This window comes from Streptomyces sp. PH9007 (assembly GCF_059813725.1).
Window position 1 is genome coordinate 171,036 of record NZ_CM187440.1, and the last position, 56,249, is coordinate 227,284.

Genomic DNA, 56,249 nt, shown 5'->3' on the forward strand with positions numbered 1-56,249 from the left:
CGCCGCGCGTCCCCACCGAGAACCCCACCGGCGACCACCGGCACGTCTTCGACCTGCCCGCCGACTGGCCGGCCGGCGGCGACACCGTTCTGCGCTTCGACGGCGTGGAGTCGTGCGCCCGGGTCTGGCTCAACGGCCGGGAGCTGGGTACCTTCCAGGGGAGCCGGCTCCCGCACGAGTTCGCCGTCGGTCACCTGCTGCGGCCCGCCGGCAACGTCCTGGCGGTCCGCGTCCACCAGTGGTCGGCGGGCAGCTACCTGGAGGACCAGGACATGTGGTGGCTGCCGGGCATCTTCCGGGACGTCACCCTGCTGCACCGCCCCGAGCAGGCACCCAACGACTTCTTCACGCACGCCGGATACGACCACACCACCGGCGAGGGCATCCTGCGTGTGGAGTGCGACCGGGCCGGCACCGTGACCGTGCCCGAACTGGGCATCGAGGTGCCCACCGGCGAAGAGGTACGGGTTCCGGTCGAGCCGTGGTCCGCCGAGCACCCCCGGCTGTACGCGGGTGAGCTGACCACCGTAGGCGAACGCATCCCGCTGCGGGTCGGCTTCCGCACCGTGGGCGTGCGCGACGGCCTCTTCAAGGCCAACGGCAGGCGGATCCTCTTCCGGGGCGTCAACCGGCACGAGTTCCACCCCGAGTCCGGCCGCGCCGTCGACGAGGCGACCATGCGCGCCGACATCGAGCTGATGAAGCGGCACAACATCAACGCGGTGCGCACCAGCCACTATCCGCCGCACCCCGCCTTCCTCGACCTGTGCGACGAACTGGGCCTGTGGGTGATCGACGAGGCCGACCTGGAGACGCACGGCTTCTGCTACTTCCCCGACTGGCGCGGCAACCCGGTCGCGGACGACCGCTTCGTCCCCGCCCTGGTCGACCGGGCCCGGCGGATGGTGGAGCGCGACAAGAACCACCCCTCGGTCGTCATCTGGTCGCTGGGCAACGAATGCGGGGCCGGGCACGGGCTGAGCGCGATGGCCTCCTGGATCCGCGAGCGCGACCCCTCGCGGGCCGTGCACTACGAGAACGACTCCACCTACCGCGACTCCGACTTCTTCTCCCGGATGTACGCCTCGCACGAGGAGGTGGAGCGGATCGGGCAGCGCGCCGAGGAGCCGCTGGCCGACCCGGAGCTGGAGGCGCACCGTGCCTCGCTGCCCTTCCTGCTGTGCGAGTACGCCCACGCGATGGGCAACGGCCCGGGCGGGCTCAGCGAGTACCAGCGGCTGTTCGAGACCTACGAGCGCTGCCAGGGCGGCTTCGTGTGGGAGTGGATCGACCACGGGCTGCCGAAGCGGACGGCGGACGGGCGCCCCTACTTCGGCTACGGCGGTGACTTCGGGGAGGAACTGCACGACGGCAACTTCGTGTGCGACGGGCTGCTGTTCCCGGACCGCACCCCCTCCCCCGGCCTCATCGAATACAAGAAGGTCATCGAACCGGTGCGGATCACCGGCGACTCCGCCGCCGGGACGATCACCGTCAGCAACGGCCACGACTTCCTCGGCCTGGCCCACCTCTCCTTCGCCTGGCGGTACGAGGTCGAGGGCGAGTCCATCGCCTCCGGCGCGCTGACCGTCCCGGAGCTGGGGCCCGGAGCGTCCGCCGATGTTCCGCTGCCCACGGCGCCCGGCACCGCGGCGGCCGGCGAGGGGTTCTGGACCGTCACCGCCGTGCTCGCGGCGGACACCACCTGGGCCCCGGCGGGGCACGAGGTGGCTTGGGGTCAGTTCCCCGACGCCGCGCGCCCCCGTACTACACCGAGCGCGGGCGCGTCCGCTGGCGCCGCGCGCCGGGAGGGCACCACCGTGGCGCTCGGTCCGGCCGTCTTCGACGCGGCGAGCGGCGAGCTGCGCTCGCTGTCCGGGCTGCCCCTCCACCAGGGCCCGCGGCTGGACGTCTGGCGTGCCCCGACCGACAACGACGAGGGCATGGAGTGGGTGGAGCAGACCCGCCTCGCCAAGCGCTGGCGCGATCTGGGACTGGACCGGATGCGTCACCGGGTGGACGCCGTGGAGCTCGCCGGGGACGGCACGTTCACCGTACGCACCCGCGTCGCCCCGGCCGCCGCCGAGGTCGCACTGGCCACGGTCTACCGCTGGAGCACGGGCGGGGAAGGGGAGCTGCGCCTGGAGGTCGAGGTGACCCCGCAGGGCGAGTGGCAGGTGCCGCTCCCCCGGCTGGGGCTGCGGCTGGGGCTGCCGGCCGGCCTCGGCCTCGCCCGCTGGTACGGCGGCGGGCCCGGCGAGGCGTACCCGGACACCCGGGCCGCCGCCCGGATCGGCCGCTGGGAGGCCACCGTCGACGCCCTGCACACGCCCTATGTGCGCCCGCAGGAGAACGGCGCCCGCGCCGATGTCCGCTGGGCCGAGTTGCGCGAGCTGCCCGGTACGGGGTCCGGCACCGCCGGGCTGCGGCTGACCGCGGGCGGGCAGCCGCTGTACTTCACCGCGCGCCGCTGGAGCACCCGGGAGCTGGAGGCGGCCACGCACACCCCGGATCTGACGCCCGGTGACACGGTGTGGGTGCATCTGGACGCCGGCCAGCACGGGATCGGCTCCCAGTCCTGCGGCCCGGGTCCGCTGCCGCGGTACCACCTGACGCCCGGGCCGACCGCCTTCTCGGTGATCCTCAGGGCGCTGGACGAGGGGTGACGGCGGCCCCGTAGCGGCGCAGGGGGCCGCGGCCACCGGGTGCTGGGGCCCGGTGGCCGCTCCCGGCCACCGGTAGGGGGATCACACCAGCAGGAAGTCGGCGTCCCCCGACTTCACTCCCTGGATGAAGTCGGCCATCTCATGGCCGGAGTAGATGAGTGCGGGGCCGTCCGGGTCGGTGGACTGACGCAGCGCCACCCGGCCGTCCCGCAGCCGCAGCGCCTCCACGCAGCTGCCACCGTTGCCACCGCTCCAGGGCTTCCGCCAGCCCTCGGTGGCCAGTTGGGTGGCCGGCATGCCGTTGTATATCCGATCCATGGTCAGATCTCCTTGCGAATACGACTGAGGATCACCTCAGTACGGTGCACCTGCGCGGCCTGTGCGCACATCCGGTCCAGCGCCTCCCGGAACAGTGAGACATCCTCGCGCTGGTCGAAGTACGCGGCGCCTATGAGGCTCTCCGCACAGGCGACGTCGGGCAGTTCGGGGATGGGGAACCGGAAGAGGTGGAAGGGGCCGTACATCGCGGGATGCGGTCCCGCGCTGAACGGCATGATCTGGAGCCGTACATGCGGTGCGGAGACGGCTTCGATCAGCCGGGAGATCTGTGCACGCATGACGTTGGGTCCGCCGAAGGGGCGGCGCAGCACGGTTTCGTCGATGACGACCCACAGCAGCGGCGGCTGCTTGCGCTGGAGCAGGTCCTGGCGGGCGAGCCGCAGCGCGACCAGCCGGTCGATCTCGCTGGCCGGTGCGTGCGGCATCCCGGAGCGCAGCACCGTGGCGGCGTAGGCCTCGGTCTGCAACAACCCTGGTACGTAGTGCGGTTCGTAGGCGCGGATCTGGTCGGCCTCGGCCTCCAGGGAGACGAAGGCACTGAACCATTCTGGCAGCACATCGCGATAGTGGTGCCACCATCCGGGACGATTTGCCTCGCGCGCGAGGTTGAGGAAGCCGTCGATCTCCTCGGTGGTGGTCACCCCGTAGATCCGCAGCAGCTTCTCCACGTACGGGACCTTGAGGCCGACCTGGGCCTTCTCCATCCGGCGGATGGTGGCGTGGGTGACGTCGAGGGCGGCGGCGGCCTCCTCGAAGGTGTAGCCCGCTTCTTCGCGCAGGTCCTGGAGCCTTCTGCCCAGTACCACGCGCAGGGCGGTCGGTGCCGCGCCCGGCGTTCCTGCCACTGCCCGCCCCCATCCGGCTGCTGTCATCGGAGAGCAGTGTGCCACGCGGCCCGGCAAGTACAACAGAGTGATATCAACGGTTCTGTAATTTGCAGGATGCCCCTTGCCGGATGCGACGGTCAACACTCAGAGTATGGGGGTGGCTTCCTCCTCACACGCTCAGCCCTTAGAGCGTTATGACACCTCCCTTCTCGGGAACGAGCGTCTGATCTTCCGGCTGCCCGCCGTGGACGCCTCCGTCGGCGAGGCCAGGCGCCGGGTCCGGGCCCAGCTCACCGAGTGGCGGTCCCCGGTGGAGTTGACGGACAACGCGCAGTTGATCGTCTCGGAGCTGGTGACCAACGCCCTGCGGCACACCGGCAGCCGGTCGGTGGGCTGCGAGGTGCGGATACTGGGATCGCTGCTGCGGATCGCCGTCTCCAGCGCGGGCGCGGGTCCGGCCGGGATGCCCACGGCGGCCGCCATGGAGGACGAGGGCGGCCGGGGACTGCTGCTGGTGTGCACGCTCGCCGAGGTCTGGGGGGTACGGCCCCGGGACGCGGGCGGCGGGCACGTAGTCTGGGCCGACCTGGCGATCGGCCCGGCCGCACGCTGAGCGGTGCCCACCCGCCCCGGCCGGCTCACCTCCCGGCGTGCGTACCGCACTTACCGAGAGGTTCGGCATGCAGCGCAGTGGCTCCCCGTACGTGTTGTGGTATCCGCGTCCCGCCGATGAGTGGCTGCGGGCGCTGCCGGTCGGCAACGGCCGGCTCGGCGCGATGGTGTACGGCGGCACGGACACCGAGGAGTTGCAGCTCAGCGAGGACACGGTGTGGGCGGGCGGCCCGCACGCATACGACAACCCGGGGGCGGCCGCCGCGCTGCCCGAGGCGCGGCGGCTGGTCTTCGCGGGCGAGTGGGAGGCGGCCCACCGGTTGCTGGAGGCCGAGGTGATGGGCGTTCCGGTCCGGCAGATGCCGTATCAGACGGTGGGCAGTCTGCGGCTGGCCCTGGACGGCGGCGACGCGCCGGTGAGCGGCTACCGCCGGGAGCTGGACCTGTCCCGCGCCGTGCACACCGTGGAGTTCGTCCGGGAGGGGATACGGCACCGGCGCGAGCTGTTCGCCACCGCCGCCGACCAGGTGATCGCGGTGCGGCTGAGTGCGGACGCGCCCGGCGCGGTGGGTTTCACCGCCTCCTTCGACAGCCCGATGGAGACCACCGCCCTGTCCCCGGACGGTGCCACCATCGCCCTGGACGGCCGGGGCGGCGACTGGGACGGTGTGGCGGGCCGGGTGCGGTACCGGGCGCTGGTGCGGGCCCTGGCCACGGGCGGCGAGGTCTCCTCGGCGGACGGGGTCCTGCGCGTCTCCGGTGCCGACGCGGTGACGCTGCTGGTCTCGGCGGGCACCAACCACGTCGACTGGCAGGACCTCGGCGCCGATCCGGCGGAGCGCGCGCTGCGCGATCTGACCGAGGCGGCGAAGCGGCCCTACGAGGAGCTGCTGGCGCGTCATGTGGCCGATCACGGGGCCCTGTTCGACCGTACGGTGCTGGAGATCCCGGCCACCGGGGCGGCCTCGCTGCCCACCGATGAGCGGGTCGCGGCCTTCGGGGACGGCAGCGCCGACCCGCAACTGGCGGCGCTCTACTTCCACTACGGCCGCTATCTGCTGATCGCCGCCTCCCGGGCGGGCACCCAGCCGGCGAACCTCCAGGGGCTGTGGAACGACCTGACCGATCCGCCGTGGGGATCGAAGTACACCATCAACATCAACACCGAGATGAACTACTGGCCGGCCGGCCCGGCGAACCTCCTGGAGTGCTGGGAGCCGCTGTTCGCCCTGCTGCACGACCTGCGGGACTCCGGTGCGCGCAGCGCCCGGCAGATGTACGGGGCCCAGGGCTGGGTCGCGCACCACAACACGGATCTGTGGCGGGGCACCGCGCCGGTGGACGGGGCGACCTGGGGGATGTGGCCCACCGGCGGGGCCTGGCTGGCGCTGGCGGTGTGGGAGCGTTACCGGTTCACCGGGGACGCCGAGCGGCTGCGCGCCGACTACCCGGTGCTGGCGGAAGGCGCGCGGTTCTTCCTGGACGCCCTGGTGGAGGATCCCGGTACCGGCCATCTGGTGACCTGTCCCTCCATCTCTCCGGAGAATCCGCACCACGAGGGCGAGGGCGGCACGCTGTGCGCGGGGCCGACCATGGACGGGCAGATCGTGCGGGATCTGTTCGCCGCGGTGGACGGGGCCGCCGGGGTGCTGGAGGTGGACGGGGAGCTGCGTACCGAGGTGCGGGCCGCCGCCGACCGGCTGCCACCGATGCGGGTCGGCGCCCAGGGGCAGTTGCAGGAGTGGCAGCAGGACTGGGACGCGCGGGCCCCCGAGCAGGGCCACCGGCACATCTCGCACCTGTACGGGCTGCATCCGGGGGCGCAGATCACCCGGCGCACCCCCGAGCTGTTCGACGCGGCCCGGGTGACGCTGGAGCAGCGCGGGGACGCGGGGACCGGCTGGTCGCTGGGCTGGAAGATCAACTTCTGGGCGCGGCTGGGGGCGGGCGACCGTTCGTACAAGCTGCTGACCGACCAGCTGACGCCGGAGCGGACCGCGCCGAACCTCTTCGATCTCCATCCGCCGTTCCAGATCGACGGCAATTTCGGGGCCACGGCCGGGATCACCGAGTGGCTGGTGCAGAGCCACGGCACCGAGATCGAGCTGCTGCCCGCGCTGCCCGGGGCGCTGCCGGAGGGCCGGGTGCGGGGGTTGCTGGCGCGCGGCGGTTTCGAGGTGGCGCTGTCCTGGTCGGGTGGTGCCCTGGCCGGGGCGCGGATCGGTTCGCGGGCCGGTACGACGGCCCGGATCCGTACGGCGGTGCCGGTGACGGTCACGCGGGACGGTGCCGAGGTGACGGCCCGGCGCGACGCGGACGGGGTGACGGAGTTCGGGACGCGGGCCGGGGAGGTCTATCTGCTCACGCCGCGCGGGTGAGCCGGGCGGTGGCCATGGCGCGCAGGGTGCGGGCGCCCGACAGTCCCATGGCCACCGCGAGCACGCCGAAGCCCAGGGCCAGCGCGTACGCCCAGCGCGGCCCGTGGTGTTCGATGACCAGGCCGGTCAGCCCGACGCCGGTGGCCCGGCCGACGCCGACGGCCGTGGACAGCCAGGTGAGGCCCTCGGTGATCATGTGGGAGGGCACCCCCTCGCGGACCAGGCTGTAGCCGGCGATGATCGCGGGCGCGGTGAGGATGCCGGCGAACAGCGAGATCGCCCACAGGGCCGGGACGCCGGGCATGGCCCACAACGGGGCCATGCCCGCCACCACGGAGGCGATGGCGAGCAGGAACAGCCGGTCCAGCGGCAGCGACCAGTCACGGGCGCCGTACCACAGGCCGCCGATCGCGCTGCCGACGGCGTAGGTGCCCAGCACGGCGCCGGTCATCCAGGTCTCGCCGTACCGGTCGACGAAGGCGATGGTGGCGAGTTCGAAGGCGGCGAACATGGCCCCGGTGAAGAGGTAGACCGCGCACATCCAGGGCATGCCGGGGGCGGTGATGGCCCGGGCGCGGACTTTCTGCACCGGGGCGACCGGCGGCTCGGTGCCGCGCTGCTGGGCCAGCAGCAGGCAGCCGGTCACCCCGGTCAGCGCGGCGGCAGCGACCCCGGCGGCCGGGTGGACGAGCACGGCGAAGGCGACGAGCAGCGGGCCGACGGCCCAGATCAGCTCGTCGGCGACGGACTCGAAGGAGAAGGCGGATTTCAGCAGCCTGCCGCCCTCGTCCCGCTCGGCCAGATGGCTCCAGCGGGCGCGGACCAGCGCTCCCAGCGGGGGCATGAAGGCGCCGAAGGCCGCCCCTGAGGCACACAGCAGCCACACCGGGGCGTCCAGTTGCGCGGCGAGCAGGAAGAGCGCGGCGGCGGTGCCGAAGGCGGCGGCCAGGGGGCGCAGCACGCGGCGCTGGCCGAAGCGGTCGATGAGGTAGCCCAGCTGCGGGACGATCAGCGCGTAGCACAGGGCACCGCCCGCGGAGGCCAGGCCCGCCGTGGCGTAGCTGTCGGTGATCGCGGTGATCAGGAAAACGGTGCCGAGCGAGAGCATCGCCGTGGGCATCCGGCCGATGAAGCCCGCCGCTATGAACTGCTTGGCGCCCGGTACCCGGAAGATCTCACCGTAGCTCCGCAGCCCCGCGGCAGTTTGTCCCATGATCCGCATCATCCCGGTCATTCCGGGGGCGCGCACCCGCTTTTCGCCGATGGCGGAGTACCGGCCTCGGCCGCTTGGATGAACGGCGGTGAACGGTTGGGGAAACAGCGGGGGCCGGATGTGTGCGTGATGAGTACCGGATGCGCGTGAATACGGGGGCATCAGGGGTCTTGGGGCCGCGTCGGGCAGGATAGGACGGGACAACGGATATACCGGAGGATCAGTGGACGTCTCGTTGCCCATGTGGGTGCTCACCATCGTGGTGCTGTGCGCCTTCATCGCTGTCGACTTCTTCTTCGGGCGCAAGCCCCATGAGGTCTCGCTCAAAGAAGCGGGAACCTGGACCGTCATCTGGATACTTCTGGCCGTGCTGTTCGGCATCGGCATCGCGGTGTTCGGGGGCGGCCAGGCGTCCGGTGAATTCTTCGCCGGCTACGTCACCGAGAAGTCGTTGAGTGTGGACAATCTGTTCGTCTTCGTGCTGATCATGGCGAAGTTCTCGGTGCCGCCCCAGTACCAGTCGCGGGTCCTGCTGGTCGGTGTGCTGATCGCCCTGGTGCTGCGGGCGATCTTCATCGCCGCCGGCGCGGCGCTCATCTCCACCTTCTCGTGGGTCTTCTACATCTTCGGCGCCTTCCTCATCTGGACCGCCTGGAAGCTGATCAAGGACGCGCGCAGCGACGAGGAGGAGGACTTCGAGGAGAACCGCTTCATGAAGGCGGTCGAGCGGCGCTTCCCGGCCACCGACGAGTACCACGGCACCAAACTGACGATCGTGGAGAACGGCAAGCGCCTGATCACCCCGATGCTGATCGTGATGCTGGCGATCGGCAGCACCGACGTGCTGTTCGCGCTGGACTCGATCCCGGCGATCTTCGGGCTCACCCAGGACCCGTACATCGTCTTCACCGCCAACGCCTTCGCCCTCATGGGGCTGCGGCAGCTGTACTTCCTCATCGGCGGGCTGCTGAAGAAGCTGGTCCACCTGTCCTACGGGCTGTCCATCATCCTGGGCTTCATCGGCGTCAAGCTGGTGCTGCACGCGCTGCACGAGAGCGGCGTGCACGTGCCGGAGATCGGTATCCCGCTCTCGCTCACCGTGATCGGCGGTGTGCTGGTCATCACCACCATCACCTCGCTGTACGCCACCAGGAAGACCCGGGAGGGCTCGAAGACCGGTTCCTGAGGTCTTCGGTAGGGTGCGTGCGGGCAGGAACACGACAGGGAGATGGAACGTTTACTCCTTGGGTGTGACGTCCGCACGCAGTCGGCGGGACGGGAGGCGGGTCATGGGGACGGGGCCGAAGAGCCGGGACGAGCGGGGTGGCGAGGACGAGCCCGAGCCCGGTGACAGCTGGGACGACGTGGTGCTGGACGAGAACTTCGTCCGCGGCGCGGAGGTGTCCGAGCCGACCGCGCGCACCAGGATGCTGACGGAGCGCTGGAAGAACGAGGCTCCGGATCCGCAGCCGTGGCGCTCGGACGAGCCGCCGGCGGGCTGGATCTTCAGCTCGTCCCGGCGGCGGCAGCGGGCGCAGCGGCCGCGCAAGCGGCGCTGGTTCCGTCGCAAGAACAAGGGCGACGAGCAGGAGTGAGCGCGGCGGGCGGCCGGGGGGCGCAGCATGCCTCCCGGCTCATCCGTACCGCCAACCGTTACCGGGTGCTGCGGCAGGTACTGGCCGACGGCCCCGTCTCACGGCCCGCGCTGGCCGCCGCCACCGGGCTCAGCCAGGCGACGGTGGCCACGGTCACCGGGGAGCTGCACCGGCGGGGTCTGGTGCGGGTGGCCGGTTTCGAGGACTCGGCAGCGGGCCGGCCGGCCGCGCTGCTGGCCGTGGATCCGGCCGGCGGCGCGCTGATCGGGGTCGATGTGGCCGAGACCTATGTGCACGCCGAGCTGTTCGATCTCACGCTGCGGGTGCTGGCCACCGCGCGGCTGCCGCTGGCGCCCGGTGAGGACGGCCCGGAGCTGGTGGCGGAGCGGACGGCCGAGGCCGTCTCCCGGGTGCGGGAGCGCGGCGCCCTGCCCGGGGTGCCGGTGCTGGGCGTGGGCGTCACCATGCCGGGCATGGTGGACCGGGAGGGCGGCGTCTCGGTCTTCGCCGCGAACTGGGACTGGCACGGGGTTCCGCTGCTCGGGCTGCTGGCCCGCCACATCCCGTACCGCCTGTATCTGGACAATCCGCTGCGGGCCACCACGGTGGCAGAGCTGTGGTTCGGGGCGGCGCGCGGGCGGCAGGACGCGGTGGTGGTGAACCTGGGCACCGGGGTGGGGGCCGGGCTGGCGCTGGGCGGGTCGGTGCACCGGGGGGTCTCCAACAGCGCCGGGGAGTGGGGGCACACCACGCTCGTGCACGGCGGCCGGCCGTGCCGCTGCGGGCGGCACGGGTGTGTGGAGAGCTATGTGGGGGCGCCGGGGATCATCCGGACGCTGACGGAAGTGGCCCCCAGGAGCGCGCTGCTGCGGCCGGGGGACCAGATGGGCACGATCGCGGCGCTGGCGGCCGGCTCCGCGGCCGGGGATCCGGTGGCGCGGCGGGTGCTGGAGGTGTGCGCAGACCAGCTGGGGGCGGCGGTCGCCGACCTGGTGAATCTGCTCAACCCCGAGGTGGTGGTGCTCAGCAGCTGGGTGGCGCGGGAGTGGGGGGCGCCGCTGCTGGAGGCGGTACGGGAAGCGGTCGGCCGGTACGCTCTGGGCCGTCCGGCGGCGAGCGCCGAGATCGTGCTCTCGCCGGTCGAGGGCGATCCGGTGAGTCTGGGGGCGGCGACCTTCGCGCTGGAGGGCGCGTTGGCGTAGCGGCGGGGAGCGCGGCGCGAACGTGCGCGGGTCGCGGACGCCGATGCGGCGGATTTTCACCCCGGTTCCTGCCTGGGCGGGGTTGCCGTGGCCCGCTCGTGTTCTCCCGCCCGGGGGCCGGCGACCGGGGCGTCGCTATGCTGCCCGCGCCGGGCCGGGCGTTGGGCGACCACGGGGGTGTGCGATGACATGGTGGATGACGGATTCCGGGGAGCTCCCCGGTGGCGCGGGCGCGGCGCCGTTGCTGTTGGTGCACGGCTGGGGCAGTGACGGTGAGGACTGGGCCCCGCATCTGCCGGCACTGACCGCCCGGTACCGGGTGCTGGTGCCCGATCTGCCGGGCCACGGGCGTACCCCGGCGGCCGGGTTCGCACTGTCGCCGCTCGCCGTCGCCCACCGGCTGGCCGCCGAGCTGCGCCGCAGGCGTACGGGCCCCGTGGTGGCCGTCGGGCACTCGATGGGCGGGCAGGTGGTGACCGCGCTGGCCGTGGAGCATCCCGAGCTGGTGCGCTCGGTGGTGACCCTCGCCACCGCCTACGGCGGCGATCCGGCGCGGGCGGGCCGGCTGCCGGGCGAGCAGGAGGCGTTGCGCCGTGAGGGTGTCGCGTGGGCGCTGCGCTTCGTCCGCGGGGCTTTCACCGACGCGACGCCGACGTGGGTGCGGGTCCGTCACGAGCGGCTGATGGCGGCGATGGATCCGGCGGTGCTGCTGGCGTACCGCGAGGCGATGTATCTGGCGCCCGGCGCGTTCGGGCTGCGGCCGGCCGCCGAGGGGTATCTGGCGCGGCGGTGCTGCCCGGCCCTGGGGCTGCACACCGGGCGGCCGGCGGCGCGCTGGGAGGAGACGACGTTCAACCATCCGCTCTCGCGGGCGGTGCTGTGGGAGGGCGTCGGGCACTACCTGCACGAGGAGCGCCCCGCGGAACTGGTGGAGCTGCTGATCGGCTGGTGCGGGCACCCCGGCGCCGGGGTGCCGGAGGGGTGAACCGATCCCCTATTCTTACGCTCATGCGATCGACCTACTGGCACGCCGTCACTCCGCCGCCGTCCGCCCGCTGAGGGCCCACGGCACGGCGCATCCCCGCGTGACCGGCCCGCCCGGACCCTGATCCGGGCCGGAGCCTTCGTTCCGTGTGTCCTCACTCCGCATCCCCGACCGGATCCCGACGGAGCAGGACGCACTCACCTCATGTCTTCGACCGCATCATCCCCCTCACCTTCCTCCCCGGCACCGGGCTCCCCCGCCGTACCGGGCGACCCGCACACCTCCGGGGGCCCGACGAGTGGCGGGCCGCTGCTGATCCTGGCCGCCGCCGCCCTGTGGGGCACCACCGGCACCGTGGCCTCCTTCGCACCCGCCGGTGCCTGTCCCCTGGCCATCGGCGCCGGCACCATGGGCATCGGCGGGCTGCTGACCCTCGCCCTGGCCGGCCGCTCGGCCCTCGCGGTGCTGCGCTCCGGGCCCCAGGTACTGCGCCGTGCGCTGCTGGGCGCCCTCGGCGTAGTGATCTACCCGCTGGCCTTCTACACCTCGATGGCCTGGGCCGGAGTCGCGGTGGGCACGGTGGTCTCCCTCGGCTGCGCCCCCGTCTTCGCCGCCCTCCTCGAACGGGTGCTGGACGGCGCCGTACTGACCCGCCGCTGGGCGGCGGCGGCCGGGGCGGCGGCCGGCGGCTGTGCCCTCCTGGTGGTGGCCGGCGGTCACAGCCACTCCGACGCGGCGCGGGTGCCGGCCGGGGTGGCGCTCGGGCTGCTGGCGGGCGCCGCGTACGCCGGGTACGCCTACTACGCCGGGCGCCTCATCCGGCACGGCCACTCCTCACGCGCCGCGATGGGCGCGCTCTTCGGGCTGGGCGCCGTACTGCTGGTGCCGCTGTTCGCGCTGACCGGCGGGGAGTTGCTGGCATCGGGCCGGGGACTCGCCGTCGTCGGCTATCTCGCGGTGATCCCGATGTGCCTGGCCTATCTGCTCTTCGGCGCGGGCCTGGTACGGGTCCGGGCCAGTGCCGCGACCGTACTCACGCTGTTCGAGCCCGTGGTGGCCGCCGCGCTCGGCGTGGCCGTGGTCGGTGAACGGCTCGGTCTGTGGGGCTGGGGCGGGGTGGCGCTGGTGGTCGCCGGGCTGCTGGTGCTCACCGTACGGCGCCGCTGAGTTCGCGAAGGCGCTGCTCCTTCCCCGTCGCGGGGAGGGAGGAGCGCCGCGGACCGCGTACCGGCTCACACCGTCGTGGTCCGCCACTGCTGGTGGCTGCCGGACCCGCACCCGTACTGGATCAGCCGGGCGTTGTCGGCGGTGGACTCGTCCGAGACGTCCAGGCACTTGCCGGAGTGCCGGGCGATCAGCTGGACATAGCCGCTCCCGGCGTCCGCGAGCCGCCACTGCTGGCTGCCCGCCCCCGAGCAGGCGGTCTGCACCACGGCCGCGCCGTCCGCCGTCGAACCACCGGAGGCGGCCAGACACAGCGAACTGTGCCGCGAGATCAGCTCGACGTACCCGCCGCCCGCGTCCCGGGTCCAGAAGCGCTGGTTGAGGCCGCTGTTGCAGGTGTACTGGATGGCCTGGGCCCCGACCGTCTGGGACTGGCTGGGGATGTCGACGCACTTCCCGGAGTGCCGGGCGGCCAGCGTCCGGTACGGTCCGCCCTCACCCCGCACCGTGCCCGCCGCGGTGTCGATGGTGAGCTGCGGCGACCAGCTCATGCCCAGGGTGCGGGAGGTGGGGAAGGTCAGCGGCAGCCACACGTAGCGGGAGTCGTTGACCCGGCCGCCGAAGGAGTTGCCCCAGCGGTCGCCCATGTAGAGGTAGGAGGTGCCGGCGGTGCCCTGGATGGTGAGCACGTAGGCGGTCTGGGAGTTGAAGGTGGTGGAGTCGCCGACGTTGGCCATCGCGCTCCACGGGCCCGCGAGCGAGGTGGCGGTGGCGTACTGCTGCTGGTTCGGGTTCCAGCCGGTGGCGCCGGAGGTCAGCATGAAATAGACGCCGTCGCGCTTGAAGAGGGCGGGTGCCTCGCGGTGGCCGCCGGGCCACGGGTTGGCGACCAGCGCGGCGATGCCGGTGTAGTCGGCGGTCAGCCGGTAGATGTGCAGGTCGTAGTTCTCGCGCGCTGCGGAGACCATGTAGCCGGTCCCGTCGTCGTCGACGAACGCGGTGATGTCGCGCGACATGTGGTCCAGCGGGCGGAAGCTGCCGCGCCAGGTGTAGTCGCCGTCCACCGTGTCGGAGACGGCCACCGCGGCGCGGGCCTCGGCGTAGTTCTGGTCGTTCTCCTTGTGCATCCACATCACGAACTGGCCGGTGGCCCGGTTGTGGATGACCTTGGGCCGCTCGATGTTGGCGGCCTGCAGCTCGGGGGCGGACGCCTGGGTGAGCACATGGTTGCGGAACTCCCAGTTCCGCAGGTCGGTGGAACGGTAGGCGGAGACGTAACGGAAACCGTTGCTGTTCTCCTGCCGGTTCTCCCCGAACCAGTAGTAGTAGCCGTCCACCTCGATGACCCCGCCGCCGTGCGCGTGCACGGGCCGGCCGTTGGGATCCGTGAACTGGGTGCCGTTGAGCACCGACACCGGGGCGGCCTGTGCCGGGGAGACCGTCAACAGCGAGAGCAGCAGCCCCAGGACGGCGGCGACCGACAGCCGCCACGCTCCGCGCGAGGTCCTCATATCTCCTCCCGCAGGACCGAGAAGTGCCGTACGGTGCCGGACAGTCCGGGCAGCTCGCGCGGGGCGCTCCAGGTGCGGAGCCCGTCATGGGTGTCGCTGTAGCGGTACGCGCCGTCCCGGTACGCGTCGTAGTACAGCCGCCAGCCGCCGCCGTCCAGCGGCACCAGCGCCGGGCCCTCGACCCAGCTGCCCCAGCCGGCCCAGTCGCCGGTGCCCTTCACGGTGTACGGGCCCCGCAGGGACGGGGCGGTGGCGTGCTCCAGATATTTGGTGGTCTCCTGCTTGGTGATCGCGTGATAGGTGCCGTCCACGCGGATCACACAGGTGTCGATGTAGTTGGACCCGTCAAGACCTGCCATCGGCTGCGGCTCCGTCCAGGAGGTCAGGCTCCCGCCGGTCGCGGTGAGCACGTGGGGGGTGAAGCGATGGTCCCCCGTGGTGTCCAGGGAGACGATCACATGGATGCTGCCGTCCTCGTCGCGGAAGAACTCCGGCGCCCAGGTGCGTGCCAGGCCCGGCACCCGCAGCCGGTGGTCACGCAGATGGCTCCAGCGCAGCCGGTCGGCGCTGCGCGCGAAGCCGATGGTGTCGCCCTCCCAGCCGGTGGTGTAGACGAGGTAGTAGTAGCCGTCGGTGTGCCGCAGCAGACTGGGGTCGCGCAGCAGCCCGGCGGGCGGGGCGTAACCGGGCCCGGGCAGCGGCTCGTAGTGCAGCGCGTCGGCGGACTCGGCGGTGAACAGGGCCGCCTCGCCGTGCTGGGTGAAGCCCGTCAGCGTGTACCGGGAGCCGGTCGGCGCTCCGGCGACCGGGAGCGGATCGGTGGGCCCGTCCGCGGCGGGCACCCCGAAGTCGGGCGTGCCGTCCGGGTGCCAGCCCAGCGGCTGGATCCGGGTGTGCCGGTTGGGGTCCTCCAGGGGATCGCCGGTGATGTCGCGGTAGGCGCGGGCGTGGTGGACGAGGATGTCGGTCGTGCCGTCCTCCGCGACCGTGAAGCTGTTGTGCCCGGGGCCGTACTGGCCCGTCTGTTCGCTGCTGCGGAACACCGGCACCGGGCTCTTCGTCCAGGAGGCCGCGTCCAGCAGATCGCTGCCGGCGTCGGCGGTGAGCAGCCCCACGCAGTAGTTGGCGTCGGTGGCGGCGGCCGAGTAGGTGAGGAACACCCGGCCGTTGCGGATGAGGACGGCGGGGCCCTCGTTCACCTTGAACCCGACGGTCTCCCAGTCCAGTTCGGGATGGCTGACCTCCAGCGGGGCGCCGGTGACCGACCACGGGGTGTCCATCGCGGCCAGGAACAGCGAGGTGTTGTTCTCCCGCTGCGGATGGTGCTGGGCCCACGCGAGGTAACGGGTGCCCCGGTGCTCGAAGGTGGTGGCGTCCAGCGAGAAGCTGTCCCAGGGGGTGCGCAGTTGACCCAGTTCGCTCCACACCCCGGTCAGCGGGTCGGGGGAGGCGTTGCGCAGCACGTACATGCGGATCGCCCACGGGTCCTCGGCACGCCCGGCGGCGAAGTAGAGGTACCAGGCCCCGTCGATGAAGTGGAGTTCGGGCGCCCAGATGTGGGAGCTCATCTCGCCGCTGGTGTGGCGTTTCCAGACGGTGTGTTCGCGCGCCGTGGACAGGCCCTGGAGCGTGTCGGCGTGGCGCAGCACGATGCGGTCGTACGCGGGCACGGTGGCGGTGAACCAGTAACGGCCGTCCGGGCGCCGCGTGATGTGCGGATCGGCGCGCTGCCGGATCAGGGGATTGGTGTACGACGGCGCATGGTGGGCCATGCCCGTTACGGTAAGCGCCGCACCGCCCGGGCGGGAGTCCTTCCGGGCCGCTGAGAACTTTCGAAAGAAACAGAAAGCGGACGTATGGCTGTTAATCTGCGCCGCAGTAAACGCTTGCGGAAAGGAAGTTCGGTATGACGGACGGCCCGATACGACTGACGCACGGCGCGCACTCCCGGCTGCGGCCGGCCGACGACGCCCGGATCACCGGGGGATTCTGGGCGGCGAGGCGGCGGACGAATGCCGCCGTCAGCATTCCGCAGGGCCCGGCGAAGCTGGAGGCGGCCGGAAATCTCGCCAATCTGCGGGCCGCGGCCGGTGCCACCGAGGCCGCTTTCACCGGGGATTTCCCGTTCCAGGACTCCGATGTGCACAAATGGCTCGAAGCGGCCTCCTGGCAGCTGGCGCACGGCCCGGACGGGGAACTGGAGCGGGAGGTGGACCGGTTGATCGCGCTGCTGGCCGCCGCGCAGGAACCCGACGGGTACCTCCAGACCTACTACCAGGTCAAGCACCCCGAACTCCGCTGGAAGGAACTGGACTGGGGCCACGAGCTGTACTGCGCGGGCCACCTCATCCAGGCCGCCGTCGCGCACCACCGGGCCACCGGACGCACCGCGCTGCTGGACGTGGCGCTGCGGTTCGCCGCACACATCGAGGCCACCTTCGGTGAGGGCCGGGCCGTGGACGCCGTGTGCGGGCACCCGGAGATCGAGACCGCCCTGGTGGAGCTGTACCGGGAGACCGGCGAGCGGCGCTGGCTCGACCTCGCCGCGTACTTCGTGGACCTGCGCGGCCACGGCTCGCTGGAGGCCGGCTTCCGGCGCGGCGGTGCGCCCACGCCGGGCTCCCCCTACTGGCAGGACCAGGTGCCGGTGCGCGAGGCGCGGACCGCCACCGGCCACGCCGTACGGCAGCTGTACCTGCTGGCCGGTGCCGCCGATCTGGCCACCGAGACCGGGGAGGCGGAACTGCGGGACGCCCTGGCGCGGCTGTGGACGGTGACGGCGGGCGGCAAGACGTATCTGACCGGCGGGGTCGGTGCCCGCCACGAGGGCGAGGCGTTCGGCGACGCCTACGAACTGCCGCCGGACCGGGCGTACGCGGAGACCTGCGCCGCGATCGCCTCCGTCCAGTTCAGCTGGCGGATGGCGCTGCTGACGGGTGAGGCCCGCTACTCGGACCTGATCGAACGCACGCTGTACAACGGCTTCCTGTCCGGGGTGGGCCTGGACGGGGAGCACTGGCTGTACGTCAACCCGCTCCAGGTGCGCGAGGAGTACGAGTTCCGGCCCGGCGACCACACGGCGCGCCGTACGCCGTGGTTCCGGTGCGCCTGCTGTCCGCCCAATGCGATGCGGCTGCTCGCCTCGCTGCCGCACTACATGGCCAGCGGCGACGGCACGGGCCTGCAACTGCACCAGTACGCGGCCGGTACGTACACGGCGGGCGGCGGCACGGTGACGGTGGCCGGTGACTATCCGTGGCAGGGGCGGATCGCGATCACGGTGGACGAGGCACCGGCCGGCACCTGGACGCTGGCGCTGCGCGTCCCGCCGTGGGCGGACCGCGTCCGGCTGGACGGCCGGACGCTGGAGCGGCCGGACACCGGCTGGCTGCGACTGGAGCGGGCCTGGTCGGCCGGGGAGCGGGTGGTACTGGAGCTGCCCCTGGAGGTCCGCCTCACCCGGCCGGATCCACGCGTCGACGCGGTGCGCGGCACGCTCGCCCTGGAGCGGGGGCCGCTGGTGTACTGCCTGGAGCAGACCGACCTGCCGCCGGGAGTCCGCCTGGACGCGCTGACCCTGGATCCGGCGATCACCCCCGGGACCGAACACCGGCCGGAACTGCTGGGCGGCGTCACGGTCCTGACGGCGGGCGGCCGGGCCCGCACCGCCGGAGACCGGGAGGGCTGGTGGCCCTACGCAGCGGACGCGCCGGAACCGGCGGGCGAACCGGTGGAACTGACGGCGGTGCCGTACTACGCCTGGGCCAACCGCGCGGACGGCGCGATGCGGGTGTGGATACCACGGGCGTGACGGGCACGCCGGGGGAACGGCGGTGAGGGCCCGGGGCGCCTCCGTTTTCGGGATCCCGGCCGATCCGGCAGCCGCACCAGAGGACCGCCGGGCAGGCTCTGGTGGACGGTTGCAGGGTGAATGCGGCGACCGCCGCGAAGGCGGCGCGAACCAGTGCCATCGAGGCCTTTGAGGGGCGCCCCTGAGGGGGCCGCCTGCGATAAAGCGGGGCGACTGTCCGGGATTTCGGGCAGTGGTTTTCGAAAGCCGTTCGTCGTGGCCGCGCCGCCTCGTCGGGCTCTTCCCAGGCCGGTGGGTCGCCATTACCGTGGGAAGCGCTTGCTGCCAGGTCAATGCGCCGACCGGTGCACCCGGGAGAGTCGAAATTTTCGCCGGACGGGGCCGGGAGAGTAGGAGTTCGCATGGTCCGTCCCGCAGCGACGGCCGCAGGGCCGACACTCGCCGTGATCGCCAGGGAGGCGGGGGTGTCGGTGCCCACGGCCTCCAAGGTCGCCAACGGGCGTGAGGACGTCTCCCCCGAGACCCGGCGCCGGGTCACCGAGGTGCTGGACCGGCTGGGTTATGTGCGCCGGCCCCGGTTCACCGCCGGACGGCCCCCGGCGCTGGTCGATCTGGTGATGCATCAGCTGGATTCGCCGTGGTCGGGCGCGGTGCTGCACGGGGTGGAGGAGGCCGCGCACGAGGCCGGGGTGTCCGTGGTGGTCTCGGCCGCGCTGACCAGGACGCGCGGCGGCCGTCCCGAGCGCGGCTGGCTCGACCGGCTGCGCGCCAGGGGGTCGGCCGGGGTGCTGTTCAACCTGGCCGAGCTGAGCACGGCCCAGTACTCCTGGCTGGACCGGCACGGCATCCCGTTCGTGATGATCGACCCCGTACTCGAACCCCCGCCCGGGGTTCCCTCGGTGGGCGCCACCAACTGGCAGGGCGGGGTGAGTGCCACCGAGCATCTGATCGCCCTGGGGCACCGGCGGATCGCGGTGATCGGCGGCTTCCGGCGCAAGCAGTGCAGCACGGCCCGGATGGCGGGCTACCGTTCGGCGATGGCGGCGGCCGGGCTGCCGGTGCCGGCGGAGTACGTGGGGTACGGGGGGTTCTCCGAGGAAGGCGCCCGGCGGGAGACGGAACGGCTGCTGGCGCTGCCCGAGCCGCCGACCGCCGTGTTCACCTGCTCCGATCCGATGGGGCTCGGCGCGGTCCAGGCGCTGGCCGCACGCGGGGTGCGGGTGCCGCGCGACATGAGCGTGGTGTCCTTCGACGATCTGCCGCAGGCCCGCTGGGCCAGTCCGGGGCTCACCACGGTGCGCCAGCCGCTGGCCGAGATGGCGGGCACCGCGCTGCGGCTGCTGCTGCGGATGATGGCGGGCGAGCGGCCGGAAGGGGTGTGTACCGAGCTGTCCACCCGCCTGGTGCTGCGCGATTCCACCGCACCGCCCCGCACCCGGGCCGCCACCGGGGCACCGGCCTGACCGCCGTACCGGCCCTCCACGGGCGGGTACGGCGGCCGGGCGGGCGCCGGGGTCAGCCGCGGACGCCCAGCAGGTGGTCCATCGCCAGCTGGTCCAGGGCCTCGAACGCCATGCCGCGCTCGGCGGCGGCGGTCGCGTCGAACTCCTCGAAGGCGCTCTTGTCGGCCAGCAGCGCGGCCGGGGTCTCCCCCGGCTCCAGCGTGGGCCTGGCCAGCTCGTCCAGACGCGAGGCGCGCAGCGCCTCGGCGACCTCCGGGTCGGCGCGGAAGGCGGCGGCCCGGTCCTTGAGGATCAGGTAGTTGCGCATGCAGCCGGCGGCCGAGGCCCACACGCCGGAGATGTCCTCGGTGCGCGGCGGCTTGAAGTCGAAGTGCCGCGGGCCGGTGTAGTCGGACCGCTCCAGCAGGTCGACGAGCCAGAACGCGGCGCGGGTGTCGCCGGCGCCGAACCGCAGGTCCTGGTCGTACCTGGTGCCGTGCTGGCCGTTGAGGTCGATGTGGTAGAGCTTGCCCGCCCACAGCGCCTGGGCGATGCCGTGCGGGAAGTTGAGCCCGGCCATCTGCTCGTGGCCGACCTCGGGGTTGACGCCGAACAGCTCGGGGCGCTCCAGGCGCTCGATGAACGCGAGGGCGTGGCCGACGGTGGGCAGCAGGATGTCGCCGCGCGGCTCGTTGGGCTTGGGCTCGATGGCGAACCGCAGGTCGTAGCCCTGCTCGGTGACGTAGTCGCCGAGCAGGTCGAAGGCCTCCTTCATCCGGTCCAGGGCGTCGCGGACGTCCTTGGCCCCGCCGGACTCGGCGCCTTCCCGGCCGCCCCAGGCGACGTAGGTCTGAGCGCCCAGTTCGACGGCGAGGTCGATGTTGCGGATGGTCTTGCGCAGGGCGTAGCGGCGCACGTCGCGGTCGTTGGCCGTGAAGCCGCCGTCCTTGAAGACGGGGTGGGTGAAGAGGTTGGTGGTGGCCATCGGGACCTTCATCCCGGTGGTCTCCAGAGCGGCCTTGAAGCGCTTGATGATGGCGTCGCGCTCGGCCTCGGTGGCGTCGAAGGGGATGAGGTCGTTGTCGTGGAAGGTCACGCCGTGCGCGCCCAGCTCGGCGAGCCGGTGGACGGACTCGACCGGGTCCAGGGCGGGGCGGGTGGCGTCACCGAACGGGTCGTTGCCGCGCCAGCCGACGGTCCACAGACCGAAGGTGAACCTGTCGTCGGGGGTGGGCTGGTAAGACATCGCGGCTCCTCGGCGTGTGCTGCGGCTATTCGTCATGTCCGTTGACAAATTAGTATGCCCCTGCCCCGGAGTGGAAGCCCCCCGGCCGCCACCGTCGGCGCCGGGCGACGGAAGGACGCGATCATGGCCGCACCCGATGGACCCCTCGTGGTGGGCGTGGATTCCTCCACGCAGTCCACCAAGGCGCTGGTGGTGGACGCCGCCACCGGCACGGTGGTGGCGCGCGGCCAGGCGCCGCACGTGGTGACCGCAGAGGGCGACAGCGACCCCGAGCAGTGGTGGCAGGCGCTGGGCGAGGCCCTGGACCAGTGCGGTCCGGTGGTACGGGAGGCCGCGGCGGTCTCGGTGGCCGGGCAGCAGCACGGCCTGGTGACGCTGGACGCGGACGGCCTCCCGGTGCGCAACGCGCTGCTGTGGAACGACACCCGTTCTGCTCCGCAGCGCGACCGGCTGGTCGAGGAACTGGGCGGGGCGGCCTGGTGGGCGGAGCGCACCGGCAGCGTGCCGGCCACCTCGTTCACGGCCACCAAGTGGGCCTGGCTGCGCGAGCACGAGCCGCGGGCGGCGGCCGCCACCCGGGCGGTGCGGCTGCCGCACGACTATCTGACCGGACGGCTGACCGGGCAGGGCGTGAACGGTGGCACCACCGATCGCGGTGACGCCTCCGGCAGCGGCTGGTGGTCCTCGGCGAGCGAGTCCTACGACGCGGAGATCCTGTCCCACATCGGCCTGGACGCCGCCGCGCTGCCCCGCGTGGTGGCGGCCGGTGAGCCGGCGGGGACGGTGCGGGCCGGTCTGCCGCTGCCCGAGGGCATCCTGGTGGCGGGCGGCACCGGCGACAACATGGCGGGCGCGCTGGGGCTCGGCCTGGCGCCCGGGCAGCCGGTCCTGAGCCTGGGCACCTCGGGCACGGTGTACGCGGTCTCCGAACGGCGGCCGGCGGACGGCAGTGGCGTGGTGGCCGGGTTCGCGGACGCGGGGCGGCACTGGCTGCCGCTGGCCTGCACGCTCAACTGCACGGTGGCGGTGGACCGGTTCGCGGCCCTGCTGGGCCGCGAACGCGAGGCGGTCGAGAGCGGCGGCGAGGCCGTGGTGCTGCCGTTCCTCGACGGTGAGCGCACCCCGGACCTGCCGTACGCGAGCGGGCTGCTGACCGGCCTGCGGCACGACACGAGCGGCGGCCAGGTGTTGCAGGCGGCCTACGACGGGGCGGTGTTCGCCCTCCTGGAGGCGCTGGACCGGGTCCTGGACGAGGACGCCGACCCGGCGGCGCCGATCCTGCTGATCGGTGGCGGGGCGCGCGGGGTGGCCTGGCGCGAGACGGTACGCCGGCTGTCCGGGCGTCCGGTCGTCGTCCCCCGGGCCCAGGAACTGGTCGCCCTGGGCGCGGCGGCCCAGGCGGCGGGCCTGCTGCTGGGCCGCGAGGCGTCGGCGGTGGCCCGGGAGTGGGACACGGCGCAGGGCCCGGCGTACGCGGCGGTGGAGCGCGACGAGGCGGCACTGGAGCGGCTGTCGGCGACGCTGCGCGACGCGGCCCCGCTGCTGGGCCGCCCTTGAGCGGCACCGGGAGCGGCGGGGGCGGGGCGGCGGGCGTCCGCGGCGGCTCGCCGCCCGTTCCGGCCGCCCGGGTCCCGCGTGGCAGCGGGGGCCGCCCGCAGGCCGCGTTCGCCGCCGCGCTCCGCCATCCGTCGGTCCCGGCCCAGGAGGTCCGTTGACGCCCAGATCCCCGCAGTCCCAGGCGCAGTTGCGGCAGCACAACCTCTCGCGGGTGCTGCACTCCCTCGCCGACCGGGGAGCGCTGTCGCGCGCGGAAGTGGCCGGGCGGATCGGGCTGACCAGGGCGGCGGTGTCCACGCTGGTGGACGAGTTGCTGCGCGGCGGTCTGCTCAGCGAGCGCGGTCCCGGCCGGTCCGGGTCGGTGGGCCGCCCGGGCAGCCAACTCCTGCTCGCGAACCGGGGACCGTGCGGCTTCGGGGCCGAGATCGGGGTCGATCATCTGACCGTGTGCGCGATGGATCTGCGCGGTACGGTACGGGCCCGCCTGGAGCGGCGGCTGCGGCCGGCGGGCGGCGATCCGGTGCCGGTGCTGGCCGAACTGGCCACGCTGCTGGAGGCGCTGGCCGCCGAGGCCGACGCGCTCGGCCTGTGGCCGGCGGGGCTGGCGGTGGCCGTGCCGGGGCTGGTGGCCCGGGGCACCGCGACCGTCACCCGGGCGCCCAACCTGGGGTGGAGCGAGGTGGATCTCGCGCCGCTGCTGCCGTCGGGACCGTTCCCGCTGATGGTCGACAACGAGGCCAACTACGGGGCGCTGGCGGAGCTGTGGGGGGATCCGGGCGCGGAGGGGCCCGGCAGCTTCGTCCATGTGTCCGCCCGGATCGGGATCGGGGCGGCGATCGTGGTCGACGGGGCCGTGCTGCGCGGCGCGCACGGTTTCGCGGGCGAGTTGGGCCATGTCCCGGTGCGGCCCGGCGGGCCGCTGTGCTCGTGCGGCGCCCGGGGCTGTCTGGAGACCTATGCCGGAGAGGCGGCGCTGTTGCGCGCCGCGGGGCTGGACCTGCGGGGCGATCCCGGGGAGCGTACCGGTGAACTGGCCGACCGCTGCACGGCGCAGGACCCGGCCGCGCTGCGGGCGGTGCGGCAGGCGGGTACGGCACTGGGCATCGCGCTGTCGGGGGCGGTCAATCTGCTGGATCCGCAGCGGGTGGTGATCGGCGGTTCGCTGGCGCGGCTCACACCCTGGCTGTTGCCGCCGGTCCGCCGGGAACTGGCGCGCCGCACCATGCTGACGGCGGGGGGCCGTACCACCGAGACGCCGGTGACCGGCTCGCTGATCGGTCCGGCGGGGCCGCTGTTGGGGGCGGCACGCAGCGCGGTGCGGGGCGCGCTGGACACGCCCGCCCGGCTGCTGGCGCCGCCCGGGAGCGGCCCGATGGCCTGACGGGGCGGCGTTCGGAGGCAGTTCGGGGTCGCGTGAGCGTGCCGCGCCGCATCATGCGCCCCTGAACCGTTTTTCATCACATCAGGCGAAAACATGGTCTCGGCCGTGCGACGTCGCGGACGTCCCGCGCACAATCGCCCCCGTGACCACTGGGCAGCAAGTGCGACGCGGCGCGGTCGGCGTCGGGTGCGCGTTCCTCGTGCTGGCCGCCGCCTCGGGGGCGGCCGCCAGGACACCGGGGCCGGAGCCGTTCGGCCCCGGTTCCGATCTCAGCCTGACCATCGAGGCGGACGGCCCCGGCGGCTCCGCCTCCGTGGTGATCCGGGCCGGCGGTCGCTGCGGGTGCTCCTCGGTGTCGGTGAGCGCGTCGCGCGGCGGCTCGTCCGTGGTGATCTCCGACGGGATCTGTGTCCCGCCCGAGCCTCCGGAGCCCCCCGAGCCACCGACGCCGCCCGTGCCGGAGCCGCCCCCGTCACCCGAGCCCCCCGAACCGGTGCCGCCACCGGCGCCCGAGCCGGAACCGGAGCCCGAGCCGGAGCCCGTTCCCCCGGCGCCGCCGGCCCCCGAACCGCCCCCGGCGACCGAGCCGCCGCCGGCGCCCGAGCCGGAGCCGGCACCCCAGCCGGCCCCCGAGCCCGAGCCCGAACCCGATCCGGAACCCAAGCCGGTGCAGATCGTCGCCGGGCCGCCCCCGGCCGGCCCGGAGCGGCCCGACCACGGCATGCCGATGACGACCCGCACCCTGCTCATCCTCGCCCCCGCCGTGCTGGCCGCCGCGATCCTTCGCCCGCGGACCAGGCCGGGTGCGCGCGGCACCTCCTAGGAGACCCGATTGTCCGACTGGCTGATTCTTCTGCTCCTGATCATCGCCACCTGCGCGGTGATCTTCGTGATCGTGCAGCTGCGGCACCGCCGCACGAGCGTCGGCGACCAGGTGGCCGATCCGACCGAAACCCCGGACGTCATCGAGTACATGACGATGATGGTGGGCGTGGTGTACGCCATCGTGCTCGGCCTGGCCATCGCCGGCGTCTGGGAGGAGCGCGGCGCGGCCGAGGAGTGGGTGCGCCAGGAGGCCCAGGCGCTGCACGAACTCGGCGAGCGCGCCCAGGCGTTCCCCGCCGCGAGCCAGGAGGGCGTACGGGAGTCCGTGGAGGCGTACGTCGGTTACACGGTCGACGAGGAGTGGCCGTACATGATCGACAACGAGGGGCTGAGCGAGGAGGGCGATCTGCTGTTCGCCGCGGTGCGGCAGAGCGTGGCCGCACTGGAGCCGTTCACCGCGCCGGAGAGCTACGCGTACGAGGGCATGCACCATCAGCTGGCGACCGCCTCGGAGGCCCGCACCTCCCGGGGGATGAGCGCGGAGTCCACGCTGCCGGGCGTGGTGTGGCTGGGGCTGATCACCGGGGCCGTCGTGGTGGTGGGGATGCTGTTCGCGCTCCAGATCCGGCGCACCGGGCGCGAGTTGCTGCTGGCGGGGCTCTTCAGCGCGCTGATCGTGTTCCTGCTGTATCTCATCTGGCATTTCGACGCGCCGTTCGCCCGCGGGCTCTCCGACTCGACGGAGGCGTTCCGCACCCTCTTCCCGCAGGTGCTCCCCGATGAGTAACTCTCTTCGCTTTTCGTGTACTTGACATGATGTCGGCTTAGCTCGGGGCACCTTAGCGGGGCTGGTGGGGCGCGGTTAGTCTGACCCGCACGTGCTGAGGGATGGAGAACCGCGATGTCACACGAGAACACCGCCTCCGAGCAGGGCAAGTCCACTTTCATCGATACCAGCAAGCCGAGCATCGCACGGGTGTACGACGCTGTTCTCGGTGGCAAGGACCATTACGACGTCGACCGTGTCGTCGCCGACCAGGTGCGGGTCACCATGCCGCACATCGGCGACGTGGGTCAGTACAACCGGCAGATCCTGGGCCGGATCGTCCGGTACCTGGCCGCCGAGGCCGGCATACGCCAGTTCATCGACCTCGGCGCGGGGCTGCCGACCCTGGAGAACACCCACCAGGTGGCGCAGCGGCACGCCCCCGACGCGCGCGTGGTCTACGTCGACAACGACCCGATCGTGCTCGCCCACGGTCAGGCGCTGCTCCAGGTCGATGACCAGACGGCCGTGGTCACGGCGGACCTGCGCGATCCGCAGGGGGTGCTCGGCCACCCCGACGTGCGGCGGCTGATCGACTTCTCGCAGCCGGTCGGGGTGCTGCTGATCGGCATCCTGCACCACCTGCACGACGACGAGGACCCCAAGGGAATCGTCCAGTCGTACATGTCGGCGGTGCCGTCCGGCAGTTACCTGGCCATCACCTGCTTCAGCGACACGGGCCCGGAGGCCCGCGCCGTGGAGGAGACGATGCTGGAGTTCCTGGGCACCGGCCGGTTCCGCACGATGGCGGAGATCGAGGACTACTTCGAGGGGTACGACCTCCAGGAGCCCGGTGTGGTGGCCCTGCCGCAGTGGCGCCCCGAGCAGCCGGTCGACGAGCCGCTGAGCGTGGCGCAGCGGCTGATGAGCGGCGGCATCGCGTACAAGAAGTAGGCCCGCGGGTTCAGGCCGCGCCGCCGGGCAGACCGGCGAGCGCGGCCAGCCGGCGGTAGGAGTCGACGCGGTCGGCCGGGTCGTGGGTGTTGAGCGTGACCAGCACCTCGTCCGCGCCGGTCCGCGCGATCAGCGCGTCGAGCCGGGCGGCCATCGCGGGCCCGTCCCCGTACAGCTGACCGGCCCTGGACTGCTCCACATAGCCGCGCTCACGCTCGGTCATCGAGCGGGCGGCGATCTCCCGGGGCGGGTCCAGCGGCGGGAAGACCCCGTCGATCCGGGAGCGGGCGGTGGCCCACGCCTCGGGGAGCTGGAGCAGTGCCGCCGCCTCGTGCGTCGCGGCGACGGCGGCGTTGACGGCGAGCAGGACGTACGGCCGCGGCTGCTGGGCGGAGGGCCGGAAACCGGCCCGGTAGCGCTCCAGCGCGGCCACGGTCCGGTCGGTGTCGGCATGCAGGGCCATCACCACGGGCAGCCCGTGGGCGGCGGCGATCTCCGCGCCGGAACCGACCGCCAGCAGATGGGCCGGGACGCGCAGCCCCTGGGAGGGCATCGCGGTCAGGGCCGTACCGCCGGTGGGCCGCTCCCCGAAATAGCTCATCAGCTCGGTGAGTTGCTCGTCGAAGCGGTCGGCAGCCGACTTGTCGACACCGAGGGCGCGGCGGACCGGCCCGGTGAAGCCGACCGAGCGGCCGAGCCCCATGTCGATGCGGCCGGGGAAGAGCGCCTCCAGCACGCCGAACTGCTCGGCGACCACCAGCGGCCGGTGGTTGGGGAGCATCACCCCGCCCGTTCCGACCCTGATGCGGGAGGTGGCCGCCGCCACGGCCGCGGCCAGCACGGTGGGCGCGGAGCCGGCGATGCCCGGCACCGCGTGGTGTTCCGCGACCCAGAACCGCCGGTAGCCCAGCCGTTCGATCTCCGCCGCGAACTCCACCGTCTCCCGCAGCGCCCCGGCGGCGCTCTGCCCCCGCCTGATGAGCGCCCGGTCCAGCACCGACCAGCGCACCGTCCTCGTTGTCGCATCCACACCAGGTGCAACAGCGGCGGGCGCTCAGGATTCCCGGTCGATGAGGCCGGCGTCCTGGGCGAGCAGCGCGATCTGCACCCGGTTGTTCAGCTCCAGCTTGGTGAGGACGCGGGAGACGTACGCCTTGACGGTGGGGACGCTCAGGTACAGGGCGGCGGCGATCTCGGCGTTGGACAGTCCGCGGCCGACCGCAATGGCGACCTCCCGTTCGCGCTCCGCGAGGGACTCCAGCCGGCGGCGGGCGCGGCGGGTGTCCCGTCCGGCGCTGGTGAGGGTGCCGATCAGCCGCCGGGTGACGGCCGGGGAGAGCACCGGGTCACCGGCCGCGACCCGGCGTACCGCCTCGACGATCTCGGCGGGCGGGGTGTCCTTGAGGACGTAGCCGGCCGCCCCGGCGCGCAGCGCCCGCAGCACCTGGTCGTCGGCGTGGAAGGTGGTCAGCACCACCACCTCGGGCGCGGCGGGCGCGGCGCGCAGCGCCTCGGTGGCGGTGAGCCCGTCCGTCCCCGGCATCCTGATGTCCATCAGCACCACGTCGGGCGCCAGCCGCGCCACCAGCGCGCCGACCTCCGCGCCGTCCGCCGCCTCCCCCACCACCCGCAGGTCGGGGGCGGCGCCGAGCATCAGCCGCAGCCCGGCACGGACCAGCGGATCGTCGTCCACGAGGAGCACCCGGATCGTCATGGGGGCCACGGTAGCCAGGCGTGCAGCCGGAAGTGTCCCCGGTCCCGCCCGGCCTCGATCCGGCCGCCCGCGAGCGCCACGCGTTCGCGCAGTCCGCTCAGGCCGCGCCCCGATCCCGGGATCAGCCGGGCGCCGGGGCGTTGCGGGGCACCGAGCGGGTTGCGGATCTCGACGGTGACGCCGGTGCCGCGAGCGCCGTCCACCGTGATGGTGGTCTCGGCGCCGGGGGCGTGCTTGCGGGCGTTGGTGAGCCCTTCCTGGACGATCCGGTACACCGTGCGTCCGGTGTTCTCCGGCAGCGCGTCGGCGTCGGATGGGGCCAGCCGCTGGTCCAGGGTGACGCGGGCACCGGCCAGCCGGGACTCCTCGGCCAGCCGCGGCAGTTCGCGGTGGGTGGGCTGCGGGCGGGCGCCGTCGGTGCCCGGCTCCTCCCCCGGGGCGGCGCGCAGCACGCCGATGACGTCGCGCAACTCCTCCAGGGCCTGGTGGGCGGATGACCGGATCACCCCGGCGGCCCGCTGCACGTCCTGCGGTGAGGCCCCGGCGGCGTACTCCAGGGCGCCCGCGTGCACGCTGAGCAGCGAGAGCCGGTGGGCGAGGACGTCGTGCATCTCGCGGGCGATGGCCTCCCGGGTGGCGCGCTGGGCCTGCTCGTAGAGGGTGGCGACCAGCCGGCGCCGGTACCGTACGGTCATCCCCCAGCTGATGACGGCGGTCATCGCCACCAGCGAGGCGACGACGACCAGTTCGTCCGGGACCTGGGACTCGGGGCGCAGCGTCAGCCCGACCGGCCGCAGGAGGAGGTGGATGCCGACCAGCAGGGCCACCGCCCTGGGCCGGCAGTGCACGGCGGCGGTGAACAGCGCCACCCACAGCGGCCCGCCCATGAAGTGCGAGAAGGTGCTCAGCACGACGAGGGCCAGGGCGAGCACGAAGGGGTGGCGGCGGCGCAGCCACAGGGCGGCGCAGGCCCCGGCGGCCGCGATCTGGTCGAGGACCAGCAGCCAGTGCGGCTGGCGCACCTCGCCGAAGAGCACCCCGGAGGTGAGCACGGAGAAGCAGGCGGCGACGGCGATGGCGGTGATGTCGACGATCCAGTCGCGTCTGCTGCGGGTGACCATGCTCCGACCGTAGCGGGCGGGCCGGGGCGGCCGGCGGGGCCGCCGGGAGTGCGGTACCGAAGTCGGGCCGGGATATACCTTCGGCGGCTGCCCGTCAGCGGTGGCCGGGGTGAGGCTGGTGGGCATGAGGAGTCTGCCGGGGGCCGTGGGCGTGCTGCTGGTGCTGAACGGGGCGGCCGGGCTGGCCCATGAGGCGAGCGGCCGGTACGGGGCGTGGTCGCTGGTGCACCGGGTCGCCGGGCCGCTGGAGGGGATGGAGATCTTCGCGAACCTCGTGCTGATCGTGCTGGGGGTCGCGGTGTGCGCGGGCGCGGGGCGGATCAGAGGGCCGGGGTGAGCGGGAGCGGGAAGTCCTCGACCCGGTCGCACCAGCGTCGCAGCAGCACCCGGTCGTGGCCGACCGCGAGCAGCGCGGCTCCGGTCTCGCGCCGGTAGTCCTCGACGACGGCCACCAGCGCGGCGGTGGTGGAGGCGTCCAGCATGGCGGTCATCTCGTCGCAGATCAGCAGGGCGGGGCGCAGGACCAGTGCGCGGGCCAGGCAGGCGCGCTGGAGTTGTCCGTCGCTGACCTGGTGCGGGTGGCGGTGCAGCAGTTCGGTGCCGAGTCCGGTGGCGTCGGCGAGGGCGGCGACGCGCTCGGGCAGCGCGGCGGTGTCGGCGGTGGCGCGCAGCGGTTCGGCGATCAGGTCGTGGAGGGTGAGACGGGGGTCGGCGGCCTGGCGGGGCTGCTGGAAGACGACGCCGACGCGGGTGCGCAGGGCACGCGGGGCGCGGTGCCGGAAGCCGGTGGCCGGCTGTCCGGCCAGGTGCACGGTGCCGGAGCTGGGGCGGTGCAGCAGGGCGGCGACGCGGGCCAGGGTGGACTTGCCGCAGCCGGAGGGCCCGAGCAGGCCCACCGCCTCGCCGTCCGCGACCCGCAGCGAGATGTCGCGGACGACCGGGGGGCGGCGCTCGTAGCCGGCGGTGATCGCGGTGAGGTCGAGCGCGGGCACGGGTACGGCGGGGGTCGGTGCCGTGGGGTCAGACATCGGCGGGCTCCGGGAGGTGGTGGCAGGCCGTGCCCTCGATCAGCTCGGGCTGTTCGGCGCACAGGGCGGTGGCACGGGCGCAGCGCGGGGCGAAGGCGCAGCCCGCGGGCAGGGCGTCGAGTCCCGGGGGCTGCCCCGGGATGGGGGTGAAGTCCCGTTCGGGCAGGGCGCCCAGCAGCCCGGCGGCGTACGGGTGGCGGGGACCGGGCGCGCCGAAGAAGCCGGCGGCCGGGGTGAGTTCGACGATGCGGCCGGCGTACATGACGGCGACCCGGTCGGCGACGCGTTCGGCGGCGGCCAGGTCGTGGGTGATGACGAGCAGGCCGCGTCCGTCGTCGGTGTGGCGGCGCAGTTCGCCGACGGTGCGGGCGACGAGGTCGCGGTCGAGCCCCGTGGTGGGTTCGTCCGCGATGAGCAGCGGGGCGTCACCGACCAGGGCGAGGGCGGTGGCGGCGCGCTGGGCGAGGCCGCCGGAGAGCTGGTGCGGGTAGCGGTCGAGGTGGTCGGCGGGGAAGGCGGCGCGGCTGGCCGCTGCCTCGGTGGCGGCGGCGAGGGCGGCGCCACGGGTGCCGTGCAGCGCGCGGATGGTCTCGCGCAGGTGGGAGCGCACGGTGCGCACCGGGGTGAGGTGGGCGGCCGGGCTCTGCGGCACCAGGCCCAGCCGGCGGCCCCGGACCGTACGGGCGAGGGTGCGCTCGTCGGCGGCCAGCAGGTCCAGCGGCCGGGCACCGCTCCCGTGGGCCGCCGTGTCCGGGGCGAGGAGGGCGCTGCCACGGGTGCGGGCGTTGCCGGGCAGCAGTCCCAGGAGGGCGCCGGCGAGAACGGATTTGCCGCAGCCGCTCTCCCCCACCAGGGCCAGGCACTCCCCGGCGGCGAGGTCGAAGGAGACGTCGTCGACGGCGGCGATGTGCGCTCCGCCGGGCATCAGGAAGCGCACCGACAGCCGGCGTACGGACAGCAGAGGGGTGGTCACAGCACCAGCTCCGATCGGCGGCGCGGGTTGATCCGCTCCCGCCACACGCCGGCCAGTCCGGCGATGGCGAGGGTGGGCACGATGATGAACAGCCCCGGGAAGAGGGTGGGCCACCACTCCCCGGTGAGCAGGGAACCACGGGCGCCGTTGATCATGGTGCCCAGGCTCGCCTGGTGGGCGGGGATGCCCAGGCCGAGGAAGGACAGCGCGGATTCGTGCCAGATGGCGTGCGGCACCATCAGCACGGCGGCGAGCCCGGCCTGGGGCAGGACGGCGGGCACCAGGTGGCGGCGGGCGACCCGCGTCCGGGAGGCGCCGCCGGAGATGGCCGCGTCGATGTAGGGGCGCGAGCGCAGCGACAGCACTTCGGCCCGCACGATGCGGGCGGTGGAGACCCAGTGGGTGAGGCCCACCGAGGCGATCACGGGCCAGACGCCGGGGCGGAACATCGCGACGATGAAGATGCCCATCAGCAGGTGCGGCACGGCGGTGAAGGTGTCCACGGCGCGCATCACGAGGCGGTCGGTGCGCCCGCCGAGGGCTCCGGCGGCGGCGCCGACGAGCAGGCCGAGCACCGAGGCGACGAGGGCGGCGGTGATGCCGACCAGCAGGGAGACACGCAGTCCGTGGACGGAGCGCAGCAGGATGTCGCGGCCCACGTCGTCGGTGCCGAAGGGGTGGTCGGCGGAGGGGGCGAGCAACTTGGCGGTCAGGTCCACGGCCTGCTGGTCGAGCGGGGCGAACAGCGGGACGAGCAGGGCGGCCGCGCCCGCGGCGGTGGCCAGGACGGCGGCGGACCAGACGCGTACGGTGCGGGTGCCGCGCCGCCGGGCGGCGGCGGCCGGTTCACGCCAGGGGAGGTCGGCGGGGGCCTCGGTGGGGGTGTCGGTCATGGCGGGGTCACATCTCGTCGTGGTCGACGCGCGGGTCGGCCAGCCCGTACAGGAGGTCGGCGAGCAGGTTCCCGGCCAGGACGGCGAGCGCGGAGATCACGGTGAGCGCGGCCAGCAGCGGGAAGTCGGTGGCGGTGGCGGCCCGTACGGTGGCCGAGGCCATGCCGGGCCAGCTGAAGACGGTCTCCACCAGCAGGGCGCCGGTGATGAGTTCGGGCACCCGGGTGCCGATGAGGGTGAGGACGGGGAGCAGTCCGGAGCGCAGGGCGTGGCCGAGCAGCACGGTGCGTTCGCCGATGCCGCGGGCGCGGGCGCCGCGTACCGGGTCCTCGCCGAGCGCGTCCAGGACGCCCTGCCGGGTGTAGAGGACGAACCAGGGCAGTTGGGAGATGGCGAGCACGGCGACGGGCAGCGCCAGGTGACGGGCGACGGCGCCCGCGGTGACCGTGTCCGAGCCGGTGTCGGTGAGGCCGCCGGCCGGCAGCACGCCGAGCTGGAGGGCGAAGAACCAGATGGCGAGGAGCGCGAGCCAGAAGGGCGGCGCGGCCTGCAGCACGTAGCTGAGGGAGCTGACGCAGCGGTCCAGGACGGAGCCGGGGCGGCGGGCGGCGAGGACGCCGAGCGCGGTGCCCAGGGTGAGGGAGATGACGAACGCGGTGCCGCACAGCAGCAGGGACCAGCCGGCGCGTTCGGCGATGACCTGGGTGACGGGCTGGCGCAGGGTCAGGGACTGGCCGAGGTCGCCGGTGAGGGCGGAGCGCAGCCAGGCCCACCACTGTTCGGCGAAGCCGCCGGAGGCGGCGAGGTTCGCGCGCAGGGTGTCGAGGGTGTCCTGGGAGGCGCCGAGGGCGTCGGAGCCGACGTACTGGCGTACCGGGTCGAAGGGCGAGGCGGCGGCGACGGCGAACATGCCGAGCGTGACCACGGCGAGGACCGGGACGGCGGCCAGCGCGCGGCGGCCGGCGAGCCGGGCCATGGCGGCCCAGGGCGGCCCGGAACGGCCCGGGTCCGTACCGCGCGCGCGGCCGGTACGGGCCCGGGCCCGGGTGGTGGCGGTGGTCACGGACGGATCGTCCATTCCTCGACGTTCCACCAGGGGCCGTGGCCGAGTCCGTGGTCGTGCGGTTCGACCTGGGTGGTGACGTTCTCCCAGGCGTCCTTCATCACGTACATGTGGTCGATGTGCGTGAGGAAGGTGTAGCCGGGGTCAGCGGCGAACTCGCGCTGTACGGCGTCGTAGGCGGCGGCCCGTTCGGCGGGGTCGGCGCTGCGGCGGCCGAGGTCGAGCTGTTCGTCGACGGCGGGGTTGTCGTAGTGGCCCATGTTGTTCCAGCCGTCGCCGGCCAGTGAGGAGGCGAGCAGGCCGTACAGCTCGAAGTCGGGGTCGGCGGGGTCGCCGCCGCCGGAGAGCACGGCGTCGGTGGCCAGGCGGCCCTCGATGACCTCCCAGGAACCGGACTCGACGGTGACGTCGACGCCGATCTCCCTGGCGTCCGAGGCGTAGGCGAGGGCGTGCTCCTGGCGCAGCCGGTCGCCGGCCGGGTACCACAGGGTGAAGGCGGCGCGCTGTCCGTCCCTGGCGCGGATGCCGTCACCGCCCGCTTCCCAGCCGGCCTCCGCCAGCAGCCGGGCTGCGGCCTCGGGGTCGTACGGGCGCTCGGTGCCCTGCGCGAACCAGTCGCTGGCGGTGGGGACCGGGCCGTACGCGGCGTGGCCGGCCCCGGTGAGGATGCTGTCGACCATCAGGTCGCGGTTGGCGGCCAGGTCGAGGGCGCGGCGGATGTCGCGGTCGCCGGTGACGGGGTGCCCGGTGGGCAGGGTGACGGCACGGAAGTCGGCGCTCTCGGCCTGGAGGGTGGTGAGGCCGGGCTCGCCGTCGAAGGTGGCGGCGAGGTTGGGGGGCAGGACGGCGGCGTCGAGGTCCCCGGTGCGCAGCCGGGTGGCGCGGACGTCGTCGTCGGGGATGACGGCCATGGTGAGCCGGGTGATGTCGGGTGCGCCGCCCCAGTAGTCGGGGTTCGCCTCGAAGGTGAGGCGTTCGCCCCTGGTCCAGCCGGTCAGCAGGTAGGGGCCGGTGCCGATGGGCTCGGTGTTGTACGGGCCGGTGTTGATGTCCTGGCCGGCGGCGGCGTGGGCGGCGGCGATGGGCAGGACGGTGCGCTCGGCGAAGGGCGCGTAGGGGTAGCCGAGGGTGAAGACGACGGTGTGCTCGTCGGTGGCCTCGACGCTCTCCACGGCGTCGAGTTCGTCCTTGTTGGGGTTGAGGGTGGTGTCGTCGAGGATGGTCTCGTAGGTGAAGACGACGTCCTCGGCGGTGAAGGGCTCGCCGTCGCTGAAGGTGATGTCCTCGCGCAGCGGATAGGTGTAGGTGAGTCCGTCGTCGCTGACCTCGGGGAGGGTGGCGGCGAGGGCCGGCCGGAGGTCCATTCCGGCGTCGCGGCGCAGCAGGCCGTCGAAGATCTTGGAGTTCCCGTCCTTGCCGTAGCCGAGCAACGGGCTGAGGGTGTCGGGCTCGTTCGCGATGCCGACGACCAGGGAGTCCGCGCCGCCCGGGGCTCCGTCGTCGCCGTTGTCGCCTTCGGAGGGGGTGGAGCAGGCGGCGAGCGCCAGCAGTGAGCCGGCGGCGAGTGCCGCGACCGCCGTACGTACGGTCCTGGCCGTCATGTGCACCTTCTTCTGATCACCAGACGCTCTTGCAAAACGTTCGCAATTAAATCGCATGGGCAGGAGACGGGGAAGGGCGAGCCGGGTGACGGACATGACACCGCCCCCGGTGGATGGCCGGGGGCGGTGGGGGGAAAAGGGATCAGCTCAGGGTCGCGCCACCGAGCCCCCGGGCCTTGAGCCAGCGCAGTTGCTCGACCGGCTGCGAGGCCCGGCCGCCCGCGTGGTCGCCGAACTGCCAGACGGTGATGTCCTTTTCGCCGGCGTAGCGGTTGTAGGCGGCGAAGACGGTGGAGGGCGGGCAGACCGGGTCCATCAGGGCCACGCTGAACAGGGTGGGCGCACTGGCACGCGGGGCAAAGTGCAGCCCGTCGAAGTAGTTGAGGGTGCGGAAGGCCCGGTCCGGGTTCTCCCGCTGGTGGACCCCGAGGTAGTCCGCTATCTCGGGGTAGGGACCGGCGCTGGCGGTGTCGGCGGAGCGCCGGTAGTGGCACAGGAACGGCACGTCGACCAGCGCCGCCGCCACCGCGTCGCCGGACAGCCCGGCGGTGGACAGGGCGAGCCCGCCGCCCTGACTGCCCCCGGCCACGATGACGCGGGCCGGGTCGATGGCCGGGTGCTCGCGCAGCGCGTCGACCGCGCGGACGCAGTCGGTCATGATCCGGCGGTAGTAGTAGTGCTCCGGATCCTCGATACCGCGGGTCATGAAGCCCCTGACGCGCTGCGGGAAGGGCACCGGGTCCGGGTCGGGAGTGTCATGACCCTGGCCGCGGCTGTCCACGATCAGGTGCGCGTACCCGGCGGCGCTCCACAGCAGGTGCTCGGTGTGCAAACCGCGCCCGCCGCTGTACCCGATGTACTGCACCACCGCGGGCAGCGGCCCCTGCGCGCCGCGCGGCAGCAGCAGCCAGGCGGCGATGGGCTGGCCGCCCCAGCCGGGGAACCGCACGTCGAAGACGTCGACGGCGGCCAGCGGCGAGTCGGCGACCGGGGTGTAGGTGGCGGGCTGCCCGGCGGCGGCGCGCGCGGTGGCCAGGGTCTTGGCCCAGAAGTCGTCGAAGTCGGCGGGGGCCGGCACCTCGGGACGGTACTCGCGCAGCTCATCGAGCGGGAGATCGGTCAGCGGCATCAGGGTCCTCGTTTTCTCGCGGGTTAAGCGCTTACCAAGGGAGAAGCCAAGCCGCAGTTCCCGCCGTGGTCAACGGGTGGATGATACGGATACGGCATGGAGTGGTTCGGCGACCCCGACGCCTGGCTCAGCAGAGTGGTGATCCAGCGCGGACTGGCCCTGATCTACCTGATCGCCTTCCTCGGCGCGCTGCGGGAGTTCCGCCCGCTGGCCGGGGAGCGGGGCATCACCCCGGCACCGTCGTTCCTGCGGGCCGTGCGGTTCCGGGATGCCCCCGGCCTCTTCTCGCTCGGCTACACCGACCGCCGGCTGACGGCGGTGGCGGGAACCGGCGCCGCGCTGGCGGCGGCGGTGGCCCTGGGCGCGGCCGACGCGGTCCCGCTGTGGACCTCGATGCTGCTGTGGTTCGCCCTGTGGGCGCTGTATCTGTCCATCGTGAACATCGGCCAGGTCTGGTACGCGTTCGGCTGGGAGACCCTGCTGCTGGAGGCGGGCTTCGTGGCGATCTTCCTGGGCAACGCGCGCATCGACCCGCCGGTGCCCACCCTGTACCTGCTGATCTGGCTGGTCTTCCGGGTCGAACTGGGCGCCGGACTGATCAAATGGCGCGGCGACCGCTGCTGGCGGCGGCTGACCTGCCTGTACTACCACCACGAGACCCAGCCCATGCCGGGACCGCTCAGCTGGTGGTTCCACCACCTGCCCCGGCCGCTGCACCGGGTGGAGACGGCCGCCAACCACGTGGCGCAGCTGATCGTGCCCTTCGCCCTGTTCGCACCGCAGCCGGTGGGCAGCTGGGCGGCGGCGGTGGTGATCGTGACCCAGCTGTGGCTGATCGCCTCGGGGAACTTCGCCTGGCTCAACTGGCTCACCCTGCTGCTGGCGGTGGCGGCGGTGGACGGCGCCCTGGCAGCCCGCCATCTGCCCCTCCCGGCCCCGCCGGGTGGCGGCCAGGGCGACGCCCCGGTGTGGTTCGCCGTCCTGGCCGGGGCGGTGACGGTACTGATCGCCGTGCTCAGCTACTGGCCGGTCCGCAACCTCCTCTCCCCCGGCCAGGCGATGAACCGGTCCTTCAACAGCCTCCATCTGGTCAACACCTACGGAGCGTTCGGGACCGTGACCCGGCAGCGGTACGAGGTGGTCCTGGAGGGCACCGACGACCCGGAGCCGGGCGCGCTCACCGAGTGGCGGGCGTACGAGCTCCACGGCAAACCGGGAGCGGTGCACCGCAGGCCGCGCCAGTTCGCCCCGTTCCATCTGCGCCTGGACTGGCTCATGTGGTTCGCGGCCCTCACCCCCGGCTACCCGGCCCCCTGGCTCCCCCGCCTCATCGACCGCCTCCTGGCCGGCGACCGCCCCACCCTGCGCCTGCTGCGCGTCAACCCCTTCCCCGACGCCCCGCCCACGTGCATCAGGGCCCGCCTGTACCGCTACCGCTTCACCACCCGGGCGGAACGCCGCACCACCCGCGCCTGGTGGCACCGCACCGAGCTGGGCGACCACCTCCCGCCCCGGCGCCGCCAACAGCCACCCGGAGCAAGCACCAGCTGAAATGCGGTATGGTTCTACTGCACGCAGACGAGGGGCAAAGCCCCAGGTCACAAGGCACCGGGACGTGGCGCAGCTTGGTAGCGCACTTGACTGGGGGTCAAGGGGTCGCAGGTTCAAATCCTGTCGTCCCGACGGTGCGAAGGGCCGGTGAGCCGGGAGAATCCTCCCAGCTCACCGGCCCTTTCCATGCTCCGATTCTGGTTCACCGGACGACGCGCAGATGCCGCTGAGGCCTCTCCTTTGGGACCACTTTGGGACCAGCCGCCTCCCGGCCCTCCGCGAGGTGAGCTGCCAGGGCCATTCCGGCCTCCCCGATGGCCCGGCGGTCGGGATGCAGATACCGCTGCGTGGTGACCAGCGATCCGTGTCCGGCGATCAGCCGCAGCACATGCACCTTGACCCCCGCGTCCGCCATCCACGTCAGCCCGGTGTGCCGAAGGTCGTGACGGCGCAGATGTTCGTATCCGAGGGCGACGACGACCTCGTCCCAGTGCGTGGCGTCACGCAGGACGACGGTGGTGATCCTCCCGCCCCTGGGGCCGGTGAACAGGCGGGCCATGGGCCGGTATCCGACGGCTTCCAGGCGCTGGATCACCCGGGGCCGGAGCAGCGGCTCGCGGGGCGCTTTCCGCTCGAACCGTACGAGCCGGAAAACGAATGCTACGGCGGATCCCCGGCGGTTGCGGTCAGGTTCTGGGCCGTCGCCAAGCCAGGCAGGAGGGGAAGCCGCGATACCGCCCGGTCGGTTCGGCCAGAGTGGATCTCGGTGTTCCGGGGGCGACCGTGCTCCGACGTTGCCGGTCGGGTGCGGGCCGGTCAGGCCGGGGTGTCCTCCGGTGGAGGTGCGTCATGAGGTCGCCGAGCAGTGTGCGCAGCCGCTGGTAGTCCTCCTCGCCCAGTGAGTCCCGGAGGTGCTCGTCGAGGTCGACCAGCAGCCGGTCCGCGCCGACGGGTTCCCGCCGGCGGTTGTCGGTGAGGTAGAGCTCCTGCACGTTCGCGTGCCGGGGATGCGGCTGGCGCTCGACCCAGCCGCGCTCCACGAGTTTGCCGACCAGTGGCGTGATGGCCTGGGGGTGACTCCGACGACTGCGGCCAGTTCGGCGCCGGTCAGCCCCGGTTTCACCTCAAGGTTGATCAGTACGGAGTACAGCGAGCCGGAGACGCCGAGCTTGCGCAACGGGGGTTCTCTGGTGCTCTGCAGGGCCAGATCCGCTCGCCGCAGCAGGGCAGCGGCCTGCGTCCGGGCGGGGGCGGTGACGTCCGGCGCCAGGCCCAGGGGACCCGAGCGGTCACGGGCCTGTGAGCGAACGGTGGACGGGGACCGCGGATCCCCTGTTGACTTCAACAGCACTTGAAGTTCTAGCGTGCTGACCATGACGAACGCGATCAGGACGCAGACGGAGAACAGTGTCGCCGGGTTCGGTGAGTTGGCTTCCCTGATGGGGCTGATGACCGGGGCCGAGAAACACGGTCCGGCCGCGACGTCCACGCTCGACGCGCTGTGGGTCCTCTACGACCGGGTGCTGCGGGTCTCCCCCGAGACCATCAAGGACCCGGGGCGGGACCGGTTCCTGCTCTCCAAGGGGCACGGCCCGATGGCCTACTACGCGGTCCTCGCCGCCAAGGGCTTCTTCCCCAAGAAATGGCTGCCGGACTTCGGGACATACGACTCCCCTCTCGGGCACCACCCGGACCGGACGCTGGTCCCGGGCGCGGAGATCGGCAGCGGGTCGCTCGGGCACGGCCTGCCGCTGGCCGTCGGCACGGCGCTGGGGCTGCGGGCCCAGGGGCTCGACGAGCCGGCCGTGTGGGTACTGGTCGGCGACGCCGAACTGGACGAGGGGAGCAATCACGAGGCCATCGCGTACGCCGGAGCCGCCGGGCTCTCCCGGCTGCACACGCTGGTCATCGACAACTCCTCGGCCACACACGGCTGGCACGGCGGGATCGCCGCGCAGTTCGAGGCCGCCGGATGGTCGGCGGTGACCGCGGACGGGCGCGATCACGAGGCGCTGCACAAGGCGTTCGCCGCCCCGCACCCGGGACGCCCGCACGCGGTGGTCGCCCAGGTGGAGCCCAAGGACACGGGCGAACCCAAGGTCGCGTGAGGCCCCCCACTCCCCCGCTCCCCGACTTTCCATGACCTTTCACGAGACGGGATTCCCCCATGGACACCATGCGTGAGCGCTTCGCCGCCGTCGCGTCCCGGCTGCTGGACGAGGACCCGCGGCTCGCCGTCGTACTCGCCGAGATCGGCAAGGACGGCTTCATCCAGGCACAGAGCCGACACCCGGACCGGGTGGTGAACGTCGGCATCAGGGAACAACTGCTCGTCGGCGTGGGCGGCGGGCTGGCCCTCACCGGCTTGCGCCCGATCATGCACACCTTCGCCAGCTTCCTTGTGGAGCGCCCCTTCGAACAGGTGAAGCTGGACCTCGGCCACCAGGGCGTCGGCGGCGTGCTGGTGAGCGCGGCCGGCTCGTACGACTGGCCCGCCGGCGGCTTCACGCACATGTCACCGGGCGATGTTGCCCTGCTGGACAGCCTGGACGGCTGGACCGTCCACGTCCCCGGCCACCCGGACGAGGCCGAGACACTGCTGCGGCACGCCGTGGCCGCCGGGGACGACAAGGTCTACCTCCGGCTGTCCGAACAGACCAACCAGGAGCCACGCGCGGTCGACGGCGCCCGCTTCCTGACCCTGCGGGAGGGCCGCGGCGGCGTGGTCGTGGCAGTCGGCCCGATGCTGGAGAACGTACTCGGCGCCGTCGCCGGCCTGGATGTGACGGTGCTGTACGCGACCACCGTGCGCCCCTTCGACGTGGCCACGCTCCGCACCGCCGTAGCGGCCGCCGAGGCGGCGGACGTGGTGGTCGTGGAGCCGTACCACGAAGGCACCTCGACGCGGCAGGTGAACGACGCGCTGGCCGACGTACCCCACCGCGTGCTCGGCCTCGGCGTCGGCCGCCGGGAGCTGCGCCGCTACGGACAACTCGACGAGCACCTGACCGGGCACGGCCTGGACCCGCACACCCTGCGCGAAAGGATCACCGGCTTCCTGGGACGGTGAACAGCGCCCGCCGCTGGGCGGTCGTGCGGCTTGCGCATCCGCCCCATAACGTCCAGCCAGGGTTGGGGCTTGGTCAGAGGTGAAGACCTCCGGTGTGGTGGAGGTGTCGAGCCTTCACCACACGGAGATCTTCGTGTCGGTGCCATCGGGAGGCGGCGCCGTTGCAGGCGCGGAGGTGGACTTTCCGTCGACGGCGACGGGCCAGATCCAGGTCGGCGTGCCCGGCGTGGTGCCGTCGTCGCGGTACTCGGTCATTTGCCGCTGTAGACGGGGAAGACGCTGTGCTCGCCGTAGTCCTGGGCGCGCAGATCGAGCAGCGTGGCCATGTCCGTCTCGGAGATCTCGAAGTCGAGATCGGCGTTGGAGCGCATGTGCGCGGGGTTGGCGGTCTTCGGCAGCGACACGGTGCCGAGCTGCACCGTGTAGCGGATGCACAGCTGAGGCACGGACACGCCGTACTTGCCGGCCATCGCCTGGACATCGGGGTTGTCCAGGATCGCGCCGTGGGCGATGGGCGAGTACGCCTCGACGAGGATGCCCTTGCTCTCGCAGTAGGACAGGAGACCGGAGGGCGTGTTGCCCGCGTGCACGAGCAGCTGGTTCACGTGCGGGACGACGGTCGCGGCGGACAGGATGTTCTCCAGGTCGTGCTCCTGGAAGTTCGAGACCCCGATCGCGCGGATCTTGCCCGCCCGGTGCGCGTCCTCCAGGGCGCGCCAGGCCTGGCGGTTGCCCTCGGCGTAGTCGCCGCCGCGGAAATCGCTCCAAGGTTGCGGGCTGTGGATGAGCATCAGGTCGACGTGTGCGAGGTCCATCGTGGCGAGGGACTCGTCGATCGCGGCGACCGCGCCGTCGTAGTCCTTGACCTCGGCCGCCAGCTTGGTCGAGACGAACAGCTGATCCCGGGAGACGCCCGCGGTGCGGACGCCTTCACCGACGCCGCGCTCGTTGCCGTAGGCCTGGGCGGTGTCGATGTTGCGGTAGCCGATCTCCACCGCGGCGCGGACCGCTTCAGCCGCCTGGTCGTCCTCGATGAACCAGGTGCCGAGCCCCAGCTTGGGGATCTCGACGCCGTTCGACAGGGTGTAGGTCTCATCCAGGATGGTCATCCGTTGTCTTCCTTCGTCCTTCGGTTTCGATGGTTGTCATGACGCGCCCGGGCCTCATGTCCTGCGCTGTTGCTCCGCCGCCGGCCCGGGTGCTCCTTGCGCGCGGTGCGACGGAGCTGCCCAGCTTCCGAGCAGCCGCACGGCCTCGGCGGTGGCGGAGCCGGGCTCGACGGTGAAAACGAGCATGACCGGCCCCGGATCGGTGGCAAGCTCAAAAGGACGGCGTTGACCTGGTCGAAGTTCGCGGCTGTCTCGTCGGCGGCGTCCGAGGGCGGGGCCTGCACGCCGGCGCAGTTGAAGGCCATGTCGAGACGCCCGAAAGTCTCCACGGCCTGATCGACGGCGGCGGCGACCCGCGCCTCGTCGGTGACGTCGCAGGCGATGCCGATCGCCCGGTGGCCCTCGTCGTCGAGCGATTGCGCGGCCTGCTCGACGGCCTCGGCGCTGCTGTCCAGCAGCGCGACGGCGGCTCCGCTCCCGGCGAAACCGCGGGCCGCGGCCAGGCCCATGCCGGAGGCCGCTCCGGTCACGAGCGCCACCTGACCGGCGAAGTCGTACGTCGGGTTGTTCGTCATCAGGGTGCTTCCCATCCTCTGGTGTTCTTCGTCGTGCGGGCCCACCCCTCTTCAGCGCGGCGTTTGCGTCTCCGACGTTATGACCAGCGACCGGGTCGAACCAGGACCTGCTGGACCACCGTTCGTCCGGCTTCCCTGAGCATGCCCGCCCCGGGGCCCGCGCCCGGTCAGGACTCGCCCGGCGCGGCGGAACGGAGCATGAGCTGCGCCTGCCACGTGGGCGGCGACGACACCGGCAGCGGGGTCGCCGCGTCGCGGGCCGGCTGGATCCCCGAGCGCCGCACCAGGTCGACGGCGCTGTCCAGGGTGGTCTGCTGGAGCACCTCTCGCCCGTCACTTCCGCGCTCCGTCCGGCACAGACCGACAGGCAGGACCCACCATGACGAACACCACCACACCCATGAATCGCCGCTCGCTGCTCCAGGCGACGACGGCCGCGCTGCTGCTGAGCGGATGCTCCAGCGTGGTGGGATGGGGCTCGAACCCGGACGCTTCGACGCGCGGCGGGCCTGTACGCCCGCTCGCTGGCCGAGCAGGGATTCATCACGCTGGCCCACGACGCCTCGCACTACGGGAAGAGTGAGGGCAGCCGCGGAACATGGAGGACCCCAGCCACCGCGTCCGCGACATCCGCAGCGCGGTCACCTACCTGAGCAACCACCAGCAGGTCGACGCCCACCGGATCGGAACCCTCGGCGTCTGCGCCGGCGGTGGCTACACCATCGACGAGGAGCAGACCGACCTGCGCGTCGGGGCCGTGGCCACCGTCGTGGCCTACGACATGGGTGCCGCCGCGCGGGAAGGAATCGAAGGGGCCCCGATCTCCCGCGAGGGACGGATGGCCCAGCTCCACGCGATCGGCGACCAGCTGACCCGGGAGGCCGGTGGCGAGCCGCTCGTCGAGCAACTCGTCCCCGACCCGGACCAGCAGACCGACGACACCCCGTCCTTCTTCCGCGAAGCCGCGGACTACTACCTGACGGATCGCGGCAGCCATCCTCGCGCGGAGAACCGCTTCGTCGTCACCAGCGTGGGGCTGCACATGGCCTACTTCCCGTTCGCGCAGATCGAGACGATCTCACCGAGGCCGCTCCTGCTGATCGCCGGGGAGAACGCCGAGACGCTGCAAGTCAGCCGGGCCGCCTACGAGGCGGCGGGAGAGCCCAAGAAACTCGTGGTCGTGCCGGGGGCCTCTCATTTCGACCTCTACGACAGGCCCGAGCACGTCGAGCCGGCCGTGGAGCGCATGGCGGACTTCTTCGCCCAGCACCTGGCCTAGGTGTGTTGCTTTCAGCTTGGGCCTGGGGGCGGATGGTCACCGGACTGAGTTCGGGGCGATCGGAAATCGCTCGTGGTGGACTGATGGGGCATCGTACGGTCGCTTCCGATGAACGAGATGCCCGAGGTTTTGCCGTTGCCAGACCGGAGACCAGTCGACGCCGCAGTGGCGGGCAGGTTGATCGCGGCGCAGTTCCCGCAGTGGTCCGATCTCGAGGTCCGGACGGTCGATGTGCAGGGTTGGGACAACTGCACCTTTCGTCTTGGTGACGAGATGCTGGTGCGGCTGCCGACTGCCGAGGAGTACGCGCTGGCGGTGGAGAAGGAGCAACAGTGGCTGCCGGTTCTCGCACCCGCGTTGCCGGTGGAGATCCCGGTTCCGCTGGCCGCAGGCGTGCCCGATGAGAGCTTTCCGCACAACTGGTCGGTCTATCGGTGGATCGATGGCGAGCCTGCGGCCCGTGCCGTCGTCACGGACATGACGGCGTTCGCCCTCCACCTTGCGCAGTTCCTCCTGTCCTTGCAGCGGATCGACCCGACAGGCGGACCGGGCCCGGGAATGCACAATTGGTTCCGCGGCGGACCACTGGCAACCTACGACGGGTGGGCCCGATCTGCCCTGGAGACGTTGGACGGACTGATCCGGACCGAGGCCGCCGAGGAGATCTGGGAACGGGCGTTGCGAGCCTCGTGGAACGGTGAGCCAGTCTGGTTCCACGGGGACATGGCCTCGGGGAACCTTCTGGTGAAGGACGGTGCGCTCGCGGCTGTCATCGACTTCGGCACCTGCGGAGTCGGAGACCCGGCCTGCGACCTCTCGATCGCCTGGACGATGCTGACCGGCGAGAGTCGGTCCGCGTTCCGCGATCGGTTGGGGGTGGACAAGGCGACCTGGGAACGTGGACAGGGCTGGGCGCTCTGGAAAGCCTTGGTCGTGTGCGCCGGAGCGGTCCGCGATGGCCGGGGCCTGCCGACGGACGCATCGTTCGTTCTGGAGGAGATCCTCGCCGCCCGATGAGCGGCTGGAGCAAACAACACGTTGACAGCAGGTCACCGGGACAACGGCGTCTCTCTTCGGAAGCTGCCGCAGTCACAGGACGCGCCGGATGTCCCAGACGAAACTGTCCGAGCGGCCCGTGAGTTCGGCTTGCTCGATGTCTTTGCCGGCAGCGCGGGACGTGGGTACGTCCTGCTGGAGCCGGCCTGCGGGGCGCGGCGTCCAGTTGCTCGTCGCGGCCGAACTCCTCCAGTCCGTGAGCCGGGGGGAGCACCTCGAGCTGGAGAGGTCGTTGCGCTGTCTGGTGACGGCCGATGACGGTCTCGTGCGTGCGCACGCGCGCGTCCCCGTGTGGTGGCTCTCAGACAGGGGTCGGCCACTCGCCCCGGTGCCGGGTCGCCTTGGGTACCGCGAAGTGCGCCGCACCCCGGCGCGCCAGATAGGCAGCCACCGAGGTCGGTATGACGTCCGGGTAGTCCGCGTTGCGCACGTCGCGCAACGAGGCCGTTCCGTCGAACATCGCGACCTGGGCTTGCAGCGCCACGTACTCGACCACGCTCGACGCCGTGAACTGCCGACGCGCGATCTCCGCGCGCAGGTCGTCGAGGGTACCCCTGCGCACCAGTTCCCACCGCCGCCCGGACGCCGCTTCGATCTCGTTCCGCAGTTCCAGCATGGTCAGCTGTTCGCCGACCACGTGCACCTCGCGGCCCGCGGTCTTCGGGTCGAGCGCGATCGCGGCCGTGAACGCGGCGGTGTCCGCGATCGTGGTGATGTCGATGGCGCGCATGCCGTCGCCCCATACGGAGAACGTGCCCGCGACCGGGTCGAGCACCTCGTGGACCGGGCCGAGAAAGTACTCCGGGAAGGCGCCGATCGCCACCGATGTGCGCGCGACGGTCGAGGTCGCGAACGCGTCCGCGAAGGCTCGGCGCAGGTCGGACAGCACGTTGATGCCGTAGCCGTATCCGAAGAGGTCGATCGAGAAGTCGGACGGAATCATGCGGTGTACGCCGGCCCGCTCGGCGGCGCGCAGCAGCGCCCGCTGCCCGTCGATGATCACCTCCGGCCCACCTTGGACCGCGGACACCACGACCTCCACACCGTCGACGTGCCGCTGCAGTGCGTCAGAACCGTCTGCCAGGTCGCCGACGCACAGGGTCAGATTCGGGTGTGCCGCCAGCTTGTCGGTCGAGGGTTTACGGACCAGCGCGCGTACGTCCGCGCCGCGCTCCAGCAAGTTCTTCACGATCAGGCTGCCGAGGCTACCGGTTGCTCCTGCCACCAGTACGGTCGTCATTGCGGTTACTCCTTGTTCGTTCTGCTTGTGGTTGGCCGGCCGGCCGGTCCGCGGGTTCTCCGCGAGGGGCGATGAAGGTGTTCCGAGTGCCTCAGTCAATCCCCGGCGATGAAGCGGGTGGACCGGGGAACGCTGCCGAACTTGCCGGAATGGAAGTCGCGGTACGCCTGGACGATCTCGGCCTGGCTGTTCATCACGAACGGACCGTGGGCGACGACGGTCTCCCCGATGGGCCGGCCGGAGAACAGCATCACCCTTGTCCGTTCGTCGGCGTCGCGGGCGGCCAGGACCAGCGTGGTCGGGTCGCCCCTCCGGGACACGGGATCGGACCAGGCGATCTCTCCCGCGCGTACGGTCCGCCCGCCGACCGTCAGGCAGCCCGCGATCACGTACACGAAAGAGCGTTCGCTCCCGTCGAGTACCTGCCGGTACTCGGCTCTCGGGTCGAGCGTGATCACCATGCCCAGAATCGGCCAGTGATTGACCGCCGGCCCGCGCACCGCCCCTGCCTCGCCCGAGATCACCTGGACCAGGACACCCGGCTCGGTGTGCACGGCCTGGCCACCGGCCCGCAGGTCCTGGTAGCCGGTGGGCACCGACTTCTTGTGCGACGGAAGGTTGAGCCACATCTGGATCACATGGGCCTGCTCCGCGCGGGCCGCGACCTCGCGGTGGATGACGCCCCGTCCGGCCGTCATCCACTGCACGTCTCCGGGCCCCAGGACACCGGCGTTGCCCATGCTGTCGCCGTGTTCCAGGGCTCCGTCCAGGACGAGGGTCACGGTCTCCATCCCGCGGTGCGGATGCCACTCGAACCCCGGCTGATTGACCCATTCCTCCCCCATGAGCAGGAACGGGTCGGTCCGGGCGTCGTCGCCCGGCGGAATGATCAGCGCGCTGTGGTCGGACATGGGCGTCGGACCGATGACCACCCTGGCCACGACCCGGTTCACCCGGCGGTCCGTCGGCGCGGTACGTGCGGTCATCGTGCCCTCCCTCTCGTCGGCTCGAAAAGCATCCATCCCGGCTGCCCGCATCGACAAAGAGCACAGAAGTTACTTACTTTAGAGAAGTGACGAGACCGCCTGACTCCCCTGTCGACGAGGAGAGCTGCCACCGCATCCTGCGCGCGCTCGACATCATCGGGGTCCGCTGGACCGGACCGATCCTGCTCGCCGGAGCCCGGGGCGCCCGCCGGTTCAAGGAGTACCGCGCTCTGGTCCCGGGCATCTCGGATCCGCAGTTGACGCTGCGGCTCAAGCAGTTGCAGAGCCGTGGGCTAATCGAACGCACCGTCGTCCCCAGCACGCCGGTCCGGATCACGTACGCCCTCACCTCGGACGCCGAAGAGCTGATCTCCGCCCTGCAGCCGTTGTCGCACTGGAGCGAACGGAATCTCCCTACGCGAGGCGAGACGTGACGCGGAACCACTCCGTCCCCGCCGAGGCTCGGCCGACCGGCTGTTCGATGCGGCGTGCCGCTTCGCTCAGCATCTCTGCTCAGTCGCGCTGAGCGGCGGTCCGGCCGCGTTCACAGCCCTGCGGCGACGAGGCCTTCGCGGAGTGGGTCGGCGCCGGTGTGATGTTCTGCTGTTGCCGTTTCCCTCGGCAGGTGCCGCGCGGTGCGGCACCTCATCGATCCGGAAGGACTGAGTCGTGCCGGACTCCATCAGCCGCGGAGCACTCGTCACCGGGGCCTCGCGTGGCATCGGACGTGCCGCCGCCGTCGCCCTGGCCGCCGCGGGGCATCGCGTCGCCATCCACTACGGGCGTCACCGCGAGGACGCGGAGCGGACGCTCGCCCTGCTTGCCGGGGAGGGGCACACGGTCGTGGGCGGTGATCTCTCCGACCCGTCCACCGCGCGCGGCGTCGTCGAGGAGGCGGCACGGGCGCTGGGCGGCCTGGAGGTGCTGGTGAACAACGCGGCGGTGGCCCCGCAGCCGGAGAACCGGCACCGGATCGGCGATGTGGACTGGGAGACGTGGCTCGGGTCCTGGAACGCGATGATCGGCACCAACCTGCTGGGCGCGGTCAACGTCACCTGGGCCTTCGCCGATCAGCTGATCGGCCGCGGGGCGCCGGGGAGCATCGTCAACGTGGGGTCGCGCGGCGCCTTTCGCGGCGAGCCCGACCATCCGGCGTACGGGGCGGGCAAGGCCGCCCTGCATGCCTTCGGGCAGTCCGCCGCCGTCGCCCTGGCGCCCCACGGGATCGCTGTGACGTCGGTGGCGCCCGGGTTTGTCGCCACCGAACGGCAGGAGGCGAAGCTCGCCGGTCCCGAGGGGGACGCGGTGCGGGCACAGAGCCCGTTCGGCAGGGTGGCGTCGGCGGAGGAGATCGCCGCCGCGATCGTGTACCTGGCCTCGCCCGGGGCGGCCTGGTCCTCCGGCGCCGTGCTGGATCTGAACGGGGCGTCCTACCTGCGGTGACCGCGGGAGACCACCGTGGTCGCGGTGCCGCCCGCCCTCCGGCGGGGCGCCGGCACCGTTGCCGCAGTGTTCGCACGGCGCGGAGGGTGTCAAGCGGTGGTCTGCGGGCGCCCGTCCAGCCGCCGGGTCAACAGGCGGATCCCGCCGCAGTTGCTGCGCGCCGGCGTGCGGCTCACCAGTCTCACTCCCCCGCGGACAGCCACCACGGTCGACGCAGGAGCTGAGCACGTCGGGTGTGCCGTTCGACCATCTCGACGACGTCGTCATCGACATCGACGATCCGCAGGCCAAGGTGCGGGGCTTCTGCGAGTGACGACCCTGCCGCCGTCCTGCCACCCGGTGGGCGGGCGAAGCCACAGCCGGGCTCCGGGAACCGCGGCGAGTGGCCCGGCGGCCCTCCCCCGCACGGCCCTCACGTCCTCCCCGCTGCCGGTCCGGGCGCGTCCGGCAACCGCAGGCGTTTGAGGGCAAGGGCGTTGAGCGCGACGACGATGCTGGAGCCGGACATGGCGAGCGCGGCGATCTCGGGGCGCAGGACCAGGCCGGTCAGGGGTTCGAAGACGCCGGCGGCGATGGGGAGTGCCAGGGCGTTGTAGCCGATGGCCCAGCCGAGGTTCTGCCGCATCTTGTGCACCGTTCCCCGGCCGATGCGCAGGGCGGTGGGCACGTCGAGGGGATCGGAGCGCATCAGGACCAGCTCGGCGGTTTCGATGGCGACATCGGTGCCGGTCCCGATGGCGATGCCGAGATCGGCCCGGGCGAGCGCGGGAGCGTCGTTGATGCCGTCGCCGACCATGGCGACCCGGCGACCCCGCTGCTGGAGTTTCGCGATGCTGGCCGCCTTGTCCTCGGGCAGGACCTCGGCCAGCACGGTGTCGATGCCCAGGCGGTCGGCGATGCGTTGCGCGGTGGCGCGGTGGTCGCCGGTGAGCATGACGACCTCGATGCCGAGGTCGTGGAGCGCGGTCACGGCCCGGGCCGAGGTGTCGCGTACGGCGTCGGCGATGCCGATCAGCCCGGCCGCGCGCCCGTCGACGCCGACGATGACCACGGTGTGCCCGCCGGCCGCCAGTGCGTCGCGGCGGGCGGCGAGCTCCGCCAGGTCGATGCCCTCGCGCTCGGCCAGCCGGCCGTTGCCCACGACGACCCGGTGCCCTTCCACCTCGGCGACGGCGCCGTGGCCCGGCACGTTCTCGAACCGCCGCGCGCCCGCCGCCGTGATGTGACGTTCCTCGGCGCAGCGGACCACGGCGTCGGCCAGCGGGTGCCCGGACTCGCGTTCCACGGCGGCGGTCAATCGCAGCAGGGTGCGTTCGTCGTATCCGGTGGCCGGGACGATGTCGGTCACCTCGGGCCGGCCCCGGGTGAGCGTGCCGGTCTTGTCCATGACGACGGTCCCGATCCGGGCGGCGGTCTCCAGGGCGCCGGCGTTCTTGAACAGCACACCGCGTGCGGCGCCCAGGCCGGTGCCGACCGTGAGGGCGGTCGGGGTGGCGAGTCCCAGCGCGTCGGGGCAGGTGATGACCACCACGGTGATGGCGAACAGTACGGCGGTCCCCAGCGGCCGGTCGCTGAACAGCAGCCAGGCCGCGAGCGTGAGCAGCCCGCCCACGAGGGCGACGAGCACCAGCCAGAACGCCGCCCGGTCCGCGAGGCGCTGCCCCGGTGCCTTGGAGTTCTGCGCCTCCTGGACGAGCCGGACGATCTGGGCGAGTGCGGTGTCGGCGCCCACCTTCGTGGCGCGGACGCGCAGCGTGCCGTTGGCGTTGATGGTGGCGCCGACCACGGTGCTCCCCGGGGCCTTGGCCACCGGCAGGCTCTCCCCGGTGACCATCGATTCGTCGACATCGCCCTCCCCCTCCACCACGGTCCCGTCGGCGGCGATCTTGGCGCCGGGCCGGACCAGCAGGAGGTCGCCGACGGCCACCTCCGAGGTGGCGACCTCAACCGGCCGGCCGTCGCGGATCACCAGGGCTTTGGGGGGCGCCAGGTCGAGCAGGGCGTGGATGGCGTCGTTGGCGCCGCCGCGGGACCGCATCTCGAGCCAGTGGCCGAGCAACACGAAGGCGGCCAGCACGGTGGCCGCCTCGTAGAAGACCTCCCCGCCACCGGTGAGCGTCACGACCAGGGAGTAGAGCCAGCCCGCCGCGACGGCCACCGAGACCAGGACCATCATGTCCAGGGTGCGGGCCCGCAGCGCCCGCACGGCGCCGGTGAAGAAGACGGCGCAGGAGTAGAAGATCACCGGAAGGCTCAGCAGCAGGGCCCAGACGTCCTGGGGCAGGCCGAACGGCACGGGCAGGTGCAGGCCGAGGACGTTCTCCGCGATCGGCGACCACAGCAGGACGGGGATCGAGAACAACAGCGCCACCAGGAAACGGTCCCGCAGGTCGGCTGCCATGGCCGCCATGGACGCCCCGGGTCCCACGCCGGGTCCCGGCTCCCCCGCGGGCTCCGGTGCCGGTGCCTGGGGCGTCCCGGGCTCCATCAGCGGATCACAGAGGTGGGAGGGCACCGACTGACCGGCGCAGTGGTAGCCGCATTCTTCGACCCAGTGGCGCAGCTGGGCCACGGAGGTGCGCCGTGGGTCGTAGGCGACGGTCGCGGTCTGCGTCACCGGGTTCACCTCCGCGCGCCGCACGCCGGGCCGCCGCCCCAGTACGGCGGCCACGGTGCTCTGCTGGGAGGCGCGCAGCATGCCGGTGACGTCCAGGACGACGGTGCCGCGCTCCTCGCCGGGGCCGGCCGTCCGCTCCGCCCGGTCACTGTCCGCCATACGCTCCACCCCGGTTCTTCCGGCCGGTCACGGCGGCGGGCCGCCGGCCACCGGACCGCAGATCGGGACACCGGTCTCCAGAGCACCACGCGCGGCGGACGGGGGCGAGCCGCGCGGGACCGTTCGTCTGACCGGTGCGCGTGGGTCGGGGCCTCCGGCCGTTCATCGGGGTGAGAAGGCCCTGTTCAGCGCGTCAGGTAGGCGTCGATGATCGTCTGGACGGCCTTGTTGCCGTGGCGGTCCTTGATCTCGGCCCGCAGGGACACAGAGCAGTCGGCCCTCGGGTTGTCGATCTTCACGGCGCCCTCCGCGACCGGCGCCTTCTTCCTTCCAGGTCGCACCGCCGTCGGTGGAGTAGGAGATCCTCACCGGCGACGGGTGGGCCTCCGCCGTGCCCTGCAGGCTGAAAGGCACCCGGAAGGACTTCTTGCCGGCGGGGGCGGTGGAGTCGAGGTCCAGTCGGGGGCGAACCGGATCACCGAGGCGGGCAGCCGGACGATTTCCTCCGGGCCGCCGGAACCGGCACCGGAGGTGAAGGTGAAGGAGGAGGTGATCTCCGTACTCACCGGGAAGCCCTGTCCGGCCCGGCCTGCGGTCGTCACCAGTTCGTACCTGGCCTGCTCGGGGAAGTTCGAAGGAGACGGTACCCAGGATGTCGTGCCCGGTGGCGAACTCCTCACCGTCGCGGTACAGGACGGTACGGGCGGTGTCCGCGTCGTAGTCGGAGCCGCCGTGGTGGCCGGCGCCGTCCGAGAAGGAACCGAGGTGACCGTGGAGGGTGTTGCCCTCCCGGAACAGACCGTAGTAATCGTCGGAGATCTGCGTCCCGAACACCCCGGTGTTGAAGGTGCGGTTGTGGTTCTCACCGCCCTCGAACGGCTGGAAGCCGGTCCAGTAGTCGGCCCGGGAGTCCGTCACCACGGTCTGCATCCACGAGGTGTTGTCCTGGACGAACACGGTCGTGGTCCGGTGAGGTTCGCCCCAGGTGCCGGCGCCCCAGGACGGGCTGTCGGGGATGGTGAACAGGGAACCGGCGTCGCCGGGGACCGGTGAGCCCAGTTCGGTGCTGCTGCGGGCCAGCTCATCGAACCGCATCCGCTTCTCGGGCCGACAGAGGAGAAGGGCGCCAGCGCGTCCGACGCGGCCGAGAGGCGGTTGACGGCCTCCTCCATCGGGTTGATCACCGGGTGCGGGAAGATGCCCAGGCTCATCGAAATGATGTCGGTGCCCTGGTCGACCGCCCACTCCATGCCCTCGATGATGTCCGGTTCCCAGCCACCGCCCTCGTCGTCGAGGACCTTGCCGTTGAGGATGCGGGCGCCCGGTGCGATGCCGGTGTACGTACCGTCGCCGTGCACCCCGGTACCGGCGGCGGTGGAGACGACGTGCGTCCCGTGGCCCTGGCGGTCGAGGATGTCCGGGGAGTCGGAGAAGTTCTCGGCGGCGGTGACCTTGCCGCCCGCGAGGTCGGCGTGTTCCTCACTCACACCGGTGTCCAGGATGGCGATGGTGACGCCCTCGCCGTCGTACCGGACTCCCACGCCCGCGGGGCTCCGATCTGCGCGGCGGACTCGGCCAGGGGCTTCTCCGCCACGCCGTCCAGCGCGATGGTGGCGATGCCTGGGGCGACGGCGAGAGAGAACGCTTCCGCGCCGGTCGCCCCGGTGAGGGCCGCCCAGATCGCGGCGGTCTCCTCGTCGGTGACGGTGAGCGCCTCGCCGTTGATGGACTCCAGGACGGTACGGCCCTCGGCCGCCCCGACCGCGACGTCGGCGAGACGGGCGGACGCGGTGTTCTGCTCCCGCGCGCTGCCGGTGTAGGTGACGATCAGCGGCAGCCCGCCGGTCCGTCGGTAGCGCTCGCCTGCGAGCGTGGTGACGTCGAACAGCCGTTCTTCCAGCGTCCCGGCCCGGATGAGGGCCCAAGCGTCGCCCGGGACGACGTTCGACTCACCGTTGAGGGTGAGCCGCTGGACCGGTATGGACTCACGGCCCTCGGCCGGTAACAGACCGGTGGGCCTGCCGTCGGCCCCAACGAGGACGCGGTCACCCGTGATGAGGGTGACCATCACACCGCCCGCCGCACCGGGTACGAGGCTGTTCGCCCGGCCGCCGGACCCCTCCTGGGAGCCGCCCGCAGCGGCCACCGCTGGGGTGCCCGTACCGGCCGCCATGACTGCGACGGAGATCGCCGCCGTGGCGTGCCGCCTGGTGCTTGCGGTCGAGGGGCATGAACCGCCGTCCGTTCAGGCCACGAGCAGGCGAAGGCCGAGATCTGCCGCGTTTAGGTTTGCAAGGTCGCCGTTGCGCTCTTTCCACCGGCCGGAGGCGAGGTCGTCGCGGAGGTCTCGTACCGCCCTCTGCTCGGCCTCCGGCCCGACCCTCGTCCACACCGACACCGCACGGCGTACCTGATCCTCCAGGTACGCCTGCGGCCGACGCCAGTACGCCTCGAACAGGCCGTCGCCGCAGTCCCAGGGGACGGGTACCGGCTCAGTGCGGGCGCCGATGGCGTCGGCCATCCCGGCAAGCGAGGGAAATCCCGCGAGGACAGCGGCGAACTCGGGCAGATAGTCGCGGGTGAGCCAGAACCGGTCCTGCCATCCGGGCTCGTCGGTGTCGAACGTGAGGACCACCACGCGGCGGGCCACGCGCCGCATCTCGCGCAACCCCGCTACCGGGTCTCCCCAGTGATGAACGGTGGAGACAGCCATCGCGGCGTCGAAGGACTGGTCCTGGAACGGCAGGTTCTCCGCAGCGGCGGCCACGCACGGCGCCGAGCCGGCAGGCCGCTGCCCCCGCATGACCGCGGACGGCTCCACCGCGGTCACGTCGCGACCCGCGGGCTCGTAGGAACCCGTGCCGGCCCCGACGTTCAGCACCGTCTGTGCGTCGCCGAGCGCGTCCAGGATCTGTGCGGCGATCCGCGGCTCGGTGCGCCGGGTCGCGGTGCAAGCGCCGCCGATCGCGTCGTACAGCCGCGCACCGAGCACCTCCAGTTGTTCTTCCGGTGTCACCTTCAGCCCCTTCGCCCGTGCTTCAAGCTCCCTGTCGATGGCCGCCGCCATGGCGTCAGCGCGGTCACGCCGTTCCAGCAGCAGGCCGCGCAGTCGGCGCAGGTGTGCGACCGCGTCGGTCGACGAGTCGTCAACCAGTTCCGCGACCTCTCGCAGACCGAAGCCCAGCTGTCGGTAGGCCAGTACTTCCCGAAGCCGCGCGACATCGCCCGCTGAGTAGGCCCGGTATCCACCTGCGGTGCGCGCCGACGGGCGCACGAGCCCGATCCGGTCGTAGTGATGCAGCGTGCGGACGGTCACGCCGGCCAGCTCGGCCACCCGCCCCACGGTCCAGTGATCCTCCACGGCCCCGACTATGCGGCCTGACGTCGCGTCAGGGTCAAGAACTGCGGTCACGGCAGCGACAACCGAAGCCGATGCCACTGCCGATGATGCAGGAATGCCGCCGGCCGCACACGCAGGTGTGCATGACGGCAGCTCCAACCACCATGGTTGGGGTCCATCGTCGTTTCCCCGACCCGGCACAATCAGCCTGTGAATCCTGCCGACATCGTCACCGATGCACAGTGGACCCTGGTCGTACTGTTCATCGCCGCGCCCCTGCTCGTCCTCGCCGCGCTCCTGGCCGCGCCGTTCGCCATCGGCGGGTTCGCCGGCCTCCTGCGACGGCGCCGCGCCGCGCGGGCCGGCAGACCGTAACCGGGCGCCACGGTTCTCCCCTTGGCGCATCCACCCCGCACCATCACCGGGTGACCGTCGCGGAGTTCACCGTCGAGACGCGGTGGAAACGCTCCTGCTGCTCACCATCCTGTGAGCACCGCCCCCGGCACGGTGGTCGCGGCGATCGCCCTGACTATCGCCGACCCCATCGCCGGTGCAGCCCGAAGTACGTGGACGTGGCGGTCCGGCGCCCCGGGCCACGCTCGGCGGTATGGACCCGGCCATCGCCCTCCACAACCGGGCCCGTGCTCCCGCCGGTGGGAACACGCGGGGATCAAAGTTCTTGATGTGATCCCCCGTCACGCATTCCTCGGTCGTACGCTCGTCACACCACGGAGACGGTGCTACGTCCCGGCCACCGGCCGTGAACCCCTGTCCACGCTCTCCCGCCCCTCGGGCGCCAAGGCCCGTTCCCACAGATCCACCACCGACCGCACCCGGTCCGCCATCGGCCGGTCGTCAGCGGGGTCGAGCACCGCGCCGTGCACCTGGGCCTCGATGCCCTGCACCGCCAGCAGCGCCGTGACCTCCGGTGCGTCCCCGCCGGCTCCCAGCCGGCGCAGTTGGGCGGCCAGCCCGGCCGCTGCCCGCTGCTCGAAGGCCCGCAGCTCCGCCACGGTCGCGGTGGTGCGGGGCGTCTGGTCGAACAACAGCCGGTGCAGCGCGGGCCGTTCGGTGTGCAGCGCCACCACCCCGCCCACCAGCTCCTCCAGCAGCGCCCGCAACGGCAGTCGCCGGGCGGTCGCCACCGCCAGCAGCCCGTCCAGCTCGGTGGCCGCGGCGCGCAGGTGCTCCCGGGCCAGCGCGGTCAGCAGCCCGTCCTTGTTGGGGAAGTACTGGTACAGCGAACCGATGGACACCCCGGCCCGCTCGGCGACCTTGTTGGTGGTCGTCGCGGCATAGCCGTACCGCTGGAAAAGCTGAGCCGCTGCCTCCAGAATCACCTCGACGGTCTCCCGGGACCGCTGCTGACGTGGGCTTTTACGGGGCTGGACCATGGGGCTCCCATGCGAGTACCAAAAACTGAGGATAACTCACATCATGGAGGGGCGGGCCCGCCCACCTCACCGCCCCCTCCGCGAAAGACCCTGCCTCGTGCTCTCCGACCTGCTCGCCTATGCCCTCCGGATCCTGCCCGGCCTTGGCCTGTTGACGTTCTGCTACCTGCTGACCCGCCCCCTGCGCGACCCGCTGCCCCGGATCGCGGTCCTGATCCTCGGCTTCGTCCTCGTCCGGGACGCCATGACCCCGGCCGGGCTGTGGCACATCGGCGCCGCCGGGGCCGTCCCCTGGCTGCGGTTCACCCCCGACCCGGCGCTGCTCGTGGTGTGCGGCACCCTGACGCTCGCCACCACCGCGCTGATCCTGCGCACCGACCACCGCCTGGCGGCGCTGGTCCCCTGGGGCCGGGCGGACCTCCGCACCTTCGGGT

52 protein-coding genes, 1 tRNA gene and 1 pseudogene (2 of these 54 cut by a window edge) are annotated in these 56,249 nt (G+C 72.5%); 26 read left to right on the forward strand and 28 right to left on the reverse strand.

The genetic code is table 11. The features are described from left to right. Positions 1-2,666 carry the 3' portion of a glycoside hydrolase family 2 TIM barrel-domain containing protein gene (locus tag ACTFAP_RS00740; RefSeq protein ID WP_500467951.1) on the forward strand. The gene continues 298 nt to the left of window position 1, outside the view, so only the last 2,666 of its 2,964 coding nucleotides appear in the window; the start codon falls outside the window, past its left edge; its stop codon occupies positions 2,664-2,666. 81 nt (positions 2,667-2,747) lie between these two features. On the opposite strand, the gene ACTFAP_RS00745 is transcribed toward ACTFAP_RS00740, so the two are convergent. Together ACTFAP_RS00745 and ACTFAP_RS00750 are read right to left on the reverse strand one after the other, a co-directional pair. After that, positions 2,748-2,984, reverse strand: coding sequence for a DUF397 domain-containing protein (locus ACTFAP_RS00745; RefSeq protein WP_030726660.1), 237 nt, complete (start codon positions 2,982-2,984; stop codon positions 2,748-2,750). 2 nt (positions 2,985-2,986) lie between these two features. Continuing rightward, on the reverse strand, positions 2,987-3,877 hold the full coding sequence (locus ACTFAP_RS00750; RefSeq protein WP_046722633.1) for a Sco1979 family transcriptional regulator: 891 nt from the start codon (positions 3,875-3,877) through the stop codon (positions 2,987-2,989). Between the two features lie 112 nt (positions 3,878-3,989). Between ACTFAP_RS00750 and ACTFAP_RS00755 the strand changes: the two genes are divergently transcribed. Together ACTFAP_RS00755 and ACTFAP_RS00760 are read left to right on the forward strand one after the other, a co-directional pair. Beyond that, the gene (locus ACTFAP_RS00755) at positions 3,990-4,445 is read left to right on the forward strand and encodes an ATP-binding protein (protein ID WP_390115468.1); all 456 of its coding nucleotides are present in this window, start codon (positions 3,990-3,992) and stop codon (positions 4,443-4,445) included. A gap of 37 nt (positions 4,446-4,482) precedes the next feature. Next, entirely contained in the window at positions 4,483-6,822 is a 2,340-nt protein-coding gene (locus ACTFAP_RS00760; RefSeq protein WP_500467952.1) for a glycoside hydrolase family 95 protein, read from the forward strand. Here the strand turns inward: ACTFAP_RS00760 and ACTFAP_RS00765 are convergent. Next, complete coding sequence (locus tag ACTFAP_RS00765) at positions 6,806-8,035, reverse strand: MFS transporter (RefSeq protein WP_495683080.1); 1,230 nt, start codon at positions 8,033-8,035, stop codon at positions 6,806-6,808. The genes ACTFAP_RS00760 and ACTFAP_RS00765 overlap by 17 nt on opposite strands. A 223-nt stretch (positions 8,036-8,258) precedes the next feature. Between ACTFAP_RS00765 and ACTFAP_RS00770 the strand changes: the two genes are divergently transcribed. The 5 genes from ACTFAP_RS00770 to ACTFAP_RS00790 all read left to right on the forward strand — a co-directional run bounded on the left by ACTFAP_RS00770 (position 8,259) and on the right by ACTFAP_RS00790 (position 12,984). After that, positions 8,259-9,221: a TerC family protein gene (locus ACTFAP_RS00770; protein WP_030726672.1), complete on the forward strand. Its 963-nt coding sequence runs from the start codon at positions 8,259-8,261 to the stop codon at positions 9,219-9,221. Positions 9,222-9,324: 103 nt separating this feature from the next. Further along, positions 9,325-9,630, forward strand: coding sequence for an SGM_3592 family protein (locus tag ACTFAP_RS00775; protein ID WP_046722635.1), 306 nt, complete (start codon positions 9,325-9,327; stop codon positions 9,628-9,630). Continuing rightward, on the forward strand, positions 9,627-10,832 hold the full coding sequence (locus ACTFAP_RS00780; RefSeq protein ID WP_500467953.1) for an ROK family transcriptional regulator: 1,206 nt from the start codon (positions 9,627-9,629) through the stop codon (positions 10,830-10,832). The genes ACTFAP_RS00775 and ACTFAP_RS00780 overlap by 4 nt, the downstream gene beginning before the upstream one ends. Positions 10,833-11,028: 196 nt before the next feature. Continuing rightward, positions 11,029-11,817 carry an alpha/beta fold hydrolase gene (locus ACTFAP_RS00785; protein WP_451749411.1) on the forward strand — a complete coding sequence of 263 codons (789 nt, stop codon included), beginning with the start codon at positions 11,029-11,031 and terminating at the stop codon, positions 11,815-11,817. 204 nt (positions 11,818-12,021) lie between these two features. Continuing rightward, on the forward strand, positions 12,022-12,984 hold the full coding sequence (locus tag ACTFAP_RS00790; RefSeq protein ID WP_451749409.1) for a DMT family transporter: 963 nt from the start codon (positions 12,022-12,024) through the stop codon (positions 12,982-12,984). Between the two features lie 65 nt (positions 12,985-13,049). Here the strand turns inward: ACTFAP_RS00790 and ACTFAP_RS00795 are convergent, their stop codons facing one another. Continuing rightward, on the reverse strand, positions 13,050-14,492 hold the full coding sequence (locus ACTFAP_RS00795; protein WP_500467954.1) for an RICIN domain-containing protein: 1,443 nt from the start codon (positions 14,490-14,492) through the stop codon (positions 13,050-13,052). Then, complete coding sequence (locus ACTFAP_RS00800) at positions 14,489-16,264, reverse strand: family 43 glycosylhydrolase (protein WP_500467955.1); 1,776 nt, start codon at positions 16,262-16,264, stop codon at positions 14,489-14,491. The genes ACTFAP_RS00795 and ACTFAP_RS00800 overlap by 4 nt, the downstream gene beginning before the upstream one ends. Before the next feature lie 134 nt (positions 16,265-16,398). On the opposite strand from ACTFAP_RS00800, the gene ACTFAP_RS00805 reads away from it, so the two are divergent. Further along, positions 16,399-18,303, forward strand: a complete 1,905-nt coding sequence (locus ACTFAP_RS00805) for a glycoside hydrolase family 127 protein (protein ID WP_500467956.1) — start codon at positions 16,399-16,401, stop codon at positions 18,301-18,303. Positions 18,304-18,704: 401 nt separating this feature from the next. Then, positions 18,705-19,766 (forward strand): LacI family DNA-binding transcriptional regulator, encoded by a 1,062-nt coding sequence (locus ACTFAP_RS00810; protein ID WP_500467957.1) that lies wholly within the window; start codon positions 18,705-18,707, stop codon positions 19,764-19,766. 52 nt (positions 19,767-19,818) lie between these two features. On the opposite strand, the gene xylA is transcribed toward ACTFAP_RS00810, so the two are convergent. Next, entirely contained in the window at positions 19,819-20,991 is a 1,173-nt protein-coding gene (xylA, locus tag ACTFAP_RS00815) for a xylose isomerase (RefSeq protein ID WP_400011102.1), read from the reverse strand. A gap of 123 nt (positions 20,992-21,114) precedes the next feature. On the opposite strand from xylA, the gene xylB reads away from it, so the two are divergent. From xylB to ACTFAP_RS00840, 5 genes are all read left to right on the forward strand, one after another. After that, a complete protein-coding gene (gene xylB, locus ACTFAP_RS00820; RefSeq protein ID WP_436982050.1) occupies positions 21,115-22,548 on the forward strand; it encodes a xylulokinase in 1,434 nt (477 codons plus the stop codon). A 154-nt stretch (positions 22,549-22,702) separates the two neighbouring features. Next, positions 22,703-23,929, forward strand: coding sequence for an ROK family transcriptional regulator (locus ACTFAP_RS00825; protein ID WP_436982049.1), 1,227 nt, complete (start codon positions 22,703-22,705; stop codon positions 23,927-23,929). A gap of 142 nt (positions 23,930-24,071) precedes the next feature. Next, positions 24,072-24,752, forward strand: coding sequence for a hypothetical protein (locus tag ACTFAP_RS00830; protein WP_500467958.1), 681 nt, complete (start codon positions 24,072-24,074; stop codon positions 24,750-24,752). Positions 24,753-24,761: 9 nt separating this feature from the next. Continuing rightward, positions 24,762-25,541, forward strand: a complete 780-nt coding sequence (locus ACTFAP_RS00835; RefSeq protein ID WP_390115444.1) for a bestrophin-like domain — start codon at positions 24,762-24,764, stop codon at positions 25,539-25,541. 114 nt (positions 25,542-25,655) lie between these two features. Beyond that, entirely contained in the window at positions 25,656-26,474 is an 819-nt protein-coding gene (locus tag ACTFAP_RS00840) for an SAM-dependent methyltransferase (protein WP_030726708.1), read from the forward strand. Positions 26,475-26,484: 10 nt separating this feature from the next. On the opposite strand, the gene ACTFAP_RS00845 is transcribed toward ACTFAP_RS00840, so the two are convergent. The 3 genes from ACTFAP_RS00845 to ACTFAP_RS00855 are packed head-to-tail and all read right to left on the reverse strand — an operon-like array spanning position 26,485 to position 29,309. Next, complete coding sequence (locus ACTFAP_RS00845; RefSeq protein ID WP_390115442.1) at positions 26,485-27,504, reverse strand: MsnO8 family LLM class oxidoreductase; 1,020 nt, start codon at positions 27,502-27,504, stop codon at positions 26,485-26,487. Positions 27,505-27,528: 24 nt separating this feature from the next. Beyond that, complete coding sequence (locus ACTFAP_RS00850; RefSeq protein ID WP_500467959.1) at positions 27,529-28,188, reverse strand: response regulator; 660 nt, start codon at positions 28,186-28,188, stop codon at positions 27,529-27,531. After that, a complete protein-coding gene (locus tag ACTFAP_RS00855; RefSeq protein WP_500467960.1) occupies positions 28,185-29,309 on the reverse strand; it encodes a sensor histidine kinase in 1,125 nt (374 codons plus the stop codon). Before ACTFAP_RS00855 ends, ACTFAP_RS00850 begins: the two co-directional genes overlap by 4 nt. Positions 29,310-29,433: 124 nt before the next feature. On the opposite strand from ACTFAP_RS00855, the gene ACTFAP_RS00860 reads away from it, so the two are divergent. Then, positions 29,434-29,646, forward strand: coding sequence for a hypothetical protein (locus tag ACTFAP_RS00860; protein WP_390115438.1), 213 nt, complete (start codon positions 29,434-29,436; stop codon positions 29,644-29,646). Here the strand turns inward: ACTFAP_RS00860 and ACTFAP_RS00865 are convergent. The 6 genes from ACTFAP_RS00865 to ACTFAP_RS00890 all read right to left on the reverse strand — a co-directional run bounded on the left by ACTFAP_RS00865 (position 29,630) and on the right by ACTFAP_RS00890 (position 35,996). Beyond that, complete coding sequence (locus tag ACTFAP_RS00865; protein ID WP_500467961.1) at positions 29,630-30,337, reverse strand: ABC transporter ATP-binding protein; 708 nt, start codon at positions 30,335-30,337, stop codon at positions 29,630-29,632. The two genes, ACTFAP_RS00860 and ACTFAP_RS00865, sit on opposite strands and share 17 nt — an antisense overlap. Beyond that, the gene (locus ACTFAP_RS00870; RefSeq protein WP_500469596.1) at positions 30,330-31,262 is read right to left on the reverse strand and encodes an ABC transporter ATP-binding protein; all 933 of its coding nucleotides are present in this window, start codon (positions 31,260-31,262) and stop codon (positions 30,330-30,332) included. Before ACTFAP_RS00870 ends, ACTFAP_RS00865 begins: the two co-directional genes overlap by 8 nt. Positions 31,263-31,306: 44 nt before the next feature. After that, the gene (locus tag ACTFAP_RS00875; RefSeq protein WP_500467962.1) at positions 31,307-32,203 is read right to left on the reverse strand and encodes an ABC transporter permease; all 897 of its coding nucleotides are present in this window, start codon (positions 32,201-32,203) and stop codon (positions 31,307-31,309) included. A gap of 7 nt (positions 32,204-32,210) precedes the next feature. After that, positions 32,211-33,179, reverse strand: a complete 969-nt coding sequence (locus ACTFAP_RS00880) for an ABC transporter permease (protein ID WP_390116113.1) — start codon at positions 33,177-33,179, stop codon at positions 32,211-32,213. An 83-nt stretch (positions 33,180-33,262) separates the two neighbouring features. Continuing rightward, positions 33,263-34,867, reverse strand: coding sequence for an ABC transporter substrate-binding protein (locus ACTFAP_RS00885; protein ID WP_451749381.1), 1,605 nt, complete (start codon positions 34,865-34,867; stop codon positions 33,263-33,265). 142 nt (positions 34,868-35,009) lie between these two features. Then, positions 35,010-35,996, reverse strand: coding sequence for an acetylxylan esterase (locus ACTFAP_RS00890; protein ID WP_500467963.1), 987 nt, complete (start codon positions 35,994-35,996; stop codon positions 35,010-35,012). Between the two features lie 96 nt (positions 35,997-36,092). On the opposite strand from ACTFAP_RS00890, the gene ACTFAP_RS00895 reads away from it, so the two are divergent. Continuing rightward, complete coding sequence (locus ACTFAP_RS00895) at positions 36,093-37,547, forward strand: lipase maturation factor family protein (RefSeq protein WP_500467964.1); 1,455 nt, start codon at positions 36,093-36,095, stop codon at positions 37,545-37,547. 58 nt (positions 37,548-37,605) lie between these two features. Continuing rightward, a tRNA-Pro gene (locus tag ACTFAP_RS00900) sits at positions 37,606-37,679 on the forward strand. A gap of 70 nt (positions 37,680-37,749) precedes the next feature. On the opposite strand, the gene ACTFAP_RS00905 is transcribed toward ACTFAP_RS00900, so the two are convergent. Together ACTFAP_RS00905 and ACTFAP_RS00910 are read right to left on the reverse strand one after the other, a co-directional pair. Beyond that, positions 37,750-38,106 (reverse strand): tyrosine-type recombinase/integrase, encoded by a 357-nt coding sequence (locus ACTFAP_RS00905; RefSeq protein WP_495683104.1) that lies wholly within the window; start codon positions 38,104-38,106, stop codon positions 37,750-37,752. Between the two features lie 127 nt (positions 38,107-38,233). Continuing rightward, positions 38,234-38,587, reverse strand: coding sequence for a winged helix DNA-binding protein (locus tag ACTFAP_RS00910; RefSeq protein WP_500467965.1), 354 nt, complete (start codon positions 38,585-38,587; stop codon positions 38,234-38,236). A gap of 333 nt (positions 38,588-38,920) precedes the next feature. Between ACTFAP_RS00910 and ACTFAP_RS00915 the strand changes: the two genes are divergently transcribed. Further along, the gene (locus tag ACTFAP_RS00915; protein WP_500467966.1) at positions 38,921-39,655 is read left to right on the forward strand and encodes a thiamine pyrophosphate-binding protein; all 735 of its coding nucleotides are present in this window, start codon (positions 38,921-38,923) and stop codon (positions 39,653-39,655) included. Between the two features lie 59 nt (positions 39,656-39,714). Continuing rightward, complete coding sequence (locus ACTFAP_RS00920) at positions 39,715-40,617, forward strand: transketolase family protein (protein ID WP_500467967.1); 903 nt, start codon at positions 39,715-39,717, stop codon at positions 40,615-40,617. A 114-nt stretch (positions 40,618-40,731) separates the two neighbouring features. Here the strand turns inward: ACTFAP_RS00920 and ACTFAP_RS00925 are convergent, their stop codons facing one another. The 4 genes and pseudogenes from ACTFAP_RS00925 to ACTFAP_RS00940 form a co-directional block, all read right to left on the reverse strand. Beyond that, positions 40,732-40,872 (reverse strand): hypothetical protein, encoded by a 141-nt coding sequence (locus tag ACTFAP_RS00925; protein ID WP_500467968.1) that lies wholly within the window; start codon positions 40,870-40,872, stop codon positions 40,732-40,734. After that, positions 40,869-41,726: an aldo/keto reductase gene (locus ACTFAP_RS00930; RefSeq protein ID WP_500467969.1), complete on the reverse strand. Its 858-nt coding sequence runs from the start codon at positions 41,724-41,726 to the stop codon at positions 40,869-40,871. Before ACTFAP_RS00930 ends, ACTFAP_RS00925 begins: the two co-directional genes overlap by 4 nt. A gap of 212 nt (positions 41,727-41,938) precedes the next feature. After that, positions 41,939-42,301, reverse strand: a pseudogene (locus ACTFAP_RS00935) (SDR family NAD(P)-dependent oxidoreductase); the annotation flags it as partial. Positions 42,302-42,468: 167 nt separating this feature from the next. After that, positions 42,469-42,624, reverse strand: coding sequence for a hypothetical protein (locus tag ACTFAP_RS00940; RefSeq protein WP_500467970.1), 156 nt, complete (start codon positions 42,622-42,624; stop codon positions 42,469-42,471). Between the two features lie 275 nt (positions 42,625-42,899). Between ACTFAP_RS00940 and ACTFAP_RS00945 the strand changes: the two genes are divergently transcribed. Together ACTFAP_RS00945 and ACTFAP_RS00950 are read left to right on the forward strand one after the other, a co-directional pair. After that, positions 42,900-43,580 (forward strand): alpha/beta hydrolase, encoded by a 681-nt coding sequence (locus ACTFAP_RS00945; RefSeq protein ID WP_500467971.1) that lies wholly within the window; start codon positions 42,900-42,902, stop codon positions 43,578-43,580. Between the two features lie 108 nt (positions 43,581-43,688). Then, positions 43,689-44,597, forward strand: a complete 909-nt coding sequence (locus ACTFAP_RS00950; RefSeq protein WP_500467972.1) for an aminoglycoside phosphotransferase family protein — start codon at positions 43,689-43,691, stop codon at positions 44,595-44,597. 340 nt (positions 44,598-44,937) lie between these two features. On the opposite strand, the gene ACTFAP_RS00955 is transcribed toward ACTFAP_RS00950, so the two are convergent. Together ACTFAP_RS00955 and ACTFAP_RS00960 are read right to left on the reverse strand one after the other, a co-directional pair. After that, a complete protein-coding gene (locus ACTFAP_RS00955) occupies positions 44,938-45,876 on the reverse strand; it encodes an NmrA family NAD(P)-binding protein (protein WP_500467973.1) in 939 nt (312 codons plus the stop codon). Between the two features lie 95 nt (positions 45,877-45,971). Next, positions 45,972-46,862 carry a pirin family protein gene (locus ACTFAP_RS00960; RefSeq protein WP_495683114.1) on the reverse strand — a complete coding sequence of 297 codons (891 nt, stop codon included), beginning with the start codon at positions 46,860-46,862 and terminating at the stop codon, positions 45,972-45,974. Positions 46,863-46,948: 86 nt separating this feature from the next. Between ACTFAP_RS00960 and ACTFAP_RS00965 the strand changes: the two genes are divergently transcribed. Further along, positions 46,949-47,296, forward strand: a complete 348-nt coding sequence (locus tag ACTFAP_RS00965; protein ID WP_495683115.1) for a winged helix-turn-helix transcriptional regulator — start codon at positions 46,949-46,951, stop codon at positions 47,294-47,296. Between the two features lie 235 nt (positions 47,297-47,531). After that, positions 47,532-48,305, forward strand: a complete 774-nt coding sequence (locus ACTFAP_RS00970) for an SDR family oxidoreductase (RefSeq protein ID WP_495683116.1) — start codon at positions 47,532-47,534, stop codon at positions 48,303-48,305. Positions 48,306-48,717: 412 nt separating this feature from the next. Here the strand turns inward: ACTFAP_RS00970 and ACTFAP_RS00975 are convergent, their stop codons facing one another. The 4 genes from ACTFAP_RS00975 to ACTFAP_RS00990 form a co-directional block, all read right to left on the reverse strand. Continuing rightward, a complete protein-coding gene (locus ACTFAP_RS00975) occupies positions 48,718-51,081 on the reverse strand; it encodes a heavy metal translocating P-type ATPase (protein ID WP_500467974.1) in 2,364 nt (787 codons plus the stop codon). Between the two features lie 914 nt (positions 51,082-51,995). Then, positions 51,996-52,622 carry a S8 family serine peptidase gene (locus tag ACTFAP_RS00980; protein ID WP_495683120.1) on the reverse strand — a complete coding sequence of 209 codons (627 nt, stop codon included), beginning with the start codon at positions 52,620-52,622 and terminating at the stop codon, positions 51,996-51,998. Then, positions 52,565-53,254 carry a hypothetical protein gene (locus tag ACTFAP_RS00985; protein WP_495683121.1) on the reverse strand — a complete coding sequence of 230 codons (690 nt, stop codon included), beginning with the start codon at positions 53,252-53,254 and terminating at the stop codon, positions 52,565-52,567. Before ACTFAP_RS00985 ends, ACTFAP_RS00980 begins: the two co-directional genes overlap by 58 nt. Positions 53,255-53,326: 72 nt before the next feature. Beyond that, positions 53,327-54,424, reverse strand: coding sequence for a MerR family transcriptional regulator (locus ACTFAP_RS00990; protein ID WP_495685039.1), 1,098 nt, complete (start codon positions 54,422-54,424; stop codon positions 53,327-53,329). A gap of 207 nt (positions 54,425-54,631) precedes the next feature. Here ACTFAP_RS00990 and ACTFAP_RS00995 point away from each other — a divergent pair, with 207 nt between their 5' ends. After that, positions 54,632-54,796, forward strand: coding sequence for a hypothetical protein (locus ACTFAP_RS00995; protein WP_495683122.1), 165 nt, complete (start codon positions 54,632-54,634; stop codon positions 54,794-54,796). A gap of 365 nt (positions 54,797-55,161) precedes the next feature. On the opposite strand, the gene ACTFAP_RS01000 is transcribed toward ACTFAP_RS00995, so the two are convergent. Continuing rightward, a complete protein-coding gene (locus tag ACTFAP_RS01000) occupies positions 55,162-55,815 on the reverse strand; it encodes a TetR/AcrR family transcriptional regulator (RefSeq protein WP_500467975.1) in 654 nt (217 codons plus the stop codon). Between the two features lie 97 nt (positions 55,816-55,912). On the opposite strand from ACTFAP_RS01000, the gene ACTFAP_RS01005 reads away from it, so the two are divergent. Then, positions 55,913-56,249, forward strand: the 5' portion of a protein-coding gene (locus ACTFAP_RS01005) for a CPBP family glutamic-type intramembrane protease (protein ID WP_495683124.1). The gene runs 404 nt beyond the window's last position; 337 of the gene's 741 nt are visible here — the first part of the coding sequence; its start codon is at positions 55,913-55,915; the stop codon falls past the right edge of the window.

Coding starts and splice junctions, on each gene's coding strand:
- ACTFAP_RS00745 (WP_030726660.1), bottom strand. CDS start 2,984: ATGGATCGGATATACAACGGCATGCCGGCCACCCAACTGGCCACCGAG.
- ACTFAP_RS00750 (WP_046722633.1), bottom strand. CDS start 3,877: ATGACAGCAGCCGGATGGGGGCGGGCAGTGGCAGGAACGCCGGGCGCG.
- ACTFAP_RS00765 (WP_495683080.1), bottom strand. CDS start 8,035: ATGGGACAAACTGCCGCGGGGCTGCGGAGCTACGGTGAGATCTTCCGG.
- ACTFAP_RS00775 (WP_046722635.1), top strand. CDS start 9,325: ATGGGGACGGGGCCGAAGAGCCGGGACGAGCGGGGTGGCGAGGACGAG.
- ACTFAP_RS00785 (WP_451749411.1), top strand. CDS start 11,029: ATGACGGATTCCGGGGAGCTCCCCGGTGGCGCGGGCGCGGCGCCGTTG.
- ACTFAP_RS00790 (WP_451749409.1), top strand. CDS start 12,022: ATGTCTTCGACCGCATCATCCCCCTCACCTTCCTCCCCGGCACCGGGC.
- ACTFAP_RS00795 (WP_500467954.1), bottom strand. CDS start 14,492: ATGAGGACCTCGCGCGGAGCGTGGCGGCTGTCGGTCGCCGCCGTCCTG.
- ACTFAP_RS00800 (WP_500467955.1), bottom strand. CDS start 16,264: ATGGCCCACCATGCGCCGTCGTACACCAATCCCCTGATCCGGCAGCGC.
- ACTFAP_RS00805 (WP_500467956.1), top strand. CDS start 16,399: ATGACGGACGGCCCGATACGACTGACGCACGGCGCGCACTCCCGGCTG.
- ACTFAP_RS00810 (WP_500467957.1), top strand. CDS start 18,705: ATGGTCCGTCCCGCAGCGACGGCCGCAGGGCCGACACTCGCCGTGATC.
- xylA (WP_400011102.1), bottom strand. CDS start 20,991: ATGTCTTACCAGCCCACCCCCGACGACAGGTTCACCTTCGGTCTGTGG.
- xylB (WP_436982050.1), top strand. CDS start 21,115: ATGGCCGCACCCGATGGACCCCTCGTGGTGGGCGTGGATTCCTCCACG.
- ACTFAP_RS00840 (WP_030726708.1), top strand. CDS start 25,656: ATGTCACACGAGAACACCGCCTCCGAGCAGGGCAAGTCCACTTTCATC.
- ACTFAP_RS00850 (WP_500467959.1), bottom strand. CDS start 28,188: ATGACGATCCGGGTGCTCCTCGTGGACGACGATCCGCTGGTCCGTGCC.
- ACTFAP_RS00855 (WP_500467960.1), bottom strand. CDS start 29,309: ATGGTCACCCGCAGCAGACGCGACTGGATCGTCGACATCACCGCCATC.
- ACTFAP_RS00860 (WP_390115438.1), top strand. CDS start 29,434: ATGAGGAGTCTGCCGGGGGCCGTGGGCGTGCTGCTGGTGCTGAACGGG.
- ACTFAP_RS00865 (WP_500467961.1), bottom strand. CDS start 30,337: ATGTCTGACCCCACGGCACCGACCCCCGCCGTACCCGTGCCCGCGCTC.
- ACTFAP_RS00870 (WP_500469596.1), bottom strand. CDS start 31,262: ATGCCCGGCGGAGCGCACATCGCCGCCGTCGACGACGTCTCCTTCGAC.
- ACTFAP_RS00875 (WP_500467962.1), bottom strand. CDS start 32,203: ATGACCGACACCCCCACCGAGGCCCCCGCCGACCTCCCCTGGCGTGAA.
- ACTFAP_RS00880 (WP_390116113.1), bottom strand. CDS start 33,179: ATGGCCCGGCTCGCCGGCCGCCGCGCGCTGGCCGCCGTCCCGGTCCTC.
- ACTFAP_RS00885 (WP_451749381.1), bottom strand. CDS start 34,867: ATGACGGCCAGGACCGTACGTACGGCGGTCGCGGCACTCGCCGCCGGC.
- ACTFAP_RS00890 (WP_500467963.1), bottom strand. CDS start 35,996: ATGCCGCTGACCGATCTCCCGCTCGATGAGCTGCGCGAGTACCGTCCC.
- ACTFAP_RS00895 (WP_500467964.1), top strand. CDS start 36,093: ATGGAGTGGTTCGGCGACCCCGACGCCTGGCTCAGCAGAGTGGTGATC.
- ACTFAP_RS00905 (WP_495683104.1), bottom strand. CDS start 38,106: ATGGCCCGCCTGTTCACCGGCCCCAGGGGCGGGAGGATCACCACCGTC.
- ACTFAP_RS00915 (WP_500467966.1), top strand. CDS start 38,921: ATGACGAACGCGATCAGGACGCAGACGGAGAACAGTGTCGCCGGGTTC.
- ACTFAP_RS00920 (WP_500467967.1), top strand. CDS start 39,715: ATGGACACCATGCGTGAGCGCTTCGCCGCCGTCGCGTCCCGGCTGCTG.
- ACTFAP_RS00925 (WP_500467968.1), bottom strand. CDS start 40,872: ATGACCGAGTACCGCGACGACGGCACCACGCCGGGCACGCCGACCTGG.
- ACTFAP_RS00930 (WP_500467969.1), bottom strand. CDS start 41,726: ATGACCATCCTGGATGAGACCTACACCCTGTCGAACGGCGTCGAGATC.
- ACTFAP_RS00945 (WP_500467971.1), top strand. CDS start 42,900: ATGGAGGACCCCAGCCACCGCGTCCGCGACATCCGCAGCGCGGTCACC.
- ACTFAP_RS00950 (WP_500467972.1), top strand. CDS start 43,689: ATGAACGAGATGCCCGAGGTTTTGCCGTTGCCAGACCGGAGACCAGTC.
- ACTFAP_RS00955 (WP_500467973.1), bottom strand. CDS start 45,876: ATGACGACCGTACTGGTGGCAGGAGCAACCGGTAGCCTCGGCAGCCTG.
- ACTFAP_RS00960 (WP_495683114.1), bottom strand. CDS start 46,862: ATGACCGCACGTACCGCGCCGACGGACCGCCGGGTGAACCGGGTCGTG.
- ACTFAP_RS00975 (WP_500467974.1), bottom strand. CDS start 51,081: ATGGCGGACAGTGACCGGGCGGAGCGGACGGCCGGCCCCGGCGAGGAG.
- ACTFAP_RS00985 (WP_495683121.1), bottom strand. CDS start 53,254: ATGGCGGCCGGTACGGGCACCCCAGCGGTGGCCGCTGCGGGCGGCTCC.
- ACTFAP_RS01000 (WP_500467975.1), bottom strand. CDS start 55,815: ATGGTCCAGCCCCGTAAAAGCCCACGTCAGCAGCGGTCCCGGGAGACC.